This is a genomic window from Herbaspirillum sp. SJZ106, assembly GCF_006715495.1.
GTDB lineage: Bacteria > Pseudomonadota > Gammaproteobacteria > Burkholderiales > Burkholderiaceae_D > Herbaspirillum.
The window spans coordinates 346,030-402,849 of record NZ_VFNI01000005.1 but is presented as its reverse complement, the minus strand read 5'-3'; the positions used below and the strand labels follow the sequence as shown (position 1 = coordinate 402,849).

Genomic DNA, 56,820 nt, shown 5'->3' with positions numbered 1-56,820 from the left:
GGCGGCGCCATGTTCCCGACCGGGAACGTGGTCGACACGCTGGAGGTGCCCGGCGTCGGCAGCTTCCAGGCCACCATGATCAATGCCGGCATTCCCACCATCTTCCTCAACGCCGAAGACATCGGCTACACCGGCGCCGAGCTGCAGGACGCCATCAACGGCGACCCGGCCGCGCTGGCGCGCTTCGAGACCATCCGCGCGCACGGCGCCATCCGCATGGGTCTAATTACCAGGGTGGAAGAAGCCGCCACCCGCCAGCACACGCCCAAGGTGGCATTCGTGGCCAAGCCGCGGGATTACATCTCGTCCAGCGGCAAGCCGGTGACCGTCAAGGATGCCGACGTATTGGTGCGCGCGATGTCGATGGGCAAGCTGCACCACGCGATGATGGGCACCGCCGCCGTCGCCATCGGCACCGCTGCGGCGATCCCCGGCACGCTGGTGAACCTGGCCGCCGGCGGCGGCGAGCGCAACAACGTGCGCTTCGGCCACCCCTCCGGCACGCTGCGGGTAGGCGCCGAGGCCAAGCTGGAAAACGGACAGTGGGTCGTGACCAAGGCCATCATGAGCCGCAGCGCGCGGGTGCTGATGGAAGGCTGGGTGCGGGTGCCGGGCGACGCGTTCTGACCGGAAACGGTCAGCGGGTACGCTGACCGGGATTCAGAACACCACGCCCGAAGACAGGATGATGTTGGCGTAAGGCGTGCATTCGCCGGTGCGGATGAAGGCGCGCGCCTGGCGCGTGCGCTGCTTGAATTCTTCATGCGGCACCAGCTGCGCCCCCGGCAATCCCAATGCCCCGATCTGCGCGGCCAATGCCGGGCTGCGCTGCGCCAGCTCCTGCGCCAGCACATGCTGCTCCACCTGCAGTTCGGCCAGGATGGTCTTGAGCGTGTCCATGAAACCGGGAATGCCCGGCGTCAGCGCCAGGTCGATCACCGGCACGCCTGCCGGCGCCGGCAGGCCGGCATCGCCGATGACGAGCGTGTCGCCATGCCCCATGGATGCGATCACTTGCGAGATGGCGGCGTTGAGCAGCGGTGTTTTCTTCATGCTTTTTCCTTGGCGGTACGGCAACTTACAGGCGCACTTCGTCGCGCATCGGGATCGAGGTCTGGGCGCCGGTGCGGGTGACGCTGATGGCGGCTGCGGCCTGGCCGTAGGCGATGGCGGTGAACTCGTCGCGGCCGGCATCGAGCGCGGCGATGAAGCCGCCGATGAAGGTGTCGCCGGCGGCGGTGGTATCGACCGCCTTGACCTTCTGCGCCTCCAGATGGCGCGCGCCGGCCCGCTCGAAGTGGCCGTATACGCCCTTCTCCCCCAAAGTCACCACCACGTTGCGGGCGCCGCGCGCGCGCAGCTTCGCCGCCAGCATGGGGATGTCGTCGGATTCTTCTTCGGCCAGCATCGCCGCCTCGATCTCGTTGAGGATGAGATAGTCGATCTTCTCCAGCATCCCCGCCGGCAAGGCTTGCGCCGGCGCGGGATTGAGCACCACGGTCTTGCCCAGCGCGTGCGCCATGTCGACGGCGTGCGCGACGACCGGCATCGGCACTTCCAGTTGCAGCAGCACGATGGAGGCCGAGGCGATCAGTTCGCGCGCCCGTTCCAGCTGGGCCACATCCAGCCGGCCGTTGGCGCCGGCAGCCAGGACGATGCTGTTCTGCGCCCGGTCGTCGACCAGGATGGAGGCGATGCCGGTGGCTTCGTCGGCGATGTCGGCGATGTAGCGGTCGTCGATGCCGTTGGCGACAATCGAGGCGCGCATCTGGCGGCCGAAGGCGTCGCCGCCCAGGCAGGCGACCATGGCGACCGGCGTGCCGTGCTGGCACAGGCGCGCGCAGGCCACGGCCTGGTTGGCGCCCTTGCCGCCGGGAATGGTCATGAACTTGCCGCCGGCCAGGGTTTCGCCGGGCATGGGCATGCGCGGCACGCGCAAGACCAGGTCCATATTGATGCTGCCGATGATGACGATCATGCTCTAAGCTTTCTTCAAAAACGGGGCCGTCGAGCCCCGGATCTGCAATTGCGGCGCGACCGTTTCGCGCCGGATGGGGCGTTTCGGATCGGCAATGCGCTCCAGCAGGCATTGCGCGGTCAGGTTGCCGAGCTGGCGCGTGTTCTGCGCCACCGTGGTCAGCGGCGGATGCACGAACTGGGCCAGTTCGATATCGTCGAAGCCGACCACCGACAGCGCTTCCGGCACGGCGATGCCGAGTTCCCCGGCCGCGCGCAGCACGCCGATGGCCATCAGGTCGTTGCAGCAAAAGATGGCGTCCGGCGCCGGCTGCGCCTGCAATAGCCGCATCGCCGCGCGATAGCCGCCGATGCTGGTGAAGTCGGCATGCAGCACCGCCGCCGGCGCCAGCTGGGCGCCCTGCTGCTCGATGCTGTCGCGAAAACCGCCGACGCGTTCGTCCGACAGCGCCAGCCCGCGCGGCCCGGCAATGCAGGCCAGGCGCGGGCGCCGCAGGGCCAGCAGGTGCTGCGCCGCCAAGCGGCCGCCCTGCACGTTGTCGGTGCTGACCAGGTCGATCTGCAGTTCCTTGGGCGCACGGTCCAGCAGCACGGTGGGAATCTTCAGCCGGCCCAGCAGCGCGTGATCGGTCTGTGTCAGGGTGGCGATGATCAGGCCGTCGCAGCGCTTGGTCAGCAGCACCTGCAAGTAGTCGTTCTGCTTGTCGGGGTCGTCATCGGAATTGCACAGGATGACGCTGTAGCCGGCGCCGTAGCAGAAATCCTCGATGCCGCGCGCCAGCTCGGAGAAATACGGATTGGTGTTGTTGGGGATGATCAGCCCGATACTGCCGGTTACCTTGCTCTTGAGCGAACGCGCCAGCGCGCTGGGCACGTAGGCCAGCTCTTCGACCGCGCTGAGCACGCGCTGGCGCGCCTCGGGGCTGACCGGCCGCGTCTCGTTGAGCACATGCGAGACCGTGGTGAAGGAAACCCCGGCCAGCCGTGCGACGTCCTTGATGGTTGCCATAAAAAGTTCAGATGCCCGGCGCTTAGCGGCCGTTGCGCTCGCCGCGGCGGCGATAGGTGTCGAGGATCACCGCTGCGACGATGACTGCGCCCGTGATGATACGCTTCATCGGCTCGGAAACGCCGATCTGCGCCAACCCCGCCTCCAGCACCGAGATGATCAGCACGCCGATGAAAGTGCTGATGATGGAACCGCGCCCCCCCATCAGGCTGGTGCCGCCGATCACCACCGCCGCGATGACCTGCAGCTCCATGCCGACGCCGCCATTGGGGTCGGCCGCTTCCAGGCGCGAGACCTGGAACAGCGCGGCGATGCCGGCGAACGCGCCCATCAGGGCGAAGGCCAGCACCTTGCTGGGATTGGGATTCACGCCCGACAGCCGCACCGCCTCCTGGTTGGTGCCGATGCCGATCCAGTAACGGCCCAGCACGGTGCGGGTCAGCACCAGGTGCGCCGCTACCACGATGGCGATGGCCGACAGGAAGGCCGGCGACATGCCCAGCAGGATCGGCGAGCTGACCACGTCGACCGCGCTGCCGATGTATTCGGTGCGCGAATTGGTGACCTGGTAGGCCAGTCCGCGGGCGATTTCCAGCACGCCCAGCGAGACGATGAAGGATGGGATACGCCAGTGCACCGAGATCATCCCGGTCACCGTGCCGCAGGCCGCGGCCACCACCACGCCCAGGGACGCGGCGGCGTACAGCGGCCAACCCCAGCGCACCATGGCCATGGACAGCATCGAGGCCGCCAGCGCCATCACCGAGCCGACCGACAGGTCGATGCCGCCGATGATCAGGATGAAGGTCATGCCCACCGCCATCACCACCAGCGGCGGGATATCGTTGGACAGCGTGATGAAGGTGGCGGCGGACAGGAAGTTCTCGCTCTGGAAGGCGAACATCGCGCACATCGCCAGCAGCGCGATGACCAGCCCGGTGTAGTTCTTGAAGCCGGCCAGGGCAGTCTGGCGGCGCTTGGACGAAGTCGACATGTTTCGGTTCTCTGTGTGTTCTTTGCTGGATAAAAGCTGGCTTGCAGCCTCAGACAATGTTGTCGGCCGGCTCGGCGGCGCCGGCTTCCTGCCGGCCCACGTAGCCGCTGAAGGCCGCAGCCAGGATGCGCTCCTGCGACCAGTCGGCGCGGGCGAAGGTCTCGACGATGCGCCCGGCGCTCATGACGGCGATGCGGTCGCAAATCTGCATCAGTTCGCGCAGGTCGCTGGATACCACCAGCAAGCCCTTGCCCTGCCCTGACAGTTCCGCGAACAGCTTGTAGATATCGGCCTTGGCGCCGATGTCGATGCCGCGCGTGGGCTCGTCGAACAGCATCACCGGGCAATCGCGGTACAGCCAGCGTGCAATCACGACTTTCTGCTGGTTGCCGCCGGACAGCTCGCCGGCCGCCTGGCCGACATGGCTGGAGCGGATGCGCAGCTTGCCCACGAAATCGCGCGCGGCGCTGTCTTCGGCGTCATGGTCGAGCACGCCGGCGCGGCTGACGCGCCCCAGGTCGGCCAGCGAAGTATTGACGCTGATCGATTGCGGCAGCAGCAGGCCCTGGCCCTTGCGGTCTTCCGTGACCATGGCGATGCCGGCCCTGACCGCATGCCTGGGACTGCGCAGGTCGGCTGCGCGAGCGGCGTCGCCGATGAAGACTTCGCCGCTGTCGGCGCGGTCGGCGCCGAAGATCAGCCGCAGCAATTCGGTGCGGCCGGAGCCGATCAGGCCGGCCACGCCGAGAATTTCGCCGCTATGCAGGTCGAAGCTGGCCGGCTGCACGGCGCCGCTGCGGCCCAGCCCGCGCACCTTGAGCAGCGGCGCGCCGATGCGGCGATGTTCGGCATCGAGGTCGACCTTGGTCAATTCGCCGGCCATCATCTGCACCAGTTGTTCGGTGCTGTGGCGGGTGATGTCCTCGTCGCATACCAGGCGGCCGTCGCGCAGCACCACGATGCGGTCGGCGATGCGCTTGAGTTCTTCCAGCCGGTGCGAAATATAGATGATGGCCACGCCTTCGGCGCGCAGCTTTTCGATGCGCGAGAACAGCAGCGCCACCTCGCGGCTGGTCAGCATGGCGGTAGGTTCGTCCAGCACCAGGCAGCGGCAGCTGCCGATCAGGTTGCGCGCGATCTCCACCATCTGCTGGTGGCCCAGGCCCAGTTCGCCCACCGGCGTCCACGGGTCGAGCTCGCCCAGGCCGACCACTGCCATCTGCACTTGCGCGGCGGCGGCCAGCTTCTTGCGGTCGATCCAGCCGAAACGCTGCGGCAGCTTTTCCAGGAACAGGTTTTCGGCGATGCTGAGCGTGGGGATGAGGTTGAGCTCCTGCATCACCATGCGGATGCCCAGCGCCTCGGCCTCGGTGCGCGAGCCTGGCGCGTAGGGCTGGCCGTCCAGCGACATCCGGCCGGCGCTGGCCTCGACCAGGCCGCACACGATCTTGGACAAGGTGCTCTTGCCGGCGCCGTTTTCGCCGGTCAGCGCCAACACCTGGCCGGCGCGCAGTTGCAGCTCGATGCCTTCCAGCACCGGCGCGGCGTAGCTCTTGCCGATACCCGACAGGGTCAGCAAGGGAGAAGATTGGGATGGAGAATCGGTTGGCGACATGGGCGGCGACACTGGTTGGAACATGGCTAAGAGCCGGCGCCACAGCCCTGGGCTTGGGCGCCGGCTCTTCGCAGGTCAAGTCAAGGCAAGCTTGCTTACTTGGTGATCAGCGCAACCTTGGTCTCGACGATGCCGCCCAGGCTGCTTTGCGACTTTTTCTCGGTCACGGCCTTCAGGGCGATTTCGATGCCGTTCACAGCCTGCTGCGAGGCGAACTGGTCGACGGTCGCCAGCACGCGGCCGTCCTTGAGCATTGGCTTGATGGCGTTGATATTGTCGTAGCCCACCAGCAGCACTTTGCCGGCCTTGCCGGAAGCGCGGATCGCGGCTACCGCGCCCAGCGCCATGTTGTCGTTGCCGGCCAGGATTGCCTTGATGTCAGGATGGGCGTTGAGGATGGAAGCGGCCACCTTGTTGCCCTGGTCGATTTCCCACTGGCCCGATTGCACGGTCACGACGTTGGCGCCGGCTTCCTTCATCGCATCCTGGAAGCCCAGCGTGCGCTGCTGCGCGTTGACGGTGGTCGAGACGCCCTCGATGATGGCGACCTTGTCGCCCTTCTTCAGTTGCTTGCCGAGGTAGTCGCCGGCCAGCTTGGCGCCCTTGCGGTTGTCCGGCCCGACGAAGGGCACGCTGATGCCCTTCTCCTTGAGCGCCGCGTCATCGAGCTTGTTGTCGATGTTGACCACGATGATGCCGGCGTCGATCGCCTTCTTCACCACCGGCACCAGGGCCTTGGAGTCGGCCGGCGCAATCACCAGCGCGTTGACCTTGGAGACGATCATCTGTTCGACGATCTTGATCTGGTTGGCGGTGTCCTGCTCGTCCTTGATGCCGTTGGCGATCAGGTCGTACTGGCTGGCGTGCGCCTTCTGGTGTTCGCGCGCGCCGTTTTCCATGTTCAGGAAGAATTCATTGGCCAGCGATTTCATCACCAGCGCAACCTTGGGCTTGGCCGGCGTCTGCGCCATGACGGAGGCGGGCAGCACCGAGCAGGCGAGCAATGCGGCGAGCGCGAATTGGCGGCGGGTCAGGTTTTTCATGTATGTCTCCATATTCTGGTGTTATCGGCTTTTCAACGAAGTTGAGTACCGTTAATGGTTGCGCAAACGTTTGCGCGCAACAGAGGATAGCACCGAAAAATATCGTCGGACAAGCTGCACCTGCACATTTCCTGCCTGCCACATCCCGGGGGTATAGCCGTTCCTGCGGTTTCTCCGCATCGCCCGGCACGAATCGCCCACAAAAAAAGGCTTCCCTCAGGAAGCCTTTTGGTTGATGCGCCCGCGGGCAGATCGCTCACGCAATCAACTGCCCTTGCGATCCTTGAATGCCGGCACGAACATCTCGTTCCATACCGCCGGCTTGGTCTTGATGGTGCCGGCTTTGCTCATGAACAGCACGTATTGCATGATGTCCACCGGCGTGGTCAAGAACTCGGTGCCGGGGTCGGCCAGCATCTGTTCCACTTCCTCCTGCGGCAGCTTCATCTTGGATACGCGCAGGAAGGTCTCGGCGGCGCCCTTGCGGTTCTTGGCGATATAGGCGTTGGCTTCTTCCTGCGCGGCCATGAAGGCTTGCGTCAGCTTGGGGTTCTTCTCGGTGAAAGACTTCAGCGCAAACACCACGTCCATGGTGATGTGGCCCAGCACGTCGGAGGTGTTGAGCACGCGGCTGATGCGCGGGTCCTTGGCTTCCTGGTAGGAGAATGGCGGCGAGGTGAAGTGCGCGGTGATCTCGGTCTTGCCCGACAGCAGCGAACCCATCGCCTCCGGGTGCGACAGGCCGACCGTCAGCGGGTCGAGCTTGGCGTAGTTCTCGCTGCCAAAGGTCTTGGCCACGGCCATCTGCAGCAGCACTGCCGACAGCGAGGTCTTGATGCCGGGGATGGCGATCTTGTCCTTGGGCGTGAAATCCTTCAGCGACTTGACGTTGGGGTTATTGGTGTTGAGCCACAGCGGCGAAGTCGACAACGCGCCCAGGCCCACCACTTCCGAACGCGGGATGCCGCGCGCCTTGGACCACAGCGTCACGAAACCGGGCGCGCCGGTGCCGGCGATGTCGAGATTGCCGGCCAGCATAGCGTCGTTGATCACGTTGCCGCCGTCAAGCAGCACCCACTTGGTCTTGACGTCGCCCAGGCCGAGCGCCTTGGCGTGCTTCTCGACCAGGCCCTGGTCGCGGATCACCATCAGCGGCAGGTACAGCAGGCCGTAGCCGTGGGAAATGCGCACCTCGGGCGCTTCGGCGCGGGCGGTGCCGGTCACGGCGGCGGCCGACAGCGCCAGCGTGGCGGCGATCATCATGCTTGAAAAAGTGCGACGTTTCATTCTTGTCTCCTTGGGTCGTCAGTTTATCGGTATTGCGGCTGCCTGCGCCGGCCGCTTAGTGGGCCATGCCCCAGCGGCGGATGGTGCGTTTTTCGATCTGGGCGAAGATCAGGTTCTCCACCACCAGGCCGATGATGATCACGAAGAACAGGCCCGAGAACACGTTGGCGGTTTCCAGCTGGTTACGGTTTTCAAAAATGTACCAGCCCAGGCCGCCGGTTCCGGAAGACACGCCAAATACCAGTTCGGCGGCGATCAGCGTGCGCCAGGCGAAGGCCCAGCCGACCTTCAAGCCGGTCAGGATGCTCGGGAAGGCGGCCGGGATCAGGATCGACTTCACCAGCGAGAAACGGCGCAGGCCATAGTTCTGCCCCACCATGCGCAGGGTGTTGGACACCGCGCGGAAACCGCCGTGGGTATTCAGCGCCACGGCCCACAGCACAGAATGCACCAGCACGAAGATGATGCTGCCGGTGCCCAGGCCGAACCAGATCAGCGCCAGCGGCAGCAAGGCGATCGCCGGCAGCGGATTGAACATGGAGGTCAGCGTTTCCAGCAAGTCGTTGCCGATGCGGGAGCTGATGGCCAGCGTGGTCAGCAAGCCCGCCAGCAGGATGCCCAGGCCGTATCCGACCAGCAGCGTCTGCAGCGACACCGCGGCGCGCTCCAGCAGCACGCCGCTGGCGATGCCGTGCAGGAAAGCCTCCAGCGTCTGGCTAAAGCTGGGAAACAGCAATGCGTTGTCCAGCCAGCGGCCGTAGATTTCCCAGATCGCCGCCAGCACCAGCAGGATCGCCGTCTTGCGCAGCCAGCCCAGGCGATAGAGCGATTCAAAGGCCGATAATGGGCGCTGCACTTCAGCGCTGGCGTTGCGGTTGGGTTCCACCACGATTTCCGGGCGGACGAAGGGCAAGGTATTGTTGTTCATGCGTGTCTCCTGGTTGTCGCCTGTTGATTGACCGCTGGTCAGTGATGGGCGAACAACATGTCGTTGATGCGGGTTTCGAGCTCGGCCTGGGCCGCGGTGCCCATCTGTTGCGGATCGATGCTGTTCAATTCGGCGCGCACCTGGCCGGGATGCGGCGTGAGCAGCAGGATGCGGGTGCCGATGCGGATCGCCTCTTCGATCGAGTGCGTCACGAACAGCACGGTGAAGCGGGTGTCGTCCCACAGGCGCAACAGCTCGTCCTGCATCTTGCGGCGGGTGAGCGCGTCCAGCGCGGCGAACGGTTCGTCCATTAGCAGCACGTCCGGCTCCATGGCCATGCCGCGCGCGATCGAGACGCGCTGCTTCATGCCGCCCGAGAGCATGTGCGGGTAACTGTCGATGAACTTGGCCAGGCCGACCTTCCCGATGTAGTACGCCGCGCGCTCGGCGGCTTCCTTGCCGTGCAGGCGACCGCTGGCGTTGAGTGCGAATTCGACGTTCTGGCGCACGGTCTTCCAGGGCAGCAACTGGTCGAACTCCTGGAATACCATCATGCGGTCCGGGCCGGGTTCGTGCACCTCGCGCCCTTTCAGGCGGATCGCGCCCGAGGTCGGCTGCAGGTAGCCGCCGATGGCCTTCAACAACGTCGACTTGCCGCAGCCCGAGGGGCCGAGCAGGATGTAGCGGTCGGATGGATGGACGTTGAAGCTGACCTGCTGGGTCGCGGTCACCAGCGAATCGCTGGTCTTGTATTGCAGGGTGACGTTGTCGATTTCCAGCAGCGGACGGGACGGATCGATAGCCGGCGCGCCATGGGCAGGATTGCTCATGCAGGTCTCCAGTTTGTTTTAATGATTGGGACGGATGCTAGGGCGCGAAGCTGTAACGAATCTGACTAAATCCTGACGCCCGGATTTTTTTGCGCTGACGAGCATACAATTCAGCCTGCCCAAGCCGCGCCCACGAATGCGGCATCGCAACAAGACCGGAGATCCCATGCGCATCCTGCTAGTTGAAGACACCTCCGACGTGGCCGAAGCCATCGTCTCCCACCTCGCGCGCATCGGCCATACCGTGGAGTGGGAAAGCAACGGCGCCGCCGCCGGCCGCCGCATGGCCGACTCCTACGACCTGGTGATCCTGGATGTGATGCTGCCGCAGCAGGACGGCTTCTCCCTGCTGGAGCAATTGCGCGGGCGCGGCCAGAAAACGCCGGTGCTGATGCTGACCGCCTGCGCCGAAATCGAGGAGCGCGTGCGCGCGCTCGACCTGGGCGCCGACGACTACCTGATCAAGCCCTTCGACTTCCGCGAACTGGACGCGCGCATCCGCGTGCTGCTGCGCCGCAGCGGCGGCGAATCGACCAATCTGATCCATTGCGCCAACGTCAGCATCGACCGCAAGAGCCGCAGCGCCACGCTGGACGGCGCACCGATCGAGCTGACCCGGCGCGAGGTGACGCTGCTGGAGATCATCGCCGCCCGCCCGGGACGCATCTTCAACAAGGACGAACTGATGGACCGCCTGTTCACGCTGGACGATACCCCCAACGCCAATACCGTCGAACAATACGTCGCCCGCCTGCGCAAGAAGCTGGCCGGCGCCGCCTTCGAGATCCGCACCCTGCGCGGCCTGGGCTACCAGTTGGTGCTGCATGCGCCGCAGGCCCCGGCCGACGACGGCGCGCTCCACTGATGCTGCCGCGCACCCAGCACGTCGTCGCCGGACGCTCGCTCTATACCCGGCTGGTCACCCGCATGGGCGCGGTGCTCACCGTCAGCGCCGCCGCCCTGCTGATCGCCATCTGGATCTCCACCCAACTGGCCGCCAACCAGGCCTACGACCGCATCCTTACCGGCAGCGCGCTGCAGATCGCGGAAAATACCTGGTACGAGAACGGCGCCGTCAACATCGACGTGCCGCTGGCCGCGCTGTCGATGCTGGGCACCGGCGATCATGCGATCTACGTCGTGCTCGATCCGCAAGGCCGGGTGATCGCCGGCGACGGCGAATTCCGCCCCGATATCCCGTGGGACAAACTGGAGCAAGGCCCGCTGCTGCGCGACGGCGAATACCTCGGCACGCCGGTGCGCATGGCCATCATCGGCCGTCGCATGCCGGTCGACGGCCCGCATCCGTGGGCGGTGATCGTGCTGGCGCAGACCAACAATGCCCGCATGTCGTTCGCGCACAGCCTGGGCAGCAAGGCGCTGATGGTGATCATCGCCATGAGCGTGCTGACGCTGGTGGCGGCCATGTTCACCCTGTACCAGGCGCTGGCGCCCTTGAAACGCATCGAGGCCGCCATCCGCGAACGCGACCTCAACGACCTCTCGCCGCTGAACCTGACCGTGCCGGCCGAGACCCACGCGCTGGTTTCGGCCATCAACGCCTTCATGCAGCGCCTGGCGATACACCGCGCCACCATGCGGCGCGTGATCGGCGACGCCGCCCACCAGCTGCGCACGCCGGTCACGGCCCTGGTCTCGCAAATGGAATTGCTGGACACCGAGGCCAGCGAGGAAAAGCGCCAGCGCCATCTGGACCAGTTGCGCGAGCGCACCCGCAACCTGGGTGCGCTGGTGAACCAGCTGATCAACCACGCGATGGTGCAGCACCGCAGCGACATCAGCCTGCAGCAGCGCATCGACCTCGGCGAGCTGGTGCGCTCGCAGATGACCGATGTGCTGTCCAACCGCGAACGCACGCCCGACCTGGCGCTGGACATGCCGGAGGCGCCCTGCTTCATCCGCGGCGACGCCATCAGCCTGGGCGAGGCCATCAAGAACATCCTCAACAATGCGCTGCAATACGGCTCCCCCGGCCTGCTGCATGTGCGGCTCGATACGGAGGAGGTGCGCAATGAAGCGCGTTATGTACTGCGTTTCATCGATGACGGCCCCGGCATCCCCGCCGCCGACTGGGAGCGGCTGCGCAAGCCCTTTTCGCCGCGCGGCGAAGGCCGCATGGGCGCCAGCCTGGGCTTGTCGATCGTGGAAGAAGTGATGCGCGCGCATGCCGGCGGCATGCGTTTCGAACATACGGCGCAAGGCCATTTTTCGGTGGCGCTGGACTTTCCGGCATGGCAGGCACCGGCCGAAGAGCCGGCCTGAACAGACTCTTTACTTGCCGCCCAGCTCGCGCCGCATCGCCGTATAGTCGAACTCGCGCTCCCATGCCGCGATTACCACGCAGGCCAGGCAATTGCCGACCACATTGGTCAGCGAACGGCACTTCATGAGCCGCTCCACGCCCAGCAACAGCACAATCCCGCCCACCGGCACCATCTGCAGCGCGGCCAGCGTCGCCGCCAGCGCAATGAAGCCGGAACCGGCCACGCTGGTGGCGCCCTTGGAGGTCAGCATGGCGATCGCCAGCAGCGTCAGCAACTGCCATGCGCCCAGGTGCACGCCCGAGGCCTGCGCCAGGAACAGGGTCGCCATCGCCAGGTAGAGATTGGTGCCGGAAAGGTTGAAGCTGTAGCCGGCCGGCAGCACCAGGCGCACCACATTGCGCGAGCAGCCGATCTTTTCCATCTTCTCGATCAGCCCCGGCAACGCCGCCACCGAGGAAGCGGTGAAGATCACCAGCAGCAGCTCGTCGCGCACATAGGCGATCACCCGGAACAGGTTCACGCCGACCGCGCGCGCCACCAGCGCCATCACCGCCGCGACGAAGACAATGCTGGCCAGGTAGATGGCGCCGACGAAGCGCAGCAACGGCAGCATCGAGCCCAGGCCATAACGGCCGATGGTAAAGGCCATGGCGCCGAAAGCCGCCAGCGGCGCCAGCCTCAGGATCAGGCTGACCATCCCGAACAGCACCCCGAGGATGGCGTCGATGAAGTCGCGCAGTTGCGCCATGCGGGGATTGGCCGCCGACAGGCGCCCCAGCGCGACGCCGAAGAACACCGCCAGCAGCAGGATCTGCAGGCTGTTGTTGTGCACGAAGGCGCCGGCGAAACTATCGGGAATCAGCCCCAGGGCGAACCGGTCGAAGCGGAAGTCTTCGGCCCGGCGTATGTAGCCCGACACCATCTGGGCGCCGCCGCCCGCCGCCTCCGCCGCCGTGGCCGACAAATCGAGGTGAAAGCCGCTGCCCGGCTGCAGCAGCACCGCGGCGGCAATGCCGAGCGCAAGCGAAAGCAAGGTCATTGCCTCGAAATACAGCACCGCCTTGCCGCCGACCCTGGCGGTCCGGGCCTGCCCCTGCATGCCGGCAATGCCCGACACTACCAGCGCGAACATGATCACGCCGATCAGCATGCCGATCAGCTTGACGAACCCATCGCTCAACGGCTTCATCTGCACCGCCAGGTCGGGCTGCCATTGGCCCAGGGCGATGCCGGCGACAATCGCCGCCGCCATCTGGACCAAGCCGTTCCTCAATATCTTCCCCGCCATCGATGCTGGACGCCGTCGAAACGGCGCTGTCTCCCTCTTGTTGTGTTGCGTGGGTGTTGCGTGTTGTGTGTCTTGTGTCTTGTTTTTTCCGGCCATCCTGGCGATGGCCCGCAGCACGGAGTTTACCGGCCAAGCTTGCCGCGCACGCTAAGGGATATCCGTCATTGCCGGCGGCGCACAGTGCGGATGGGATCTGTAAAATATATCGAAAATAATATTTTCAGATAAACAAAATATGGAGACAGAATGGAATTGCGCCATCTCCGCTATTTCCTCGTGGTCGCCGAAGAACAGCACTTTACCCGCGCCGCCGAACGGCTGGGCATGCAACAGCCGCCGCTGAGCCACCAGATCCGCCTGCTGGAACAGGAGCTGGGCTTCGAGCTGTTGCGCCGCCATCCCAAGGGCGCCGACCTGACCGCCGGCGGGCGGGTCTTCCTGGAAGAAGCCAAGGCCATCCTGCATAGCGTGGAATTGGCCTCGCAAAAGGCCGCGCGCGCCGCGCAAGGCTTTGCCGGCACCCTCGCCATCGGCTTCACCAGCTCGGCGGCGGCGCATCCCCTGATCCCCGGCATCATCCGCGCCTACCGCGAAGCCTATCCCGGCGTGCATATGGCGCTGACCGAAGCCAATGCAGCGGAACTGACCGAAGACATCATGCACGGCAAGGTCGATATCGGCTTCCTGCGCCAGCCCGTGGCCCGGCCGCAAGGCATCGCCTTCCACGAATTGCTGGAAGAGGAAATGCTGCTGATCCTGCCCGCCGGCCACCCGCTGCTGGCGGGCCGGCGCGACGCGCCGGCGGCCGATGACAACCTGCCCTCGATCCCGTTGAACGCGCTGGCTGCGGAGGAATTCATCCTGGTGCGCCGCCACGGTGCGCCGGGCATGTATTCCAATCTGATCGCAGCCTGCGAAAACGCCGGCTTCACCCCGAAGATCGCGCTGGAAATCGATCGCATGCTGACCAACATCAGCCTGGTGGCCGCGGGCGTGGGCGTGTCGGTGGTGCCTGCATCGATGAAGAGCTTTCACCGCGAGAGCGTGGTGTATTGCCGGGTAAAAGACGCCAGGCCGGCGCTGCTGGCGCCGATCAACCTTGTGTGCCGCGGCGAGGCGGGCGAGCCGACGCAGCAGAACTTCCTCAAACTGGCGCGGGAATTCGCCGGACGTTGAAGGCGGCGTGCTTGGCCTCCCTCCCGCGTCGCCGACAACTTACTTCCACTCCAGGATCGCATTGCCGCGATCGAGCCAATGCACCTTGATGCCGCCCGGCGCCACCTTGCGCCCGGCGCAGGCGCTGGCCGCAAGGCTGAACGGCGCATCGTAGAAACGGCCGCCGGCCGATGAGCGCATGGCGGTCTGCGGCGCGTTCCTGGCGATCCAGTCCGCCGCATTGGTGCGCAGGAAAATCATGCAGGCGCTGCCGCTGGCCTGTGCCACCTGGCACGCGCAGCTGTTGCCGGAAGTGGTGATCGGCTCGCTCGGCTGCTGGCTGCGGTTCAGCGGATCGGGCACCGGGATCGGTACCGGGACAGGAACGGCCTGATGATGCGTGCCATAGCTGCCGCCCAGGTCGCGGGTGGTCACCTGGGCCGATGCCGGTCCCGCGCAAGCCAGCGCCAGCGCAATGGCAGCACCGCGCAGGAATACGGCATGGATGGCATTGGCGTTCATCGTGGTCCCCCTCGGTTTGACAAGATAATCAGGCGCGCGCCTTCAAGCGCCACAAGGTAGTGGTTTCCTTGCTGCGCGCCGCGTACAGCGGATCGTCGCGGTCGGCGGCCTTGCCGTGGCGCGGCTTGGTGTCGATGCGGCCGGCCACTTCCAGGCCGGCGGCGGCGATCGCTTCGGCCAGCATGCCGGGGGCGCGCAAGCCCAGGTGTTCGGCAAAATCGGACATGATCAGCCAGCCTTCGCCGCCCGGCTCCAGGTGCCGGGCCAGGCCGTTGAGGAAGCCCAGCAGCATGCTGCTGTCCGGATCGTAGACGGCGTGCTCGATGGGCGAACTGGGGCGCGCCGGCAGCCAGGGCGGATTGCAGACGATCAGCGGCGCGCGGCCTTCCGGAAACAGGTCGGCCTTGTGCAATTGCACCTGCGCCAGCAAACCCAGGCGGTTCAGGTTTTCGCGCGCGCATGCCAAGGCGCGCTCATCCATGTCGGTCGCTACCACCTTGCGCACGCCGCGCCGGGCCAGCACTGCCGACAAGACCCCGCTGCCCACGCCGACATCGAACGCCAGCGCGGTCGATGGCAGCGGCGCCTGCGCCACCAGGTCGACGTATTCCCCGCGCACCGGCGAGAACACGCCGTAGTAAGGATGGATGCGGGCGCCCAATGACGCGATCTCAACCCCCTTCTTGCGCCACTCATGGGCGCCGATCAGGCCCTGCAGTTCGCGCAGCGAGGCGGCGAACGGCTGCGCGCCCAATTGCGGCCCATAGGCTTCTGCGCAGGCATCGCGCACATCTGGCGCGCGCCGCAGCGGGATGCTGAAACCGGGATCGAAGGGAATCAGCAGCATGCCCAGGATGCGCGCGCGCTGCGCCTGCATCTGCCGCTGGTGGTGGAATGCCTGTGCCGGCTGCGCTGCGGTGGCCTTGTCGGCTGCCTTGGCATCGGCCCGCTCGCGTGCGCGGTCGACGCGGCGGCCCAGGGCTTGCAGCAACAGGCGCGCGTTCTGGAAGTCGCCGCGCCACAACAGGCCGGTGCCTTCGCAAGCCAACTTGTAGGCGGTGTCGGCCGGGATCTGGTCATCCGCCTCCACCACGCGTTTGGGCGGGCCGTTGCCGGCTTCCGAGTGCCAGGGCAGCGTGTGCTGCGCGCCGTCGGCCTGCCATGCGATGTGGGGAGCTAAATTTTGGGATAAGGTCATTAATTGGCAATAAGAATGGCGGCGCCATGGGGGCTCCGCCGGAAACAGCCGCCAGTGTAGCAAGCGTACTGCCGCAGCGCTTGGGGAACTTGCCTTTTCAGGCGGCAACCAACCAATCGACGGCATTTGATGCCGGGCAAACTCCCGACAGCTTTTTTCGCCGGCACTGCCACATTCTGGCTATGATGGGGAACGGCCAACAACCGAAGGAGAAAAGATGAGCGACACGCAAACGGATACGCCGGACTTCGATCACCAGCGCTTGCTGCAGATGGTGAACGAATTTGAACTGGAATTGCAGAAACAGCCCCCCGGCAGCCTTGACGCGCAACAACTGAGCGCAGACATCGCCCGCCTGAAGGAGCACTTGTCGGCGCCGCAACCGCACACCGGCTCGGTGCGCGACTCCTGGCAGTCGCTGCGCCGGGCCGCCGACAGCGTGGAAAACGCGGTATTGAAAGACAGCCCCTACATTGCCGAGATGGGCCGCATCATCGGTTTGATGTAGCGCCTCCTTCCAATGAAAAACCGCCTGCCGCATCGACTGCGGCAGGCGGTTTTCTTTTTCATGCAGCCGATCTGCTCAATGCGCCGGCAGCGGAATCCATTCGGTCTCGCCGGGGATGTCCGGGAACACGCTCTTGTCGCGCGCATTCCAGGCGGTTTTGGCGGCTTCGATCTTGTCTTTCGACGTGGAAACGAAATTCCACCACACGAAACGCGGGCCATCCAGCGGCTCGCCGCCCAGCAGCATGAAGACGGCATCACCGCCGGCCTTGAGCGCGACCGCGGCGCCCGGCTCCAGGATGGCCAGCGTGCCGGCCTCCAGGGACTCGCCATCCAGCGACACATCGCCCTTGACGACATAGACGGCGCGCTCGGCAACCTCGGCCGCAATCTCCAACTGCGCGCCCTTCTCCACGCTGCCGGCCACGTACAGCGTCGGGCTGGCGGTCGCCACCGGCGAAGTAACGCCGAAGGCCGAGCCGGCCAGCACATGCAGCCTGGCGCCGCCGACTTCGGCCACCGGCATATCTTCGGAAGCATAGTGGCGGAACAACGGCGCGCTGTCTTCCTGGTCGGCCGGCAGGGCCACCCACATCTGCAAGCCATGCACCGGCACCTTCTGCTCGCGGATATCGTCGGGCACACGCTCGGAATGGACGATGCCGCGCCCGGAAGCCATCCAGTTCACCGCGCCCGGCGTGATGCGCTGGACCACGCCCAGGCTGTCGCGGTGCATCATGGCGCCGGAGAACAGGTAGGTCACGGTGGCCAGGCCGATGTGCGGGTGCGGGCGGACATCGCCTTCGGTGGTGCCGGCGTCGAATTCGACCGGCCCCATGTGATCGAAGAACACGAATGGGCCGACGGTACGGGCGGCGGCCGACGGCAGCAGGCGGCGTACAGGAAAGCCGATGTCGCGGGTCAGGCCGTGGATCTTGTGGCGGATGTTGCTCATGCAGTACTCCCTGATGGCAGATGACGGATGGCGGACGCCCACTCGGGCGCCCGCGGATATTGTCGGAGGCGGAATGTCCGTTCGGAAATCCGCTTAAAAACGGCCGGCGCGGAAATCCTCGATGGCTTGCTCGACCTGCTCGCGGGTATTCATCACGAACGGCCCCCATTGCGCAATCGGCTCATTCAGGGGCTTGCCTGCGATCAGCAGGAAACGGCTGCCCTGCTCTGCCTGCACCGACACCCCGGCCGCGCCGGCGGCATTGTTGAGCACCGCCATGCGGCCGGCATCGGCCATCCGGCGCTCACCGCGCTCTCCGCCTTCGGCGCCGACGGCCAGCTTGCCTTCATACACATACAGGAAGGCATTGTGCGTGGCCGGGATCGGCAGGTCGATGGCCACGCCCGCCTCCAGCGCGATGTCCAGGTACAGCGGCTCGGTGGTGTCGCGGTGGATCGCGCCGGCCGTGCCGAAAGCGTCGCCCGCCAGCACGCGCACCTTCGCGCCGGGCTGCGGCGATACCTCGGGGATGCCGGCCGACGGGATGTCGCTGTAGCCGGGATCGATCATCTTGTCGCGGCCGGCCAGGTTGACCCACAGCTGGAAACCGCTCATCAGGCCGTTTTCCTGCTCCGGCAACTCGGAGTGCACCAGGCCGCGGCCGGCGGTCATCCACTGCATGCCGCCCGGTTCCAGCAAACCTTCATTGCCGGCGTTGTCGCGATGGCGCATGCGGCCGGCCAGCATGTAGGTCACGGTCTCGAAGCCGCGGTGCGGATGGTCGGGGAAACCGGCCAGGTAGTCGCCAGGCTCGTCCGAGTGGAAAGCGTCCAGCATCAGGAACGGATCCAGGCGACGTTGCAGGTCATGGGTCAGCACGCGGGTGAGGCTGACGCCGGCGCCATCCTGGGTCGGGATGCCGTTGACGAGTCGTTCGATCTGGCGGGTATAGGGGGTGCTCATGGTGCTTTCTCCTTGGGTGCCTCCGCTTCATGCGCCAATGTCATGCGCATGGAGGGCTGCCTGGGTCATTCAATTTCATGCAATGCTGTTTGCTGCGCCCGGCCGGCGATGCGCCAGGCGCAGACAACGATTTAGTGAGGCCGCTCGGGCTGGGCTTCCGGATCGATCGACGACACCAGCAGCAAGGCGCCGATCAGCGACAGGTTCTTCAGGAACTGGGTCAGTTGCGCCTGTGCGGCAGCGCCTTCCATCGTCCAGAAATGGTGGGCCGACAAGGTCGCGCCGACCGTGAACAGCGCGATCACCAGCGACACCGGCTTGACGCCGCGGCCGAACATCAGCAACAGGCCGCCGCCGACTTCGACCAGGATGGTCACGATTACCGCCAGCGTAGGCACCGGCAGGCCCAGGCTGGTGAAATAGCCGACCGTGCCGGAAAAACCGAGGATCTTGAAGATGCCGGAAATGACGAACAGCGATGCCAGCAGGATGCGGCCGATGCGATAGGTGTTGATATTGGTGATCATGATGTTCCTCTCCGTATTGGATTTGGTTTGCAATGCTTCGGGGCGTTGCTCCGCCGGTTGTCGTTTTTCCCGGTGGCCTGTCTTGCTGCAACCGGTAGCGACAGAATAAGCAAAATTCCCGACAAACAAAACAGATTATCTTTATATAATCAATATCTGATTATTAGATATAGTTGGGAGCCGCTACCATGAACATCGAACGCCTCTCCCTGGACCAGTTGCGGGTCTTCGCCCAGGTCGCCGACAGCGGCAGCTTCCTGGCGGCGGCCCGCAAGCTGGCGCGGGCGCAGTCGGCGGTCAGCTATGCCATCGCCACGCTGGAAGAACAACTGGGCGTCGCCTTGTTCGACCGCAGCGGCTACCGGCCGCAACTGACCGGCCCCGGCATAGCGCTGCTGGCTGACGCGCGCCAGGTACTGGACCATGTGGATTCGCTGCAGGTGCGCGCCAGTTCGTATGCCAAGGGACAAGAGCTGGAAGTGGCGCTGGCGGTCGACGTGTTCTTTCCCACGGCTTGCCTGGTGGATTTGCTCCAGCGTTTCCGCGATGCCTTTCCGGCGGTCACGGTGCGGCTGGATATCGAAGCGCTGGGCGCGGTGGCCGAACGCGTGCTGGACGGGCGCGCCATGCTGGGCATCCTCGGCACCTTGCCGACCACCCCGCCCAACCTGCTGCGCATCACCCTGCCCAGCGTGAAGCTGGTGGCGGTCGTGGCGCCGCACCACCCGCTGGCGCAGGTCAAGGGGCGGATATCCGAAAAGCTGCTGTTGCAGCAGACCCAACTGGTGCTGTCGGACCGCAGCGAACTGACCGCGCGCCAGGATTTCTCGGTGCATTCGCGGCTGACCTGGCGCATGAGCGACCTCGGCACCAAGCATGCGCTGCTGCGCGCCGGCATGGGCTGGGGCAACATGCCGCTGCATGTGGTGCAGGACGACATCGCTAGCGGCCGGCTGGTGAGCATCGCCACCATCCACCATCCGCCGCAGGGTTCCGAACTGCCGGTGCAATGCGTCTACAAGCCCGACTATCGCGCCGGACCGGCGCTGTCGTGGTGGCTCGACTCATTGGCCGCGCTCAACACGCTGGAACCGCTCAAGCCATGATCGGCCCGCTCGCGCTCAATGCGCGGCAAAGCGCTCGCGGTACTGCGCCGGGCTCACGCCCAGCTGGCGCTGGAACACGCGGCGCAGGTTCTGTTCTTCGCCATACCCGGCATCGGTGGCGATGCGCTTGAGGGGCAGCGAAGTTTCTTCCAGCGCGCGCCGGGCGGCTTCCAGCCGCATCAGTTCCACCGTGCGCGCCGGGGTGCGCCCAAGCTCGGCGACGTAGGCGCGGGCAAAGGTGCGCGGGCTCATGTTGACGTAGCGCGCCAGGTTTTCCACCCGCAGGTCATCCCCGAGATGGGCGGCAATCCAGGCATGCAGCTCGGCAAAGCGCCCCGCGCCCGCCGATTGCGAGGCCAGCGGCATGCTGAACTGGGATTGCCCGCCCGGGCGCTTGATGAACATCACCAACTGGCGCGCCGTGGCGATGGCTTGCCGGTGCCCGCCATCCTGTTCCACCAGGGCCAGCGCCAGGTCGATGCCGGCAGTCACGCCGGCCGAGGTCCAGATATGCCCTTGGCGGATGAAAATCGGTTCCGCATCCACTTCCAGGCGCGGATATTGCCGCTGCAATTGTGCGGCCCAATTCCAGTGCGTGGTCACGCGCAAACCATCCAGGATGCCCGCCTCGGCCAAATGGAAGGCGCCGGTGCAGACCGAACACACCCGCTGCGCCTGCGGCGCGCGGCGGCGTATCCATTGCACCAGCGCGGCATCGGTAGCGAAGGTTTCGCCGGTGCTGCCGCCGGGAGAAATCAACGTATGGATGCCGGGCCCGGATTCCAGCTCGGCATCCAGCGCCGCCAGCGATTGCGTGGCTACCGGCAAGCCGGCGCCGGTGACAATGCTGCCGCCGCTGGCCGACACCACATGCAGACGATACGGGCCGGCCTCGCCGGCAAGCCGGTTGGTGGTGGCGAACACCTGCAGCGGGCCGGACAGGTCGAGCAGGTTCATGCCTTCGTAGGCCAGCAGCACCACGCGCCTGGGCTGGGTGGATGCGGTTTTCTTCGGTGCGCTGGAGCTCACTATCTGCCTCGCGAAAATCTGGTCGGTATCTGCCGATGTTATCCCATGCGCCACTCAAGCCTGACGTTCAAGCCGGTCGAGGCTGGCTGGCGCGCTGCGCAAGCATCCAGTATGCGGTCGCCAGCGCACTGAGCAGCAGGATCGGCAGGATCGCCGCGTTGAGCGTCTGCCAGCCGAACCGCGCCAGCAAGGGGCCGGCGCCCAGCGTGGCCAGTGCCGTAGCGGCGTAGCGCAGCAGTTCGGAAAAGCCCTGGGTCTTGGCCTGTTCGGATGACGCATAGGAACGCGCGAGCAAGGTGGTGCCGCCGACGAACATGAAATTCCAGCCGATCCCCAGAAACAGCAGCGCCGCATAGAAGGCCGGCAGGCTGGTGGAAGCCATGGCGGTCGCGGCGCAGGCCAGGTTCAGCGCCAGCCCGGCCATCAGCACCGCCCCCAGGCCGAAGCGCTTGATCAGGCGGCCGGCGAAAAAGGATGGCGCGTACATACCCACCAGGTGCCACTGGATGATGGCCGCGCCGTCATCGATGCGATAGTGGCAGGCCACTGCCGCCAATGGGGCCGCGGTCATGATGAACATCATCACCATCGAACCGGCCACGTTGTTGGCCACCGATGCGATGAAGACCGGCGTGCGCGCTATCCGGCCCAGCGTGCGGGCCGGGGCCTGCGCCTGCGCACCGGCATCGGCCGATCCCTGTGAAGGCGCCGCATCGCGGTACAACAGCAGCAGGACCAGCACCGACAGCGCCCCCATGACAGCCACCACCAGATAGGCCCCGGCGAACAGGGCCGAGGGGAACAGGTCCTTGCTCCATGCCGCCAGCGCCGGCCCGGCGATGGCCGCGATCACGCCGCCGGCCAGCACCGTGGAGATGGCGCGGCTCTTGAATTCGTCGGAGACGGCATCGGCCGCGGCCAGCCGGTAATACTGGGCGAAGGCCTGGAATACGCCCACCAGCGCGGTGCCTGCGCAAAAGGTCCAGAAGTCGCCATGCCATACCGACCAGACCGACACCAGTCCGCCCACGCAGCAACTGGCGGCGCCCAATGCGAACGACAAGCGCCGCCCCAGGCGCTGGATCAGGAAGGCGGCGAACCAGGTCACGAGCGCGCCGGCAACGGTGATCAGGGCGAACGGCAAGGTCGCCAGCGCCTTGTCCGGCGCCAGTTGCCAGCCGGTCAGCGCGGTCAGCGTCAGGTCGATGGAAATGGCGCAGGTAAACAGGCCCTGGCATACCGCCAGCACTGCCGGGTTGTATCTTCCCGCGGCATAAGCGGGCGGTAAGGAAAGTGCCTTAACATGCTCGGATTGCTGCCCCGGATGGCTTGTCGGCGGTGTTGTCATGGTTTGTCGCTCCTGGGGCTGTTCCCATTAAATCGGTATGTTGTCGGAGGAAAAATTGTCGATTTGGCCCGGCATGGCGTCAATGACACAAACCATTCAATTCCTGCCAACCCACCCGGCGCAGCCCTTGCAACCATTTGACGAGAACCCTGCCCATGCTGATCGATGCGAGCCAATCCGTACTGCTGGTGGTCGACCTGCAGCAAAAACTGCTGCCGGCGATCCATGACAACCAGGCCATCCTGGCGCAGGCCGTGCGCATGGCCACCATTGCCGGCCTGCTCGGCGTGCCCGTGATCGGCACCGAGCAGATTCCCGACAAGCTCGGCCCCAACCATCCCGATATCCGCCCCCTGTGCGGCCGGACATTGGCCAAGAGCCACTTCGACGCCTGTGCCGAAGGCCTGCTGCCGGCCTTGCCGGCGTCCGCGCGCCAGATTGTCATCGCCGGTTGCGAGGCGCACATCTGCATGCTGCAGACAGCGCTCTCGCTGCTGGAGCACGGCTATCAGGTGCTGCCGCTGCTGGACGCCTGCGGATCGCGCAAGCCCGGCGACCGCCAAGCCGCCTTCGCGCGGCTGCAGCATGCCGGCGCGGTGCCGGTGACGGTGGAAATGGTGGCGTATGAATGGCTGCGCGACGCCCGGCATCCGCTGTTTCGGGATGTGCTCAAACTCATCAAGTAAAAACAGCCAGGTCGGCCAACGCATTCCTGCGGCAGGCAACAGATGAAAATTTCCCGACGGCTTGCCCGGCCCCGGAACTGTGGTACAAGAGCGGGGATCCCCCCGCTGTCCGTCGATTTGAATGCGCTTGCCGCATCGTATGATGGCGCAGCCGGATTGCAAAACGGCAATCCCTGCGGCGCAAACATGAAGAAGGTATCCGAAACACTTATGTCCAGCTTATCGCCCTCTGCCTTGCCCCCTCCTTCGCCCCGCCCCTCGTCCGGCGCTACCGTGCAGGCGCTGCGCGCCAGTTGCTCGGCCTGCGGCATGCACCAGCTGTGCCTGCCGATGGGGCTGGACCAGGGCGACATGCAGCGGCTGGAGCAAGTGATCAATCGCCGCCGCAAGGTCCGGCGCGACGAGACGCTGTACCGCGTCAACGACAAGTTCGACATGCTGTACGCGATCCGGCTGGGCCACTTCAAGACGTTCCAGCACAACCCCAATGGCGGCCAGCAGATCACCGGTTTCCAGATGGCCGGCGAATTGCTCGGCATGGATGCCATCGGCGCCGGCCATCACCTGTGCGAGGCGGTGGCGCTGGAAGACAGCGAAGTCTGCGAGATTCCCTTCGCCAGCCTGGAAGACCTGTTCCGCGACATGCCGGTCCTGCTGCGCCAGTTCCACCGCATGATGAGCCTGGAAATCTCGCGCGAACAACGCGTGATGCTGACCTTGGGCAGCATGAGCGCGCAGCAGAAGATGGCGGCCTTCCTGGTCAACCTGTCGTCGCGCTACGTGAGCCGCGGCTATTCCTCGACCCGCTTCCAGCTGCGCATGACGCGCGAGGAAATCGGCAACTACCTCGGGCTGGCGGTGGAAAGCGTGAGCCGCCTGCTGTCCGCGTTCAAGAAAACCGGCGTCATCGACGTCAACCACCGCGACGTGGAATTGCGCGACCTGCCATCGCTACGCGCCATCGCACTGGGCAGCGATCCCTGCGCCTGAGCGGACTGCTTCAAATGCATCGCGCGGGTTTCGCGCCGCGCTAGAATGTCCGGATGACATATCGGACACACAACCCATCCCCCTCTCCCCGCGGATTCCTCCAGGCGCGCCTCATGCGCGGCCATCACCTCGGCCTGCCGCTGACCACCGGCATACTGGCCGTGGCCGCCACCGCCCTGCTGTTCGCCCTGATCGCCTGTGAAATCACGACCCATGGCGCCTTGGCGCGGCTCGACCAGCAACTGGCCGACTGGTTCAACCGCCATGCCTTTTCGCCCCTGACGACGCTGGTGCTCGGCTATACCCACTTGCACGGCACCATCGGCGTGCTGGCCATGGGAGCGCTGCTGCTGTGGCATATGCTGCGCCGGCGGCAGTGGCATTGGGCGGCCGACCTGTTGCTGGTGCTGCCGGGCGGCATGCTGCTCAATTTCGGTTTGAAGCATGTCTTCATGCGGCTGCGCCCGCATTTCGACGATCCGATCCTGGTGCTGCACAGCTACAGCTTTCCCAGCGGCCACACGATCGGCGCCACCTTGCTGTATGCGATGCTGGCGGCTTACCTGCTCCGGCTGCCGGCGCTGGCCGGGCGCGGCGCGCAGGCCGCCATCGTCTGCACGGCCTTGCTGCTGGTGCTGCTGACGGCCTTCAGCCGGGTCTATCTCGGCGCCCATTTCCTGAGCGATGTGCTGAGCGCGATGCTGCTGGGCACGGCCTGGTTCGCCTTGTGCACCACGGCCATTTTCACGCTGCACCGGCACTATCGGGCGCGGGCGCGCTCCAACTGATTGCCGGCGCATGGCCGGCCCTTTTGCGATGCCGCCTATGACGACATATCAGCCGCCAGGAAAAACCACCCCCGCCGGATTTCCGGCAGGCAAGCAGCAACAGGATGCCAACCTGGGCCGCCCCGACGTGGTCGCCACCATCAATGCCACGGCCGGCGGCGGCCATGCGCAGGAACTGGCCGAACACATCGCCGCCGAGTTCGCCAGGCATGGCTTGCGCGCCAGCGTGTGCCTTGCGGCCAGCGGCGAAGAAATGCTGGCCGCCGCGCGCCAAGCCGTGCGCGACAGGATCGGGATCGTCGCCGTGGGCGGCGGCGACGGCAGCGTCAACGCGGTGGCCTCGGCGCTGATGGCCGATGCGGCTTGCGGCAGCGCCCTGGGCGTGCTGCCGCTGGGCACGCTCAATCATTTCGCCAAGGACCTCGGCATCCCGCTGGCGCTGGACGAGGCCATCGCCGCGATCGCCAACGGCCGGCGCATCCGCGTCGACAGCGGCGAAGTCAACGGCATTCCCTTCATCAACAATTCCAGCCTGGGCCTGTACCCCGACATCGTGCGCGAGCGGGAAAAACAGCAATCCCGCCTGGGACGCGGAAAATGGCTGGCCTTCAGCTGGGCCGCCATGGGCGCGCTGCGGCGCTACCCCTTCCTGCGGGTGCGCCTGCATATCGGCGGCCGCGACCACTGGCGGCATACGCCCCTGGTCTTCATCGGCAACAACGAATACCTGATGCGCGGGCTCGATATCGGCAAGCGCTCCTCGCTCATGGACGGCAAGCTCAGCCTCTACGTCTGTCACCGCACCGGCCGCCTCGGCCTCCTGCGCCTGGCCGTCAACGCCTTGTTCGGACGCCTGCACGAGGCGCACGACTTCGACGTCCTCACGGCCAGCGAAATCCTGATCGAAACCCACAAGAAACGCATGCTGGTGGCCACCGACGGCGAAGTCACGATCATGCAGACGCCGCTGCAATACCGCATCCGCCCGGCCTCGCTGGAAGTGATCGTGCCGGATCGCGCAACCCGCCCCATTCCCGGGCCAGCCCAGGCGGCCATCGCGCCGACATGGAGAAAGGACGACTGATGCGCACCATCATCCACCTCTCGGACCTGCATTTCGGCCGCATCGACGCCGCCATCATCGCGCCGCTGATCGCGCAGGTACATGAACTCAAGCCCGACCTGGTGGTGGTGTCCGGCGACCTGACCCAGCGTGCGCGCAGCGCCCAGTTCAAGCAGGCGCGCCGCTTCCTCGATGCCCTGCCGCAGCCGCAACTGGTGGTGCCGGGCAACCACGATGTGCCGCTGTTCAACATCGCCGCGCGCCTGCTGCAGCCGCTGCGCAAATACCGCCGCCATATCGAGGCGGATCTGCACCCGGTTTTCATGGATGAGGAGATGGTGGTGGTCGGCATCAACACCGCGCGCTCGCTGACCATCAAGGATGGCCGCGTCAACGACCGCCAGATCGAAATCACGCGCCGCCAGCTGGCCGCCGTCGGCGACCACATGGTCAAGATCATCGTCACCCACCATCCCTTCGACCTGCCGCCCGGGCCGCAACACCACAGCCTGGTCGGCAAGGCGGCGCCCGCCATGCGCGCCTTCGCGCTCTGCGGCGCCGACCTGCTGCTGGCGGGCCATGCGCATACCAGCTCGGCCGTCAGCAGCGCCGGGCGCTACAACATCCCGGGCTATTCGGCGCTGGTGGTGCAGGCCGGCACGGCCACTTCCACCCGCGGGCGCGGCGAAGCCAATTCATTCAATGTATTGCGGATTGAGGCGCACCGGATCGCGGTGCACAGGCTGGGCTGGGAGCCCGGGGAGAACAGCTTCTCGCTGGCGGCGTCGCAGTCTTTCGTGCAACGCGGCAGCGAATGGTTCGAGACGGATGACCTCAGCGACGGGCCAAGCGACGGGATAAGTGCCAGCGCAACACATCGGCCAGCAAGAACAGCAACAGGCTGAGCCCCATCAGCGGCAGGCTCCACCCCAGGGCGATGGCCAGCGCGCCCACCGCCGTGCGCTGCGCCGGCGGCAGCCGCATGAAGGCCTCGGACAGCGGCGCCAGGGCGGATCCGGCAGCCGGACGGCGGCGCCACCACATCACATAGCCCAGCACGATCATGGCCGTGAGCGCAATGCCGAAGGCGGCCATCAGGATCTGGTTCCACACGCCGAACAGGATGCCCATGTGCGCATCGACGCCCCAGCGGATCAGCTTGGCCACCAGCGGAAACGTCTCGAAATCGGCACGGCTGGTAATGGCCATGCGCTCCGGATCGACTGCCACCGTATCGACCTGGGTCGGCCAGGAGCGGTCGACTTCGCGTACCATCCACGCCTGGTTCCGCGCACGCGGAGGACGGATCTCGATCTCGCCGGCATCGATGCCGCCCTGGCGCGCGATCGACCGCACCAGGTCGAACCGCGCCGGGTCGCCACCCGCGGGCATCGGCATGGCCATGCCGGCCTGTCCATGGTGCCCCATGTGCCCGGCATGCTCGCCCATGCCGGCATCGGCATCGACGCCAGCGCCAGCGCCGGAGGACTGCAACTGCATCGAGGCCGAAGGCGTCACCCATCCCATTGCAGCGCGCAGCATGTTGACGTGTCCGCCGGCCCACTTCGACCAGGTCAACCCGGTCGCCGAGAAAAACACCAGCCCGACCACGATCCACAGCCCCAGCAACGCATGCAGGCGGCGCGCATTCATCGGCCGGCGCGCGGCAGGACGCGCCTTGCGCCGCGCACTCCACCACAGCCAGAGACCGCCCAGCGAGCCCAGCCACAGCCACGATGCCGCCAGCTCGCTGTAATTGCGGCCCAGGCTGCCCAGCATCAGGTTGCGGTGCAGGTAATCCAGCGCGGTGCGAAAAGGCAGCGTGCCGCTGGTGCCATAGACGATCAGGTCGCCCTTGACCGCCAGGCTCACGGGATCGATGAAGACCGCGCGGCTTTCAGAGTCGCCCAGTCCCTCCTGGCTGAACATCACGCGCGTATTCCAGCCCGGCTCCTTGCCCGGGCGCACCGCAAACAGGCGCGGCCCTTCGCCGATATAGCTCTGTGCCGCGGTCACCTGCGCCGCCAGCGGCTGCGCGACGCCTTGCGAGCGGTTCAACAGCTGGTCGGCATACCAGCGCGCCTCGATCTGCGGCGTCACCACGAACAGCGTGCCGGTGACGGCGGCCACCAGGATGAACGGGCCGACGAACAGGCCGATGTAGAAATGCAGGCGCAGCAGCAAGGCCGCCAGTGCCGATGCGCTCTTGCGCTGGTCGGCCACGCCGGCGACCGGCTGGTAGGTATGGGTGGTCATGGCAGGAAATCGTGTCCCCGATGAGACATCACGGGATGCATGGAAGTGGCAAGAATAAGCGACTCATTGTAGGCCGCGCGCCATGCGCTGCGAATGCGGCAATTTGTCGCACGAACCGGGCGGTACCGGGTGAAAACCGGCCCAACGGCTCACCGGATGGGATCGCAATGAAAAAGAGCCGCAATATGCGCAATGCCGTTCAGTGAAGGCTGATTCTGAAGCACTCATCCCCCCTATCCCGTTCGGGCTGAGTAGGCCCGCCAGGGCCGTATCGAAGCCAGCGCGCCAGCGTGCCAGCATTCCCGGTCTTGCCTGCCCTTCGATACGCTGCTGCGCAGCTACTCAGGGCGAACGGAGTCTGGACTTCGCAATCACAAACAAAAATGCCGTTCAGCGCTTAACTGAACGGCATTACCGCAATATGCGGCTCTTCCGTATGGCCCGTTGCCTGGCGCGTTGCCGGCGGCATTGGCTTAGAGGGGGTTCTGGTCGATCCAGTCGCCCGAGAAATCCAGGATGTAGGCAATGGCCTCATCTTCGGAATCGAACTCGTTGGTCGGCGACTTGCGTTGGTAGCGCAGCTTGCCGCTGCTGTCCTTGCCTTCGTGGATCACGAAGCAGGCCATGAATTTTCCATTGTCCATTTTTTGGACCTGTGGAATGACGGAATTTCCCTTGTAAGGAAAGAGATTGGACATCAAAAAGCCTCCTGATTGCGAGGCGCAATGCTAGCACGAAGCGGCTTTTTTCTCAGGGGAGCCCATCGCAGGCGAAATTTGCAACTTTGTTGCATTTATGGGATATTACGCAACTCAGTTGCATTTAACCCAGTCGATTCCCATCGTTCCCTTTTGACCGTTCCCTTTTGACGCCCACACCCCTATTCCCATGCCAACCACCACCTTGCGACCTGCCGACGGCAGGCTTCCCGTGACCGTGCTCTCGGGCTTTCTCGGCGCCGGCAAAACCACCCTGCTCAACCACATCCTCAATAACCGCGAAGGCCGTCGCGTGGCCGTCATCGTCAACGACATGTCGGAAATCAATATCGATGCCGCCCTAGTCAGGAACGGCGGCGCCGAGTTGTCGCGCACCGATGAAAAGCTGGTGGAAATGAGCAATGGCTGCATCTGCTGCACGCTGCGCGAGGATTTGCTGCTGGAAGTGCGCAAGCTGGCGCGCGAACGGCGTTTCGACCAGCTGGTGATCGAATCCACCGGCATTTCCGAACCGCTGCCGGTGGCCGAGACGTTCGCCTTCACCGGCGAGGATGGCGCCAGCCTGTCCGATGTGGCGCGGCTGGACACCATGGTCACCGTCGTCGATGCCTACAATTTCCTCAAGGACTACAGTTCGCAAGACAGCCTGGAAGAACGCGGCCAATCGCTGGGAGAGGAAGACACCCGCACCGTGGTCGACCTGCTCATCGAACAGATCGAGTTCTGCGACGTGCTGGTGCTCAACAAGCTGGACCTGGTGTCGCCGCAGGAGCGGGAACGGCTCACCGCCATCCTGCGCGGCCTCAATCCGCGCGCCCGCATCGAGACCGCGATCTTCGGCAGCGTGGCGCTAGAGCAGGTCCTGGATACCGGCCTGTTCGACTTCGAACAGGCACAGCAGGCGCCGGGCTGGCTGCAGGAGCTGCGCGGCGAACATGTTCCCGAATCCGAACAGTACGGCATCTCCAGCTTCGCCTACCGCGCGCGTCGCCCCTTCCACCCGCAGCGCTTCTTCGACCTGATCAATACCGAATGGCCGGGCGTGGTGCGTTCCAAGGGCTTCTTCTGGCTGGCCAGCCGGCCGGCGCAGGCCGGTTCCTGGTCGCAGGCGGGCGGCGTATGCCGGCACGGGCTGGCGGGCAAATGGTGGGCCGCCGTGGCGCGCGAGCAATGGCCGCAAGACCAGGAGTCGGTCGACTTCATCATGGCGCAATGGGACGAAAACGTCGGCGATGCGCGCCAGGAACTGGTGCTCATCGGCATGGCGCTGGACCAGGCCATGCTGCGCGCCAGGCTCGATGCCTGCCTGCTGGACGATGCCGAAATGGCGCAAGGCCCGCTGGGCTGGGCGCGCATGGCCGATCCGTTCCCGCTATGGGGTTGAGCGTGGCCTCCGCGCTGCCCGATGTGGCCCGCCACGAAAGTTCAGCCATCGCTCTGGCGCTGGATTGGGTCGGCATGCGCGGCATCGCCATCCCGTTGCCGCCGGGCGGCCGGGAAAGCGGATCAGGCGCACCGCTGGCGGCCACGGCCGAGCTTGCCGTGGACTTGCCCGATCCGCTCGCCAAAGGCATCCACATGTCGCGCCTGTACCGTTTATTGGGCGAGTTCGCCCGGCATGGGGAATTGTCGCCGCGCGCGCTGCGGCGGCTGCTGCTCGGCATGATCGAAAGCCACGCCGACTGCGGATCGCGCGCGGCCCGCCTCGGGCTGGCGTTCGACTTGCTGCAACAACGGCCGGCGCTGCGCACGCCCGAGCTGGCAGGCTGGCAAAGTTATCCGGCCAGCGTGCAGGCGGTGCAGCGCGGCCACGCCACGCAGGTGGAACTTGCGGTGCGCATCCAGTATTCCTCCACCTGCCCCTGTTCGGCCGCCCTGTCGCGCCAGGCGGTGCGCGATGCCTTTGCGGCAGACTTCGACGATACCGCACTGGTCGCGCGCGGCGACGCGCTCGACTGGATTTCCGCCAGGGCCAGCCTGGCCACGCCGCACAGCCAGCGCAGCGAAGCCGAGGTGCGCATCCGGCTTTCCCCCGATGCCGCAGCCCTGCCGGTCTCGGCACTGATCGACTGCGCCGAAACGGCCTTGGCCACGCCGGTGCAGACCGCCGTCAAGCGCGCCGACGAGCAGGCGTTCGCCCTGCTCAACGGCGCCAACCTGATGTACGTGGAAGATGCCGCGCGTCGCCTGCGGCGGGCATTGGAGCAAAATTTCGGCGCCTGCTCGGTCACCGTCAGCCATCACGAAAGCCTGCATCCGCATGATGCGGTTGCCTCTTGTGCGACGCCCGGCTGGGAGCGCATCGATTAAAGCAGGCCGATGGATGAAAGATGCGCGCCGGCGCGAACCGGAGTATCTTTCATCTATTACCAGAACGACAGATTCCCTCATGATTTCCAGCAGCATCCCCAGCACCTTGCAACGCCACCAATTCGCCGCGCTTGAACCCGGCCCGCACCTGCTGGTGCTGGGCGCGGTACACGGCAATGAAACTTGCGGCACGCGCGCCATCGAACGGCTGCTGCGAGAACTGGACAGCGGCGACCTCGCCATCGCGCGCGGCCTGCTGACCTTGGTGCCGGTCACCAATCCCCTCGCCTACCGCAACCAGCAGCGCCAGGGCGAACGCAATCTCAACCGCAACATGCGGATCAATCCCGCTCCCGCCAATTTCGAAGACCGGATATCCAACCTGCTGTGCCCGTGGATCGCCGAACATGATGTGCTGCTCGACCTGCACTCGTTCCATACCGCCGGCGTGCCTTTCGCCATGCTGGGGCCGGAAGACAACGATGGCGACATCGAGCCCTTCGCCCATGCCCAGGCGGAACAGCGCATGGCCGCCCACCTGGGAACGACACGCATCGTGGAAGGATGGATGGCTACCTATGCGCGCGGCGTGGAACGCCGCCGCCAGGAAGGCAAAGTGAGCGCGCCGGACCTGCTGGACCGCAACTATGGCGTAGGCACCACCGAATTCGCCCGCACCCAGGGCGCCTATGGCATCACGCTGGAATGCGGGCAGCATGACGATCCGCGCGCACCGGAAGTGGCCTACCAGGCGATCCGGCAAACGCTGGCGCTGTTGGATATGATCGATGTGCCGCTGGAGCCGCCTCGGGAAAACATCGAGATCATCCGCCTGGTCGACGTGATCGACATGGAGCATCCGGACGATGCCTTCACCCGCGAATGGGCCAGCTTCGACCGCGTGACCAAGGGACAGACCATCGGCCATCGCCACGGCGGCGCGGCAGTGACGGCGCCGGATGACGGCTACATCGTCTTCCCCAACCCCAAGGCGCTGTCCGGCAATGAATGGTTCTATTTCGGCGTGAAAAGCGGGCGCCAGCTGTAAGCCTCTCGGTCAGCCGCAATCCAGCACATAGAAGCGCGTGTCCACCGCCATCACCGGAAACGCGGGCGGCAGCGCGGTTTTCTCGACCAGCGCGAAACCGTTCTTCTCATAGAAACGGTGCGCCGCCAGGAACTTGGCGGTGGTGCCCAGGTAGATCTGTGTCACCCCCTTCTCCCTGGCCCAGCCGATCGCGCCGTCCAGCAAGCGCTTGGCGGCGCCATGCTCCTTGCCGCGATGGCTGGCGGCGACGAACATCTTGCGCAGCGCTACCTGGCCGTTGCCGATATCCAGCAGCGAGACCGTGCCCACGACTTTTTCGCCATCCAGCGCCACCCAGAAATTGCCGTTGCCCTTCTGGTAGAAACCGGAGATGTCGTTCAGGTCGGGCTGGCCTTCCAGCGTGATGGGAATGCCGAACTCCTGTTGCTGGATCGGCAGGATGACGTCGACGACGCCGGCGGAATGTTCGGAAGAAAACGGCTGGATTTCAATCATGGTCTTGTCGGTGTCCAAAAATTCACTTGAGTTCATTGCCCGGCGTCAGCTCCCAGCAGCGCGGACTGTGGGCGAAGCCGATATGCCCGTAGTAGTCGGCCGCATCGGGCGCGGCCAGCAAGCGCAGGCGGCAGCGCGGGCCGAGCCGGCTGCGGGCATGGCGGATCAGTTCCTTGCCGATGCCGCGGCGCTGGTAGTTTTCATCGACCGCCAGTTCCGACATGTAGCAGGCATAGGTGAAATCGGTCACGCAGCGCGCCACGCCGACCAGCAGTTCGCCGTCCCAGGCGGTGGCGAGCAGGTTGGCGTTCTCGACCATGCCCTGCATGCATGCGAGGTCGTCCAGCGGACGGCGCGGGCCCAGCGAGGTGCGCGAAAGAACGTCGATGAACTGCTCGACGGTGAGGGCGACGTCGGTCTTGTAGGCGATGGTCATGGCAGCAGGCGAGCGAAGGCTAAAGCTAAAGCCAGCATGATACCGAAACAGAGGGCGACTGGGAGAGCGGCTGTCAGGACGTGCCGCCCTAAAGAAAATCGCCGGCGCAAGGCCGGCGATGGATGACTCGCGACATCGGAATCAAATCGGCATCGTCAGCCGTTCTTCCACACCGGGCTGCATTTTTCCAGGAAGGCATTGACGCCCTCCTTCTGGTCCTGCGTATCGAACAGGTCGATGAACAGTTCGCGCTCGGTCTGCAAGATGGTGCCCAGCGGATTGTGGCGCGCGCCCTGGATCAGCTTCTTGCTGGCCGCCACCGATGACGGGCTTTGCTTCTCGGCCTGCAGCGCCAGTTCCAGCGCCCGCGCACGGGCCTGGCCCCTGGCCACCACCTCCTCCACCAGGCCGATGCGCAAGGCGGTCTCGGCATTGACGCGCTCGCCGCACAGGATCATGCGCTTGGCCCAGCCCTCGCCCACCAGCCACGGCAAATTCTGCGTGCCGCCGGCGCAGGGCAACAGGCCCACGGCCGCCTCCGGCAAGGCCATCTGCGCCTGTTCCTCGGCGATGCGGATGTCGCAGGCCAGGGCGCACTCCAGCCCGCCGCCCATGGCGTAGCCGTTGATGGCAGCGATCGAGACGCCGCGGAAATTGGACAGCGTCTCAAACGCCTCGCCGAAACGGCGCGCCATCTCGCGCGCCATGGCGCGGTCGCCGTCGGCGAACAGCTTCAGGTCGGCGCCGGCGGAAAAGAACTTCTCGCCCTCGCCGGTCACCACCAGCGTGTAGATGTTGCGGTCGGCGTTGAGGTCGTTGACCAGTTGCGTCAGGCTGGCCAGCGCATCGCGGGTCCAGGTGTTGGCCGGCGGGTTGGACAATGTCAGGACCGCGGTGTGGCCGGTCTTTTCCAGCTTGAGATTGGTATAGGTACGCATGAATGCCTTTCGGGGAATCGCTTATCGGATGTCGTCCAGGTTGTCGCTATTGAGCAGATGGCGCGAGACGATCACGCGCATGATCTCGTTGGTGCCTTCCAGGATCTGGTGCACGCGCACGTCGCGGAAATAGCGTTCCAGCGGGTATTCGCGGATGTAGCCGTAGCCGCCGTGGATTTGCAGCGCCTCGTTGCAGATGCGAAAGCCCAGGTCGGTGGCCAGGCGCTTGGCCATCGCGCAATAAGTGGTGGCGCCGGGCGCCTTGTTGTCCAGCTTGACCGCCGCCAGACGCACCATCTGGCGCGCCGCGACCAGTTCGGTCTGCATGTCGGCCAGCTTGAACTGCAGCGCCTGGAAGTCGGCGATGGGGCGGCCGAATTGCTTGCGCTCCTTCATGTAGGCGTGCGCGGCATCAAGCGCGGCCTGCGCCGCGCCGACCGAACAGGTGGCGATATTGATGCGCCCGCCGTCCAGGCCCTTCATGGCGAACACGAAACCCTCGCCCTCGTTGCCCAGCAGGTGGTCGGCCGGCACCTTGACGTTGTCGAAGCTGATGGTGCGGGTCGGCTGGCTGTTCCAGCCCATCTTGGTTTCCTTCTTGCCGTAGCCGATGCCGGGAGCATTGCCCGGCACCACGATGGCTGAAACACCCTTGGCGCCCTCGCCGCCGGTACGCGCCATCACCACCAGCACGTCGGTCGAGCCGGCGCCGGAGATGAAGGCCTTGGAACCGTTGAGCACATAGTGGCCGTCCACCAGCCTGGCGGTGGTCTTGAGCGAGGCCGCGTCGGAACCCGAACCGGGTTCGGTCAGGCAGTAGGAGCCGATCTTGCGGCCGGCCGCCAGCTTTTCGCACCATTCAGCCTTGATGGCGGCGGTGCCCCAGGAGGCGATCATCCAGCTCACCATGTTGTGGATGGTCAGATAAGCGGCGGTGGACGGACAGGCGCGCGCCAGTTCCTCGAACACCACGGTGGCATCCAGCCGCGTCAGGCCCAGGCCGCCGACCTCTTCCGGCGTGTACAGGCCGCAGAAACCCAGCTCGCCGGCCTTGGCGATCACGTCCAGCGGGAAATGCGCTTCCTCGTCCCACTTGGCGGCAAACGGCGCCATCTCGCCGGCGGCGAAGTCACGCGCGCTTTGCTGGAAAGCCAGTTGATCCTCGTTGAGTTCGAAGTCCATGCTTGTCTCCTGTTTTGGTCTTGATATCGGTCTAGATTAATGGAATTTGGGAAATGGGGTTGTCGCTGGCGCGACATTGAGGGCATTGTCTTACCGGAAACGGCAACGCCACCGGATCCCGGCCTGGCCGGGATGACGGCGTACAAACTACGCTCCGTCATCCTGACGAATGTCAGGATCCAGCGGCTTTATCCAGTTGCTTCAAGCGGCCGCATCCAATGCAGGACTGCCGGTGCCAACCTTGCCGAACGCGGCAAGCAAACTCGCCCGACGCTCCCGCATCGCCGCTACCGCCTTGTCCTTGACATGTCCATAGCCGCGCACCTGGTCCGGCAACTGCGCCAGTTCGATGGCAAGGGCATGGTTGGAGGCGTCCAGCCGCGACAGCAGGCCCAGCACCATCTCGCGGTAATCGACGATCAGTTGCCGCTCCATGCGCCGCTCTTCGGTGCGGCCGAAGATGTCCAGCGCCGTGCCGCGCAGCCCCTTCATCCTGGCCAGCAGCTTGAAGGCCTTGAACATCCAGCTGCCGTAGCTGGCCTTGAGCAGGCGGCCCTGCGCATCCTTCTTCGCGAAGATCGGCGGCGCCAGATTGAAGCTCAAGGCAAAGTCGCCCTCGAACTGTTGCTCCAGTTGCTGCATGAACTTGCCGTCGGTGTACAGGCGCGCCACTTCGTACTCGTCCTTGTAGGCCATCAGCCTGGACAGGTTGCGCGCCACCGCCAGCGCCAGCTTGTCGCCGCCCAGCGGCGCTTCGGCGGCGCGCACCGCTTCCACCACTTCGGCGAACTGCGCGGCATAGGCGGCGTTCTGGTAATCGGTCAGGAAAGCGATGCGGCGCTTGACCAGCTTGTCCAGCGTCTCGGGCATGCGCAGCACCACCGGCTGGGCCGGCACGGCGATCTTTTCCACCTTGGCCAGATCCACCGCGGCGCGGCGGCCCCACAGGAAGGCGGTCTTGTTGGCGTCCACCGCCACGCCGTTCATCTCGATGGCGCGCAGCAGCGATGCCTCGGTCAGCGGCAATTCGCCGCGCTGCCAGGCGTAGCCCAGCATGAACAGGTTGGTGGCGATCGAATCGCCCATCAGCGCGGTGGCCAGGCGGGTGGCGTCGATGAAGTCGGCCTGGCCGTCCACCGATTCCACGATCAGCGCCTTGACTTCCTCGAACGGGAATTGCCAGTCCGGATTCTTGGCGAACTGCCCCGGCGGCTGCTGGTGCACGTTGACCACGGCGCGCGTGCGGCCCGGGCGCATCTTGGAGATGGCGTCGAAGGAGCCGGCGGTCAGCATGTCGCAGCCGAGGATCAGGTCGGCCTCGCCGGTGGCGATGCGTTGGGCGCGGATGGCCTCGCGCGTGGCGGCGATGCGCACGTGCGACGTTACCGAACCGTTCTTCTGCGACATGCCGGTCATGTCCAGCACTGAAGCGCCACGGCCTTCCAGGTGCGCGGCCATGCCCATCAAGGCGCCGATGGTGATCACGCCGGTGCCGCCGATGCCGTTGATGAGGATATTGAACGGCGTGTCGCAGGACGGCAGCGCCGGCTGCGGCAGCGCGCCGAAATCGTCGGCCTCGCCCTTCCTGATGATGCCCGCCTTCGACTTCTTCAGCTTGCCGCCGGTGACGGTGACGAAGCTGGGGCAGAAACCCTTCACGCACGAGTAATCCTTGTTGCAGGACGACTGGTCGATGGCGCGCTTGCGGCCGAATTCGGTTTCCAGCGGCAGGATCGAGGTGCAGTTGGACTGCACGCCGCAATCGCCGCAGCCTTCGCACACCGCCTCGTTGATGAACAGGCGCTGGTTGGGGTCGGGGAATTCGCCCTTCTTGCGGCGGCGACGCTTCTCGGCGGCGCAGGTCTGGTCGTAGATGATCACCGTCACGCCCGGCAGCTCGCGCAGTTCGCGCTGCACGGCATCCATGTCCTTGCGGTCGTGCACGGTGACCGCCGGCGGCAGGTTGGAGCGGTCGGTGTAGCGCGCGATGTCTTCCGACACCAGCGCAATGCGCTGCACGCCTTCGGCCGCCATCTGCTGCGCGATCATCGGCACCGACACCGTGCCGTCCACCGGCTGGCCGCCGGTCATCGCCACGGCGTCGTTGTAGAGGATCTTGTAGGTCATGTTGACCTTGGCCGCCACGGCGGCGCGGATGGCCAGGTAGCCGGAGTGGAAATAGGTGCCGTCGCCCAGGTTGGCGAACACGTGCGGCACCTGCGAGAACGGCGCCTGGCCGATCCAGGGCGCGCCCTCGCCGCCCATGTGGGTGGTCAGCTTGTTGAATTCAGGATAGATGGCGGTGGCCATCACGTGGCAGCCGATGCCGGCCAGCGCGAAGCTGCCTTCCGGCACCTTGGTCGAGGTGTTATGCGGGCACCCCGAGCAGTAATAAGCCGGGCGCGGCGGCGTGTTGACCGCCTTGGACAGCACCGCGTCCTTGGCGTCGAGGAACGCCAGGCGCGCCTTGATGAGGTCACTGGTGTGGAAACGCGCGATGCGCGCGGCGATCACGCGGGCGATCTGCGCCACCGAGAAGTCGGCCTTGGAAGTCAGCAGCCACTCGCCGCGCGGCGCCACCCATTCGCCCTTCTCGTCGAACTTGCCGATCACGCGCGGGCGCACGTCGTCGCGCCAGTTGTAGAGCTGCTCCTTCAACTGGTATTCGACCATCTGGCGCTTTTCTTCTACCACCAGGATCTCGTCCAGGCCCTGCGCGAATTCGCGCACGCCTTCCGGCTCCAGCGGCCAGGGCATGGAAACCTTGAACAGGCGCAGGCCGATCTCGGCCGCGAAGGCTTCGTCGATGCCCAGTTCGGACAACGCCTCCAGCACATCGAGGTAGGACTTGCCGGAGGCGATGATGCCCAGCCGCGCCCTGGGACTGTCGATCATCACGCGGTTGAGCTTGTTGGCGCGGGCGTAGGCCAGCGCCGCGTAGATCTTGTAGTCCTGCATCAGCGCTTCCTGCTTGCGCGCCTGCACGCCCAGCGTGTCGGTCGACAGGCGAGCGTTCAAGCCGCCTTCGGGCATGACGAAGTCGGCCGGATATTGGATATCGATGCGGAACGGATTGGCGTCCACCGAAGCGCTCGACTCGACCGTGTCGGCCAGCGCCTTGAAGCCCACCACGCAGCCGGAATAGCGCGACATGGCCCAGCCGTGCAGGCCGAGGTCGAGGTATTCCTGCACGTTGCAGGGATAGAGCATCGGGATCATCGATGCCGAGAAGATGTGGTCGGACTGGTGCGGCAATGTCGAGGAATAGGCGCCGTGGTCGTCGCCGGCCACCAGCAGCACGCCGCCGTGGGCGGAGGTGCCGGCATGGTTCATGTGCTTGAGCACATCGCCGCAGCGGTCCACGCCGGGGCCCTTGCCGTACCACATGGCGAACACGCCGTCGTATTCGGACGGGCCGATCAGCTTGACCTGCTGGGTGCCCCAGACGGCGGTGGCGGCCATGTCTTCGTTGACGCCGGGCTGGAACTTGACGCGGTGCGCCGCCAGATAAGGCTGCGCCTTCCACAGCGCCTCGTCCAGGCCGCCCAGCGGCGAGCCGCGGTAGCCCGAGATGAAGCCGGCCGTATGCAGGCCGAGCTGTTGGTCGCGGATTTGCTGCAGCATCGGCAGGCGCACCAGGGCCTGGATGCCAGACAGGTAAATCGAGCCTGCGGTGGCGGTGTATTTGTCGTCCAGGCTGACGGGCGCCAGCGGGACAATGTCGGGAGAACCGCCCATGCGGTTTGCAGATGCATGTGCAACGGCGGTATGCAAGCCGCCTGTCGCGGGGTTGCCGGCGGTTTCCTCGGTATTACCGGGGACCGGCGAGTGAGCGCTCACTTGGGTCGCAGCCAGATCGGAATCGCGAACGCCTTCTACGGTTGGCGCCGTCGTTCCGACAGGCTCAGCTGCCGAACGGATTTCCATTGCTTGTCTCCAAAATTTTGATTCAGATAGCGCCTGTCATTACCGCGCCGGGTACGGCGCATCACTGCCAGACACTTCGACCGTGGTAGCGGTCATCACAACAATCCCCGTCTCGAAAACTGCTGTGACTGAAGTCTATCCCCGTGTTGCCCGGACATGGAAATACCGATTGGGGATAGGGCCATAAGGAAAAATGATACCCCACCGTTTCCGCCGGATCATTGGGCGCGGCGGCTTGCCTCCCCTGGATTTCATCCGATGCTCATCCATACGCGGTATGCTTGTGCATGCTTGTCCGCCGCCAATGCGCGCATGCGGCTTCACATGGAATGGTTGATGCATGCTGATACTGCTCCATGCAGCAAGCAATACGCGTGAATTTCCATGTGCCAACAATTCTTGAGCCACTTACCTCACATAACAACATGAGCGAACGGACCGAAGACCAGATGGAACCCGACAGCACCGTCTACAAGACGCTGCTCGAATCGACCAAGGCGATTCCGTGGAAAATCGACTGGAGCACGATGAAATTCGCCTACATCGGCCCGCAGATCGAGGAACTGCTGGGCTGGACGCCGGAGAGCTGGGTCAGCGCCGAGGACTGGGCCATGCGCATCCATGCGGAAGACCGCGAAGCGGTAGTCAATTTCTGCATCTCGCAATCGAAGTCCGGCATCGACCACGAGGCCGACTACCGCGCCCTCACGCGCGACGGCGAGCACATCTGGATCCGCGACGTGGTGCATGTGGTGCGCAACCCGGACGGCAGCCCGAATTCCCTGATCGGCTTCATGTTCGACATCACCGAACGCAAGAAGACCGAGGCCCATCTGGTCGAGCTGCAAAAGGAACTGGAGGCGCTGTCTTATCGCGATGGCCTCACCAACGTGGCCAACCGCCGCATGTTCGACTCGGCGCTGGAAGTGGAATGGACCAATGCGCTCAACAATCGCTCGCCGCTGTCGCTGATCATGCTCGACATCGACTACTTCAAGCAGTACAACGACCATTACGGCCACATCCGCGGTGACGAATGCCTGAAGAAAGTGGCCGCTGTACTGTCCAAGGCAGCCACCCGGGCACGCGACTTCTTCGCCCGATATGGCGGCGAGGAGTTCGTGCTGATCCTGCCGGAGGCCGATGCCAAGGCGGCGCTGCAGGTGGCGCAACGCTGCCGCAAACTGGTGCTGGACGAGGCGATCCCGCATGAGACTTCGCAAGTGGCGGAAGTGGTCACGATCAGCCTTGGCGTATCCACCATCATCCCTTCCGGCCAGGACCAGCGCATCGAGTTCATGGAAACCGTCGACCAGCGCCTGTACAAAGCCAAGCAGCTCGGCCGCAACTGTATCGCCGTGGATGAGTGAACTGTATCTGTCGCGCGACATGGGCGGCCGATAGAATCGGCCGCTCCTCCATCACTGCGAGAGCACCATGCCTGCCACCTACGCCTACCGCCTGCTCAACGTGTTCGCCGAATCCACCTTCGGCGGCAATCCCCTGTGCGTGTTCGAAGACGCGCGCGGCATCGACGACGCCACCATGCAGGCGCTGGCCTTGCAGTTCAACCTGTCGGAAACCACCTTCATCCTGCCCTCGGCGGTAGCCGATGCGCGCGTGCGCATCTTCACCACCGGCTACGAGATGCCGTTCGCCGGCCATCCCACGCTGGGAACGGCGCATGTGGTGCGCGAACTGTTCAAGACCGGCGATCAGCTGACCCTGGAATTCAAGGCCGGCGTGGTGCCGGTGAACGCCGCGGGCGATGTCTGGACCTTCACCGCGCCCAGCGCCGGCGCCCCCAAGACCGCGCCCTCGCAGTTGCCGCCGGCCGAAGTCGCGGCCCTGGTCGGCTTGTCGGCCGAAGACCTCGCGGGCGACCCCATCTGGGTCGATACCGGCGCCGACCAGTTCCTGATCCCGCTCAAGTCCCCGGCGGCCGTGCGCCGCGCCCAGCCCGACAGCGGCGCGCTGGAACGCTGGCCGCAAAGCAGCCTGGGCCGCAAGACGGCGTATGTCTTCGCCTTCGATGACAAGGAACCGGGCAATGTGCTGGCGCGCTATTTCTTCACCAAGCAAGGCGGCGGCGTGGCCGAAGACCCCGGCACCGGCTCGGCCTGCGCCAACCTCGGCGGCTGGCTGCTGGCGACCGGCCATGCGCTGCCGGCGCGCTACGCGATCGACCAGGGCGTGGCGGTCGATCGCCCTTCTCGCCTGCATCTTTCCGTATCGGAAAACGGCACGATCCAGGTTGGCGGCCGCGTGATCGAAATCGGGCGCGGCACCGTCACCATCGATCCGATCGGGCGCACCGCGCAGGCCTGAACCCGGGGACTATGCCCGCCCTTCTTGCGTCAGCGGCAGGATCAAGGCGTGCAACCAGTCCATGAAGCCGGCCACGCGCGCCGGCACATGGCGGCGGCTGGCGTAGAGCAGCGATACCGGCATCGGCGCCGGGCGATACTGCGGCAGCACTTCCACCAACGCGCCCTGCGCCAGCAAACGGCGCTTGGTCGGCCCCACGAGCGGCAGCTGGATCATGCCCAGGCCTGCCTGGCAGGCGGCGTCATAAGTTTCGGTGCTGTTGACGGTGAGGCTGCAGGCCATCGGCACATAGTGGGTCTGGCGGCCATCGAACCACTCCCAGCCTGGGGAGCGGCCGCCCAGCACCTGGCGGTAATGCACCAGCTTATGGTGCGCCAGATCCTCCAGTGTGCGCGGCACGCCATACCGTTCCAGATACGCCGGACTGGCGCAGTTGATCTGCACCAGATGCCCGATGGGGCGCGCCACCAGCGACGAGTCGTCCAGCGTCCCGGTGCGCAGCACGCAATCGAATCCCTCGCCGACCAGGTCGACGCGGCGGTCGCTGGCGGAAAGCTCGATCTCCAGCTGCGGATGTTGCTCCAGAAAGGCCGGCAGTTCCGGCAACACCACTTCGCGCGCCATGGCGCTGGACATGTCCACCCGCAGCTTGCCGGTCAGCGACTTGCCGCCGCCCCGGAACATCGCCCGCAGCGACTCGAAATCGTCCAGCAATTCCTTGCTGCGCCGGTAAAAGGCTTCGCCGTCGCCGGTCATCTGTACGCGCCGGGTGGTGCGCTGAAGCAATCGCGTGCCCAGCATCTGCTCCAGCTGCTGCACCGCCAGCGAAACCGTGGCATTGGGCAGGCCAAGCTGGCGCGCAGCGCCGCTGAAGCTGGCCAGTTCGGCCACGCGCTGGAAGATCTGGAGGGTGTCGAGCTGGTTCAAGGAGCGCTCCGATTATTATTCAATATTGAAAAGTCTAATATTAAATAAGAAATTTATTAACAAAAATCTTCTCAATATACTGAGCTCCGTAGTCAGACCCATCCCTATCCCATCTCATCGACAGGAGCCCAGCATGACCCAAGCAGACAACACATCCCCCCGCATCGCCCTGGTCACCGGCGGCAGCCGCGGCCTGGGCAAGAATACCGCCCTGCACCTGGCGCGCGACGGCGTCGGCGTGATCATCACCTATGTCGGCAACCGCGCCGCCGCCGAACAGACCGTGGAAGACATCCAGGCCGCCGGCGCCAAGGCCGTGGCCCTGCAACTGGATCTGGCCGACAGCCGCAGCTTCCCCGGCTTCGCCGATGCCGTGCGCGCCGCGCTCAAGCAGACCTGGAACGCCGAACGCCTCACCTACCTGGTCAACAACGGCGGCATGGGCATGCACGCCAGCATCGCCGAGACCAGCGAAACGGTCTTCGACGATCTGTACAACGTGCACCTGAAGGGAACCTTCTTCCTGACCCAGGCACTGCTGCCGCTGATTGCCGATGGCGGCCGCATCATCAACACCTCCAGCGGCCTGGCGCGCTTCTCCCTGCCCGGCTATGCGGCCTATGCCGCGATGAAGGGCGGCGTGGAAGTGATGACGCGCTACATGGCCAAGGAGTTCGGCGCGCGCGGCATTGTGGTCAACACGGTGGCGCCGGGCGCCGTCGAAACCGATTTCGGCGGCGGCCGCGTGCGCGACAATGCCGAGCTCAACGCCTTCGTCGCCAGCCAGACCGCGCTGGGCCGCGCCGGCCGGCCGGATGACATCGGCGCCGCCGTGGTCTCGCTGCTGCGCCCGGAAAACGGCTGGATCAACGCCCAGCGCATCGAAGTATCGGGCGGCATGTTCATCTGATCGTGCCATCGGCGGCCGGCCGTCGGCCGCCGCCGCGCCCTGCCGTTGGCGCCGCGGAGCAGCGCTCCCTGCGGCGCTACTCCCATCACTCCCATCACTCGCATTTTTCGCAGCCCGCTTCGGGCCCCGCCATTTTCCCTCCGCTTGCCTGCACACGCAGGCTCTCCGCACTTGCCGCACTTGCCGCACATGCCCTGTGCAAGCTCATCCATGACGATTGCAAAGGTCGATGCATTGTGTTGCGGATTGCATTGTGCTCGGGTAACATCGCTCGGCGTCGAGCTAGAATTTTTTCAATAAATCGACTCACTTTACAGGGCCTGTTTGTGCACGCACAAACAGGTTCTTGCACCTGGGTCGGAGTCGGCGCATCAGCATACGGTTGCGCCTGCGCGGCCGATCGGGAGAGGCACTGGCGAATGGACGAAGGCAGGCGGCACATGCCGCCCCTTCGCTCCGGCATCCGGATGCCCAATGGCGGAGTACAAATAGGGGGCGGGTATTTTCAGTCATATCTTTCGCAATCGCGCGGTACGTTCTTCCGGCTGCGCAGCCGCCCTGCTGATTGCCCTGCTCCCGTTCGCCAGACCCGCTTCTGCCGCCCCTGCCGGCCCCGATTGCGCCCGCCCGTTGACGCTGGCGCTGCACGACCACGGCTTGCTGTACTCGTCGGCTACCGATACCGGCATCGACAAGGATTTCGCCGATGAACTGATCCGCCGCAGCGGCTGCCAGATCAACGTCAGCCTGATGTCGCGCGCGCGCATCTGGCAATTGATCGAGTCGGGCGCGCTGGACTTCAGCCTGTCGGGCATCGCCAGCCGCGAGCGCGAGCAGTTCGCCGCCTTCGCCTGGTACTTCAGCAACAAGTATTACCTGCTGGTGCGCAAGGATTCCGGCATCGCGCGGCTGGAAGACTTCGCGCGCAACGAGCGTTTCCAGCTCGGCGTCATCCGCAGCTTCCGCTACAGCGACAATGCCAACCGCCTGGTCGACAAGCTTGCCGCCGCCAACCGCGTGAGCCAGGCCGGCGGCCTCGAACCCTTATATGAAGCCCTGCTGCTCGACCGCATCCAGGGCATGATCATGGAGCCCTTCGACTATCCGGCGGTGCAGGAAAAACGCATCCGCGATGTCACCTCCATCATCGGCTTGAGCGACCCGTCGGTACCGCATGGGCTGATCATGTCCAGGAAGGCGCTGCCGCCGGCCGAGCAGGAAAAGTGGCGCGCCCTGGTCAACGGCATGCTGGCCGACGGCACCGTGCTGCGCATCTTCGAAAAATATTTCAACCCGGAACTGGCTGCTTCGATGGTCGGCCAGGCCAAGCCGTGAACTGGCTCCGCAAGACCGCGCTCCCGCTGCTGATCCTGCTCACCGGGCTGGCCGTGACCTGGGTCGCCTGGGACCATGAGCGCCAGGCGTCCAACAAGGAGCTCCATACGCAGTTTGCTTCGGCGCTGCGCGAGACGGTCAGCCGCATCGAACAGCGCATGGCGTCCTACGAGCAGATGCTGCATGGTGTGCAAGGGCTGATCTCCGCCACCGGCGCCATCGACCGCAACAGCTTGCGCGATTACGTCAGCTCGCTGAACCTGGACGCCAATTTCTCCGGCATCCAGGCCATCTCGATCGAGGAATGGATACCTGCCGGGCGCCTGGAAGCCCACCTGGAACGCATGCGCAAGCAAGGCTTGGACGGCTACGCGATCCGCCCGTCCGGCGACCGCGACGCTTACGCGCCCCTGACCCTGCGCGAACCTTACATCGGCCGCAACCGCATTCCCTTCGGCTTCGACCACTGGTCGGATCCGATCCGTCGCGCGGCCATGGAAAAAGCGCGCGACTCCGGCATGGCGGCCATCTCCGGCAAGATCGAGCTGGACCTGGAAAACGGCAACAAGACCGAACCCTCCTTCCTGATGTATTTGCCGCTGTACGAACGCGGCAAGCCGCAAGGCACCATCGCCGAGCGCCGCGCCAACCTGCTGGGCTGGGTGCATGCGGTATTTCGCATGAACGACGTGATCGCCAGCCTGTATGGCGAAAGCTCCCGCGGCATCGCCTTTTCGCTGTACGACGGGGTCGAGGCCGAGCCGCAGGCCTTGCTTTACCGTTCGCGCAATGAGGATCCGCAGCAGCAGGCGCGGCCGCCGCGCATCACCGCCACCGAATATCTGGTGGTGGCGAACCACAACTGGACGCTGAGCATGAGCGCGCTCGACAGCTTCACCGTCCAGTTCGGCCGCAACGCCGAACACCTGATCGCCGCCACCGGCATCGGCATGAGCATCACGCTGTCGCTGCTGGCCTGGCTGATGATGTCTTCCCGCGTGCGCGCGGTGCGCCTGGCGCAGCAGATGACCGCCGAGCTGCGCGCCAGCGAGGAGCAGTTCCGCGCCATCGCCGACTGCACCGTCAACTGGGAGGTCTGGTGGGGCCTGGACGGCCGCCCGCGCTGGGTCAACCATGCGGTGCGCGACTATACCGGCTACACGGTCGAGGAGTGCCTGGCGATGCGGGACTTCGTCGGCACCATCGTGCATCCGGAAGACGAACAGCGCATCCGCGCCGAGTTGTCCAGGTGCATGGACGGCCAAAAGCGCGAAGACGTCGAATTTCGCTGCGTGCGCAAGGATGGCTCGGTATTCTGGCTGTCGCTGTCGTCGGCGCCGATTACCGACCCGCACGGCACTTTCACCGGTTTTCGCACCAGCAGCCGCGACATCACCGACCGCAAGCAGATCGAGGCCGAGCTGCGCATCTCGGCGGTGGCCTTCGATTCGCGCGAAGGCATGCTGATCACCGACGCCAACAGCAAGATCCTGCGCGTGAACAAGGCCTTCACCGAGATCACCGGCTACAGCGCCGAAGAGATCGTCGGCAAGCACCCCAACCTGCTGCGCTCGGACCGCCACGGCCCCGCCTTCTTCCAGGAGATGCGCGAAAGCATCCGCCGTTTCGGCAAATGGCAGGGCGAGATCTGGGACCGCCGCAAGAATGGCGAGGTTTATCCCGAATGGCTGACCATCTCCGCCGTCAAGAACAAGGACGGCCACGTCACCCATTACGTCAGCACCCACCACGACATCAGCGACCGCAAGCTGGCCGAGGAACGCATCCGCGAACTGGCCTCCTTCGATGCCCTGACGCGCCTGCCCAACCGCGCCTTGCTGCTGGAACGCCTGAAACAGGCCATCGCGCTGTCCGCGCGCGGCAAGACCTGCTCGGCGTTGCTATTCATCGACCTCGATCATTTCAAGACGCTCAATGACACCATCGGCCATGAGAAAGGCGACCTGCTGCTCAAGCAGGTATCGCAACGCCTGCTGGCCAGCGTGCGTGAAAACGATACCGTGGCGCGCGTGGGCGGCGACGAATTCGTGGTGGTGCTGGAAGGCCTGAACGAACACCCGCAGGAAGCGGCCAACCAGACCAAGGCGATCGGCGAGAAGATCCTGGCCACCCTGGGCAACACCTACCAGCTCGACGAAGTCGAATACCGGACCACCGCCAGCGTCGGCGCCACCATCTTCCGCGGCCGCCAGGCCTCGGTGGACGAGCTGATGAAGCAGGCCGACCTGGCCATGTACAAAGCCAAGGGAACCGGGCGCAATGCCCTGCGCTTCTTCGACCCGGCGATGCAGACCGTGGTGCTGGAGCGCGCCGCCCTGGAGACCGGCCTGCGCAAGGCCATCGAAGGCGACCAGTTGCTGCTGCACTACCAGGCGCAGGTGGTCGCAGGCGGCGGCGTGACAGGCGCCGAAGTGCTGGTGCGCTGGCAGCATCCGCAGCGCGGCATGGTGTCGCCGGGCGACTTCATCCCCCTGGCCGAGGAAACCGGCCTGATCCTGTCGCTGGGCAACTGGGTGCTGGAAACCGCCTGCAAGCAGTTGTCCGCCTGGGCGCGGAACCGGCATACCGAACACCTGACCATTGCCGTCAACGTCAGCGCGCAGCAATTCCGCGAACCGGATTTCGTGCAGGCGGTGCTCGATGCGATCGAGCGCACCGGCGCCAACCCGCGGCGCCTGAAGCTGGAGCTGACCGAAAGCCTGCTGGTGGACAACGTCGAAGACATCATCCAGAAGATGTTCGCGTTGAAAGCCTACGGCGTGGAATTCTCGCTGGACGATTTCGGCATCGGCTACTCCTCGTTGTCCTACCTCAAGCGGCTGCCGCTGAATCAGCTTAAAATCGACCAGTCTTTCGTGCGCGACGTCTTGATCGACCCCAACGATGCATCGATCGCCAAGACCATCGTCAACCTGGCACAGAGCCTGGGCCTGGGGGTCATCGCCGAAGGGGTGGAAACCGATGCCCAGCGCAGCTTCCTGGCCGCTGCCGGATGCCATGCCTACCAAGGGTATTTCTTCTGCCGCCCGGTTGCGGTCGACGCTTTCGAGAAGTTCGCGCAGGAATTCGATCCCCGATTCACTGCCGCATAGGACGCATACATGAACGCATTGTCGAACTTCGCCATCAACGACAAATGGCCGGCCCGGCACCCCGACCGTATCCAGCTGTATTCGCTGCCCACGCCCAACGGCGTGAAGGTATCGATCATGCTGGAAGAAACCGGCCTGCCCTACGAGCCGCACCTGGTCAGCTTCGACACCAACGACCAGATGTCGCCGGAATTCCTGTCGCTGAACCCGAACAACAAGATCCCCGCCATCATCGACCCCAACGGCCCCGGCGGCCAGCCGCTGCCGCTGTTCGAGTCGGGCGCCATCCTGCTGTACCTGGCCGAGAAGACCGGCAAGTTCATCCCGGTCGATCCGGCCGCGCGCTACCAGGTGATCCAGTGGGTGATGTTCCAGATGGGCGGCGTCGGCCCGATGTTCGGCCAGCTCGGCTTCTTCCACCGTTTCGCCGGCAAGGAATACGAAGACAAGCGCCCGCGCGAGCGCTACGTCAACGAATCCAAACGCCTGCTGGGCGTGATGGACAAGCGCCTGGCCGAGAACAAGTGGCTGGCCGGCGACGAATACAGCATCGCCGATATCGCCACCTTCCCGTGGATTCGCAACCTGGTCGGCTTCTATGAAGCGGGCGAACTGGTCGGTTTCAAGGACTTCCCCCATGTGGCGCGCGCGCTGGAAGCCTTCGTGGCGCGTCCGGCCGTGGCCAGGGGCCTGAACATCCCAGCCCGCGGCTGACGGCCTCCGCGCCAGCGCCGTTTCCTCTATAGCATGCGCCGCTGCCCGTCTGCGGCAGCAGCGGCAGCTGTGGCAGGGAACGGCGGCGGCGCCCCCCATTCAACGCGGGTGTAAATCCCCTTTGTGCATTCGGATCGACGGATTAACATAGCGTCAACGCCTTGTGATAGCCATGCCCTGAACGCTTGCCCATGACGATCCGAATCCCCCTTCTCGCCTTCTGCCGGGCGTTGCTACTGTCCGGACTGTGCCTTTTCCTCATCAGCCCGGCGGCGCAAGCGGTCGACCTGTCGCTCAAGTCGATGCGCGTGGGCAACCTGGCGCGCGCCTATTTTTCCGAACGCGGCGGCCGGGGCATGCCGCAACCGCTGATCATCGCCCTGCACGGCAGCGGCTCCAGCGGCTCCCTGCTGGCGCGCAACACCGGCCTGACCGAAATCGCCGAAGCGGCCGGCTACATGGTGGCCTATCCCAACGGCACCGGCCTGACCATCGATGCGCGCACCTGGAATTCCGGCGGTTGCTGCGGCTACGCGCAAATGCACAAGGTCGATGACGTCGCGTTCATCCGCGCACTGATCGACAAGCTGGTGTCCGAAGGCCTGGCCGACCGCAGCCGGGTGTATGTCGCGGGCCTGTCCAACGGCGGCATGCTGGCCTACCGCCTGGCGGCCGAAGCGCCGGAGCTGTTCAAGGGCGTGGCGGTGGTCAGCGCGGTCCTGGATGTGCCGCCCGAGACGGTCAAAGCCGGCGTGCCGGTGCTGCACATCCATGGCAGCGACGATCCCTTCATCCCGTTCCTGGGCGGGGTCGGCCCCAAGGAAGCGACCCAGGTGCCGCGCCTGTCGGTCGCCAAGACCATCGACGCCTGGGTCAAGGCCAACGGCGCCGATCCCAGGCCTGACATAAACGACATCCCCGACACCGCCGGCGACGGCACCTCGGTACGCCAATACACCTACCACAGCAAGAGCGATCCGCAGGCGGTGGTGCTCTATGAGATCAAGGGCGGCGGCCACAACTGGCCGGGCGGCACCGCGCCCATGTCCAATGGCGGCAAGGCGTCGCAGAACCTGGATGCGTCGCGCGTGATTGTCGAGTTCTTCAATCGCCACGGCGGCCAACGCCCGGCCGACGACGCGGCCGACCGCAACCTGCCGCCAGGGACGGCAACGCCCATGGCGCCGGCCGCGCCCACACAGCCAACCCGCTAGGCGCGGCAAGGCCGACCGACGTACACCAGCGCCACCGACGGGCGAAATCGCACTATCATAGCGGCCAGCGTCCAACCAACATCGCCATGCCAATGAAAAGACTCATCACCAGCATCCTGATTGCCGTCGCGTTGTATTTCCTGCTGCCCTTCGTGACCAAATTCATTCCCCAATACCGCCTCGCGGTATGGTGCATCACCGCCGGCGTCGTCTCGTTTGCGGTATCGGCGCTGATGGACAGGGTCTGAGCCGGCTGCGCCCGGAAACCGCAGGACAATGAAAAACGGCCGCGACGTACTGCACGTCGCGGCCGTTCTTTCTGGCTACCGGCCTACTCGACCGGAGCGTAATCAGCACTCTCCCTTTTTGGCATGTCCCGGCGGGCAATGGTCGCGGTCATTGCCGCGCCCGGGCCGGCGCTCGCCATCGTCGTGGCGATGCGGGTTGCCGCGCCAGCCGCCCCGATCCAGCACCCACCCGTTCGGGCCCTGGCGCCAGACCGGCTGGGCGTAGGAATAACCGGAGCGCTCGCGCATCCAGCGGCCTTCGCGCCAGACGTGGTCATGACCGTTCCAGTCCCAATAGCCGGGCGCCCAGATGTAGCCGTGGCGCGGCGGCGGCAATGGTTCGACCCGCAGCGGCGGCGGGCCGATATTGATGCTGACGGAAACCTGGGCCTGCGCAACGGCGGGCAAGACGGACGCCGCGCTTGCGATGGCGATCAGAGAGGCGAAGATTATTTTTCTCATGATGAGCGATGTTGTGATGACGACAAGTAAAAACGATACATAGGCAATGCGCCGCATGCCCTGCGCATTATGGCCAGACAATAGCATCGATCACCGGGAACTGCAGCCTGGATTACAATCCGTATCTCTTTTTACAACGTGCCCAACGATGACCGCCATCCGTCACGCTCCCCCGCGATTGGGTGCTGCGCGCACCGCAATCGGCGCGCATGGAACGGCCTGGATCTGACCGGAAAATGAAAACGGCGCGCAAATTGCATTGCGCGCCGTTCCAGGCCATAAAGACCTGCGTCAGTTGCCCTTGGCTGCCTTGAACATGGCCTTGATCCCGCGCACCGCCTGGCGGATGCGCGACTCGTTCTCGATCAGGGCGAAGCGCACATACTCGTCGCCGTATTCGCCGAAACCGATGCCCGGCGACACGCAGACCTTGGCCTGTTCCAGCAATATCTTGGCAAATTCGAGCGAACCCAAAGCGCGGTAAGGCTCGGGAATGCGCGCCCAGATGTACATCGAGGCCTTGGGCACGTCGACCATCCAGCCGGCTTCGTGCAGGCCCTTGACCAGCACGTTGCGGCGCTTTTCGTAATTGGCGCGGATCTCCTCCACGCAGGACTGGTCGCCTTCCAGCGCGGCGATCGCCGCCACCTGCACCGGCGTGAAGCTGCCGTAGTCGTGATAGCTCTTGATGCGCGCCAGCGCCGCCACCAGTTTCTGGTTGCCGACCATGAAGCCGATCCGCCAGCCGGCCATGTTGTAGCTCTTGGACAGCGTGAAGAATTCCACCGCGACGTCGCGCGCGCCGGGAACCTGCATGATGGACGGCGCCTGCCAGCCGTCGAAGGTGATGTCGGCGTAGGCCAGGTCGTGCACCACCAGGATGTTGTGCTCGCGCGCCAGCTTCACCACGCGCTCGAAGAATTCCAGCTCGACGCATTGCGCGGTCGGGTTCGAAGGGAAACCCAAGATCATCATCTTGGGCTTGGGATAGCTTTCGCGCACCGCGCGTTCCAGCTCGTCGAAGAAATCCACGCCCGGGCTCATGCGCACCGAGCGAATGCTGGCGCCGGCGATGACCGCGCCGTAGATGTGGATCGGGTAACTGGGGTTGGGCACCAGCACGGTATCGCCCTTGTCCAGCGTGGCCAGCATCAGGTGCGCCAGGCCTTCCTTGGAACCGATGGTGACGATGGCCTCGCTGTCCGGATCGAAGTCCACCGCATAGCGCGACTTGTACCAGTGCGCGATCGCGCGGCGCAGCCGCGGAATGCCCTTGGACGAGGAATAGCCGTGCGTGTCGGGCCGCTGCGCCACCTCCACCAGCTTTTGCACGATATGCGGCGGCGTGGGGCCGTCCGGATTGCCCATCGACATGTCGATGATGTCCTCGCCGCGGCGGCGCGCCGCCATTTTCAGTTCGGCGGTGATGTTGAAGACGTAGGGCGGCAGGCGGTCGATGCGCGGAAAGCTGACCGGGATGGCGTTGGCGTCGGGAACAGGTGAAGAAAGAGAAGCGGAAGAAGAAACGTCAGGCGTGCGCGAAGGCTCGCGCGAATCTGCGGATTGCGTCATGTTGGACTTTCACGTTAGCGCCCGGAACCGTCCGAGCGACGTTGGGGTGAATACCCCGAGAAAGATTCTATGCGGGAACCGGCCGCCGTACAAGACATAACGGCGGCCGATCTCGTTGCGCTTCGCTCATTCGTATTTGCGCGCGTCCTCGATCACCTTGCCATCGTTAGGCAGGCTACCCGGCGCCACGAACATCACCTCGCCGCGCAGCTTGGTCAGCTCGCGCAGGCTGCCGGCCACGGCCGCCGCGTCGACGGCGGGGTCTTGCGGATCGCCGACTTCGCAATGCAGGGTCATGATGTCGTTGGCCATCTCGCCGCTCACTACCAGCCGCGCCTTGAGCACATCGCCATGGCGGCGCAGCACGTCGGCCACCTGGGAAGGATGCACGAACATGCCGCGCACCTTGGTGGTCTGGTCGGCGCGTCCCATCCAGCCCTTGATGCGGGTATTGGTGCGCCCGCACGGCGATGCGCCGGCGATCACCGCCGACAAGTCGCCGGTGCCGAAACGCAGCAGCGGGTAATCCGGGTTGAACGAGGTCACCACCACCTCGCCCACCTCGCCGGCGGCGACCGGGTCGCCGGTGCCGGGGCGCACGATCTCCAGGATCAGTTCCTCATCGAGCACCATGCCGGGGTTGACCGCGCCGTCGCTCATGGTTTCGTAGGCGATGTTGCCGATATCGGCCGAGGCGTACAGTTGCAGCACATGCGGCACGCCATGTTCATGGAACCAGCTCCGCAGCGACGGCGGCAAGGCCTCGGCGCTGACCAGCGCGCGTTGCACGCTGCTGATGTCGGCCTGCATCTCGCGCGCCTTCTCGATGATGATCTTGAGGAACGACGGCGTGCCGACATAGGCATCCGGTTTCAGGGCCGCCATCGCGTTGACCTGCAGCTCGGTCTGGCCGATGCCCGCCGGGATCACCGCGCAGCCCAGCTTGGCGGCGGCGCCTTCGACCATGAAGGCGGCCGGCGTGAAATGGTAGGCAAAGCAGTTCTGCACGATATGGCCGGCTTCCAGCCCCAGCGCCTTCATCGGGCTGGAAAAACGCCACCAGTCGGCGCAATGCCCTTCCGGATCGTAGATCGGCCCGGGCGAGACGAACAGCCGCCGCAATTGCCGCACCGGGGTGCTGTTGAGGCCGCCGAACGGCGCCTCGCGCGCCTGCAGCTCCTTCAGGTCGGACTTGCGCGTGACCGGCAATTGCGCCAGGTCGGCTCGCGTGCGCACCGCCTGCGCGTCGATATCGTGCAGGATGCGCGCCCAACCCGGCGCCGCCTGCGCGCGCGCCAGCAACTGCGGCAGGCGCCGCAGCAATTGTTCTTCACGCTGCTGCGGATCGCGCCGTTCCAGCGCATCCAGTTCCGCGAGGACTTGCCTGCTGTCTGCCATGTCGCCTCCCGATCTCAAGCGAGCCAGCGCTTGCGGCGGCGATAGAACTTCATGTCGCGGAAATTCTTGCGCCCGCCCGAGGACACGCCGAGATAGAACTCCTTGACGTCTTCGTTATCCGACAGCTCCCCGGCCGCGCCTTCCATCACCACCCGGCCGTTTTCCAGGATGTAGCCGAAATCGGCGTAGCGCAGCGCCACCATGGTGTTCTGCTCGGCCAGCAGGAACGAGACTTTCTCCCGGGTGTTGAGGTCCTTGACGATCTCGAAGATCTCTTCGACGATCTGCGGCGCCAGGCCCATCGACGGTTCGTCCAGCAGGATCATCGACGGCTTGGCCATCATGGCGCGGCCGATCGCCGTCATCTGCTGCTCGCCGCCCGAGGTGTAGCCCGACTGCGACTTGCGCCTGACCTTCAGGCGCGGGAAATAGTCGTAGATCTTTTCCAGCTCCTGCTTCACTTCGCCGTTGCTGATGCCGCGCGTGTAGGCGCCGGTCAGCAGGTTCTCTTCCACCGTCAGGTGGCCGAAGCAGTGCCGCCCTTCCATCACCTGGATCACGCCGCGCTTGACCAGGTCGTTGGGCGTCATGCGGTCGACCCGCTCGCCGCGGAATTCGATGCTGCCCTTGGTGACGTCGCCGCGCTCGGCGCGCAGCAGGTTGGAGATGGCCTTGAGCGTGGTGCTCTTGCCGGCGCCGTTGGCGCCCAAGAGCGCCACGATCTTGCCGTCCGGGACGTCCAGCGAGACGCCTTTCAAGACCAGGATCACGTGGTCGTAGATGACTTCAATATTGTTGATCGAGAGCGCAGTACTCATATGTTCGTCCGCAATTCAAAAAAGCGCCGGCGACGGATGGGAGACGTGCAAGGCCGCCGGCGCAAGCGCCTACTTCATGCAGGCAGGAGTAATGCCTTTTTCTTTTGCGTATTTGGCGGCGGAAGCCTTGAACAGCGGGTGGATCAGGTTCTTGTTGCCTTCGATCCAGTCCGACACCAGCACCCACTTGCTGCCGTCCCACTGCTGGATCTTGACCTTGCCGGAACCTTCATGGTTGTCGCACGAGGTCTTGATCTCCGGCAGCAGGCCGGTGGCGCCCAGTTGCTGCAGGCGGGCATTGGTGATGTTCATGTTTTCCAGGCCCCAGCGCACCTGCTCGCCGCTCATGACCTTGCCTTTGCCAAACTTGTCCTGCGCGGTGCGCACCGCCTCCACCGTGGCGATGGCGGCCGAGACGCCGCGGTTGTAGAGGATCGAGCCGACCTTGTTCTTGTCCTGCATGTTGCCGCGGCCGGCGCCGTAGAGCACCTTGTCGATGTCGGCGATCACCGGCACGTTCTTGCCGGCCACGTTCCAGGTCGCGCTCATGTAGCCCTTGGCGGCATCACCCGCGGGGATCGTGTCTTCCTCGGAACCGGCCCACCATGAACCGATGATCTTGTCGCGCGCGTAGCCGACCTTCTGCGCCGCCTTCAGCGCGGTCTGGTTCATCACGCCCCAGCCCCAGAAGATCACGTAGTCCGGATTCTCCTGGCGGATGCGCAGCCATTGCGCGCCCTGCTCGTTGCCGGGATGCGCCACCGGAATCTCGATCAGCTTGAACTTGCCGATGCTGGACTCGGCCTGCAGCGCCACGATCGGCTCCTTGCCGTAGGCCGAGTCGTGGTACAGGAACACGATCTTCTTGCCGGCCAGCGAACCGCCGTTCTTGCCGGCCAGGAACTTGACGATGGCCGAGACCTGCATCTGGTAAGTGGTCACCAGCGGGAAGGCATACGGGAACACCGAACCGTCCACCGCATCGGTGCGGCCGTAGCCGATCATCAAGAGCGGCACCTTGTCTTCAGCGGTCTTGTCGATCAAGGCATAGGAAATGCCGGTAGCCATCGGATTGATCGCGGTGCCCTTGGTCACCGGGTTCTTGTTCTTCATGCGCTCATAGCACTCCACGCCCTTGGCGTTGTTGTACTCGGTCTCGCATTCTTCCCAGGACAGCTTGACGCCGTTGATGCCGCCGTCCTTCATGTTCACGTAATTGAGGTAATCGACATAGCCGCCGTAGTAGGACTGGCCGTTGGTGCCGTAGGGCCCCACGCGGTAGCTGGGAATGGCGATGAACTGCTCGCCTGTCTGCGCCGCGGCCGGCAGCGCCGTCGACAGCAGGCTGGCGGCGGTTGCCGCGGCCAACATCAGGTGTTTCACGCTCTTCATGGTCTCGTCTCCTCTTGTATTGTCGTTTCCGACTTATGCGTTGCCGGTGAGCCGGCCCTTCCAACTCATGAACCTGTTGCGCCGCCCGTCAATGCGGGAACGGCCACAGTCGCAATTTCTCCTTGGCGATCTGCCACAACCGCGCCAGCCCGTGCGGCTCGACGATCAGGAAGAAGATGATCAGCGCGCCGAACACCATCAGCTGGATATGCGACACGGTGGCGTTGGTGAACGGCAGGTGCAGCAAGGCGGCCAGCGGCGGCAAGGCGTTGTCGAGGAAGATCGGCAGCAGCAGGATGAAGGCCGACCCCAGGAAAGAACCGAGAATGCTGCCGACGCCGCCGATGATGATCATGAACAGGATGCGGAACGACAGGTCCAGCGAAAAGCCGTCCGGCTCCACCGAGCCCAGGTAGCAGAACGCATAGAGCGCGCCGGCCACGCCGCAGTAAAAGGAACTGACGGCGAAGGCGGTCAGCTTGGTGCGCATGAGCGGGATGCCGATCACCTCGGCCGCCACGTCCATGTCGCGCACCGCCATCCAGGCGCGGCCGGTGGAAGAGCGCACCAGGTTCTTGGCCACCAGCGCCATGACGCACACGATGGCCAGCACGAACAGGTATTTCTTGACCGGCGTATTGATGTCGATGCCGAACAGGTCGATCTTGGGCGCGCTGATCACGCCCGAGGAGCTGTTGTTGGAGAACCAGGCGAACTTGGTCAGCGCCCACACCACGAAGAACTGCGCCGCCAGCGTCGCCACCGCCAGGTAAAAGCCCTTGATGCGCAGCGAAGGCAGGCCGAACAGCACGCCCACCAAGGCCGCGCAGCCGCCGGCCAGGATGAAGGTCAGCAGGATGGGAATGCCTTCCACCCGCAACTGGAAGTTGTAGGCGGCATAGGCGCCCACCGCCATGAAGGCGGCCGAGCCGAGCGACAACTGGCC

At 65.1% G+C, this 56,820-nt stretch carries 53 protein-coding genes (2 of these 53 cut by a window edge); 22 read left to right on the top strand and 31 right to left on the bottom strand.

The window, feature by feature from the left end:
• Positions 1-627: the 3' portion of a 2-methylaconitate cis-trans isomerase PrpF gene (prpF, locus tag FB598_RS17250; protein ID WP_141916870.1), read on the top strand. Its footprint begins 564 nt before the window's first position; 627 of the gene's 1,191 nt are visible here — the last part of the coding sequence; its start codon lies beyond the left edge, outside the window; its stop codon occupies positions 625-627.
• 33 nt (positions 628-660) lie between these two features.
• Here prpF and rbsD read toward each other — a convergent pair whose 3' ends face one another.
• From rbsD to FB598_RS17205, 9 genes are all read right to left on the bottom strand, one after another.
• Entirely contained in the window at positions 661-1,053 is a 393-nt protein-coding gene (gene rbsD / locus FB598_RS17245; protein ID WP_141916867.1) for a D-ribose pyranase, read from the bottom strand.
• Between the two features lie 25 nt (positions 1,054-1,078).
• Positions 1,079-1,978: a ribokinase gene (gene rbsK / locus FB598_RS17240; RefSeq protein WP_141916863.1), complete on the bottom strand. Its 900-nt coding sequence runs from the start codon at positions 1,976-1,978 to the stop codon at positions 1,079-1,081.
• Positions 1,979-1,981: 3 nt separating this feature from the next.
• Complete coding sequence (locus FB598_RS17235; protein WP_141916859.1) at positions 1,982-2,986, bottom strand: LacI family DNA-binding transcriptional regulator; 1,005 nt, start codon at positions 2,984-2,986, stop codon at positions 1,982-1,984.
• Positions 2,987-3,008: 22 nt separating this feature from the next.
• Positions 3,009-3,980 (bottom strand): ABC transporter permease, encoded by a 972-nt coding sequence (locus FB598_RS17230; RefSeq protein WP_141916857.1) that lies wholly within the window; start codon positions 3,978-3,980, stop codon positions 3,009-3,011.
• Positions 3,981-4,029: 49 nt separating this feature from the next.
• Positions 4,030-5,595, bottom strand: a complete 1,566-nt coding sequence (locus FB598_RS17225; protein ID WP_141916854.1) for a sugar ABC transporter ATP-binding protein — start codon at positions 5,593-5,595, stop codon at positions 4,030-4,032.
• A gap of 95 nt (positions 5,596-5,690) precedes the next feature.
• A complete protein-coding gene (locus FB598_RS17220; RefSeq protein WP_141916851.1) occupies positions 5,691-6,638 on the bottom strand; it encodes a sugar ABC transporter substrate-binding protein in 948 nt (315 codons plus the stop codon).
• A gap of 264 nt (positions 6,639-6,902) precedes the next feature.
• A complete protein-coding gene (locus FB598_RS17215; RefSeq protein ID WP_141916848.1) occupies positions 6,903-7,925 on the bottom strand; it encodes an ABC transporter substrate-binding protein in 1,023 nt (340 codons plus the stop codon).
• A 55-nt stretch (positions 7,926-7,980) separates the two neighbouring features.
• Positions 7,981-8,853: an ABC transporter permease gene (locus FB598_RS17210; protein WP_141916844.1), complete on the bottom strand. Its 873-nt coding sequence runs from the start codon at positions 8,851-8,853 to the stop codon at positions 7,981-7,983.
• A 38-nt stretch (positions 8,854-8,891) separates the two neighbouring features.
• Positions 8,892-9,683, bottom strand: a complete 792-nt coding sequence (locus FB598_RS17205) for an ABC transporter ATP-binding protein (RefSeq protein ID WP_141916841.1) — start codon at positions 9,681-9,683, stop codon at positions 8,892-8,894.
• Positions 9,684-9,849: 166 nt separating this feature from the next.
• Here FB598_RS17205 and FB598_RS17200 point away from each other — a divergent pair, with 166 nt between their 5' ends.
• On the top strand, positions 9,850-10,548 hold the full coding sequence (locus FB598_RS17200) for a response regulator transcription factor (protein WP_141916838.1): 699 nt from the start codon (positions 9,850-9,852) through the stop codon (positions 10,546-10,548).
• The gene (locus FB598_RS17195) at positions 10,548-11,966 is read left to right on the top strand and encodes a sensor histidine kinase (protein WP_141916836.1); all 1,419 of its coding nucleotides are present in this window, start codon (positions 10,548-10,550) and stop codon (positions 11,964-11,966) included. Before FB598_RS17200 ends, FB598_RS17195 begins: the two co-directional genes overlap by 1 nt.
• A 9-nt stretch (positions 11,967-11,975) precedes the next feature.
• Here the strand turns inward: FB598_RS17195 and FB598_RS17190 are convergent, their stop codons facing one another.
• Positions 11,976-13,220 (bottom strand): cation:dicarboxylate symporter family transporter, encoded by a 1,245-nt coding sequence (locus FB598_RS17190; RefSeq protein WP_141917077.1) that lies wholly within the window; start codon positions 13,218-13,220, stop codon positions 11,976-11,978.
• 282 nt (positions 13,221-13,502) lie between these two features.
• Between FB598_RS17190 and FB598_RS17185 the strand changes: the two genes are divergently transcribed.
• A complete protein-coding gene (locus FB598_RS17185; protein WP_141916831.1) occupies positions 13,503-14,432 on the top strand; it encodes a LysR substrate-binding domain-containing protein in 930 nt (309 codons plus the stop codon).
• 39 nt (positions 14,433-14,471) lie between these two features.
• On the opposite strand, the gene FB598_RS17180 is transcribed toward FB598_RS17185, so the two are convergent.
• Both FB598_RS17180 and FB598_RS17175 read right to left on the bottom strand, forming a co-directional pair.
• Positions 14,472-14,933 carry a hypothetical protein gene (locus FB598_RS17180; RefSeq protein WP_255464057.1) on the bottom strand — a complete coding sequence of 154 codons (462 nt, stop codon included), beginning with the start codon at positions 14,931-14,933 and terminating at the stop codon, positions 14,472-14,474.
• A gap of 28 nt (positions 14,934-14,961) precedes the next feature.
• On the bottom strand, positions 14,962-16,131 hold the full coding sequence (locus FB598_RS17175) for a class I SAM-dependent methyltransferase (RefSeq protein WP_141916827.1): 1,170 nt from the start codon (positions 16,129-16,131) through the stop codon (positions 14,962-14,964).
• 217 nt (positions 16,132-16,348) lie between these two features.
• Between FB598_RS17175 and FB598_RS17170 the strand changes: the two genes are divergently transcribed.
• The gene (locus FB598_RS17170) at positions 16,349-16,639 is read left to right on the top strand and encodes a hypothetical protein (protein WP_141916824.1); all 291 of its coding nucleotides are present in this window, start codon (positions 16,349-16,351) and stop codon (positions 16,637-16,639) included.
• A gap of 75 nt (positions 16,640-16,714) precedes the next feature.
• Here FB598_RS17170 and FB598_RS17165 read toward each other — a convergent pair whose 3' ends face one another.
• The 3 genes from FB598_RS17165 to FB598_RS17155 all read right to left on the bottom strand — a co-directional run bounded on the left by FB598_RS17165 (position 16,715) and on the right by FB598_RS17155 (position 19,083).
• A complete protein-coding gene (locus FB598_RS17165; protein WP_141916821.1) occupies positions 16,715-17,593 on the bottom strand; it encodes a pirin family protein in 879 nt (292 codons plus the stop codon).
• A gap of 93 nt (positions 17,594-17,686) precedes the next feature.
• On the bottom strand, positions 17,687-18,556 hold the full coding sequence (locus tag FB598_RS17160; protein WP_141916818.1) for a pirin family protein: 870 nt from the start codon (positions 18,554-18,556) through the stop codon (positions 17,687-17,689).
• Between the two features lie 131 nt (positions 18,557-18,687).
• A complete protein-coding gene (locus tag FB598_RS17155) occupies positions 18,688-19,083 on the bottom strand; it encodes a DoxX family protein (protein WP_141916813.1) in 396 nt (131 codons plus the stop codon).
• A gap of 188 nt (positions 19,084-19,271) precedes the next feature.
• Here FB598_RS17155 and FB598_RS17150 point away from each other — a divergent pair, with 188 nt between their 5' ends.
• Positions 19,272-20,189, top strand: coding sequence for a LysR family transcriptional regulator (locus FB598_RS17150; RefSeq protein ID WP_141916809.1), 918 nt, complete (start codon positions 19,272-19,274; stop codon positions 20,187-20,189).
• Positions 20,190-20,204: 15 nt separating this feature from the next.
• On the opposite strand, the gene FB598_RS17145 is transcribed toward FB598_RS17150, so the two are convergent.
• Positions 20,205-21,146: a helix-turn-helix domain-containing protein gene (locus tag FB598_RS17145; RefSeq protein ID WP_141917072.1), complete on the bottom strand. Its 942-nt coding sequence runs from the start codon at positions 21,144-21,146 to the stop codon at positions 20,205-20,207.
• Positions 21,147-21,285: 139 nt separating this feature from the next.
• Positions 21,286-22,566: an MFS transporter gene (locus tag FB598_RS17140; RefSeq protein WP_141916806.1), complete on the bottom strand. Its 1,281-nt coding sequence runs from the start codon at positions 22,564-22,566 to the stop codon at positions 21,286-21,288.
• Between the two features lie 155 nt (positions 22,567-22,721).
• On the opposite strand from FB598_RS17140, the gene FB598_RS17135 reads away from it, so the two are divergent.
• The 5 genes from FB598_RS17135 (at position 22,722) to FB598_RS17115 (ending at position 26,998) form a co-directional block, all read left to right on the top strand.
• Positions 22,722-23,252 carry an isochorismatase family protein gene (locus FB598_RS17135; RefSeq protein ID WP_141916802.1) on the top strand — a complete coding sequence of 177 codons (531 nt, stop codon included), beginning with the start codon at positions 22,722-22,724 and terminating at the stop codon, positions 23,250-23,252.
• A gap of 210 nt (positions 23,253-23,462) precedes the next feature.
• Positions 23,463-24,242, top strand: a complete 780-nt coding sequence (gene fnr, locus FB598_RS17130; protein WP_183405876.1) for a fumarate/nitrate reduction transcriptional regulator Fnr — start codon at positions 23,463-23,465, stop codon at positions 24,240-24,242.
• 113 nt (positions 24,243-24,355) lie between these two features.
• On the top strand, positions 24,356-25,030 hold the full coding sequence (locus FB598_RS17125) for a phosphatase PAP2 family protein (RefSeq protein WP_255464058.1): 675 nt from the start codon (positions 24,356-24,358) through the stop codon (positions 25,028-25,030).
• Positions 25,031-25,067: 37 nt separating this feature from the next.
• Positions 25,068-26,114 (top strand): diacylglycerol kinase family protein, encoded by a 1,047-nt coding sequence (locus FB598_RS17120; protein ID WP_141916796.1) that lies wholly within the window; start codon positions 25,068-25,070, stop codon positions 26,112-26,114.
• Positions 26,114-26,998: a metallophosphoesterase gene (locus FB598_RS17115; RefSeq protein WP_141916792.1), complete on the top strand. Its 885-nt coding sequence runs from the start codon at positions 26,114-26,116 to the stop codon at positions 26,996-26,998. Before FB598_RS17120 ends, FB598_RS17115 begins: the two co-directional genes overlap by 1 nt.
• Here the strand turns inward: FB598_RS17115 and FB598_RS17110 are convergent.
• The gene (locus FB598_RS17110; RefSeq protein WP_141916789.1) at positions 26,928-28,349 is read right to left on the bottom strand and encodes a PepSY domain-containing protein; all 1,422 of its coding nucleotides are present in this window, start codon (positions 28,347-28,349) and stop codon (positions 26,928-26,930) included. The two genes, FB598_RS17115 and FB598_RS17110, sit on opposite strands and share 71 nt — an antisense overlap.
• Before the next feature lie 473 nt (positions 28,350-28,822).
• Complete coding sequence (locus FB598_RS17105; RefSeq protein ID WP_255464059.1) at positions 28,823-28,993, bottom strand: hypothetical protein; 171 nt, start codon at positions 28,991-28,993, stop codon at positions 28,823-28,825.
• Positions 28,994-29,237: 244 nt separating this feature from the next.
• Between FB598_RS17105 and zigA the strand changes: the two genes are divergently transcribed.
• The 3 genes from zigA (at position 29,238) to FB598_RS17090 (ending at position 32,426) form a co-directional block, all read left to right on the top strand.
• The gene (gene zigA / locus FB598_RS17100; RefSeq protein WP_141916783.1) at positions 29,238-30,452 is read left to right on the top strand and encodes a zinc metallochaperone GTPase ZigA; all 1,215 of its coding nucleotides are present in this window, start codon (positions 29,238-29,240) and stop codon (positions 30,450-30,452) included.
• Between the two features lie 2 nt (positions 30,453-30,454).
• Positions 30,455-31,378 (top strand): GTP cyclohydrolase FolE2, encoded by a 924-nt coding sequence (folE2, locus tag FB598_RS17095; RefSeq protein WP_183405887.1) that lies wholly within the window; start codon positions 30,455-30,457, stop codon positions 31,376-31,378.
• 79 nt (positions 31,379-31,457) lie between these two features.
• Entirely contained in the window at positions 31,458-32,426 is a 969-nt protein-coding gene (locus FB598_RS17090) for a succinylglutamate desuccinylase/aspartoacylase family protein (RefSeq protein ID WP_141916778.1), read from the top strand.
• A 9-nt stretch (positions 32,427-32,435) separates the two neighbouring features.
• On the opposite strand, the gene FB598_RS17085 is transcribed toward FB598_RS17090, so the two are convergent.
• The 5 genes from FB598_RS17085 to FB598_RS17065 all read right to left on the bottom strand — a co-directional run bounded on the left by FB598_RS17085 (position 32,436) and on the right by FB598_RS17065 (position 39,215).
• The gene (locus FB598_RS17085; RefSeq protein ID WP_141917068.1) at positions 32,436-32,921 is read right to left on the bottom strand and encodes a GNAT family N-acetyltransferase; all 486 of its coding nucleotides are present in this window, start codon (positions 32,919-32,921) and stop codon (positions 32,436-32,438) included.
• Between the two features lie 22 nt (positions 32,922-32,943).
• Positions 32,944-33,357, bottom strand: a complete 414-nt coding sequence (locus FB598_RS17080; protein WP_141916776.1) for a GNAT family N-acetyltransferase — start codon at positions 33,355-33,357, stop codon at positions 32,944-32,946.
• Between the two features lie 155 nt (positions 33,358-33,512).
• Complete coding sequence (locus FB598_RS17075) at positions 33,513-34,295, bottom strand: enoyl-CoA hydratase (protein WP_141916773.1); 783 nt, start codon at positions 34,293-34,295, stop codon at positions 33,513-33,515.
• 21 nt (positions 34,296-34,316) lie between these two features.
• Positions 34,317-35,477: an acyl-CoA dehydrogenase family protein gene (locus FB598_RS17070; protein ID WP_141916771.1), complete on the bottom strand. Its 1,161-nt coding sequence runs from the start codon at positions 35,475-35,477 to the stop codon at positions 34,317-34,319.
• Between the two features lie 201 nt (positions 35,478-35,678).
• On the bottom strand, positions 35,679-39,215 hold the full coding sequence (locus FB598_RS17065) for an indolepyruvate ferredoxin oxidoreductase family protein (RefSeq protein WP_141916768.1): 3,537 nt from the start codon (positions 39,213-39,215) through the stop codon (positions 35,679-35,681).
• A gap of 614 nt (positions 39,216-39,829) precedes the next feature.
• On the opposite strand from FB598_RS17065, the gene FB598_RS17060 reads away from it, so the two are divergent.
• Positions 39,830-40,774, top strand: a complete 945-nt coding sequence (locus tag FB598_RS17060) for a sensor domain-containing diguanylate cyclase (protein ID WP_183405877.1) — start codon at positions 39,830-39,832, stop codon at positions 40,772-40,774.
• 67 nt (positions 40,775-40,841) lie between these two features.
• On the top strand, positions 40,842-41,732 hold the full coding sequence (locus FB598_RS17055) for a PhzF family phenazine biosynthesis protein (protein ID WP_141916766.1): 891 nt from the start codon (positions 40,842-40,844) through the stop codon (positions 41,730-41,732).
• Between the two features lie 9 nt (positions 41,733-41,741).
• On the opposite strand, the gene FB598_RS17050 is transcribed toward FB598_RS17055, so the two are convergent.
• Entirely contained in the window at positions 41,742-42,659 is a 918-nt protein-coding gene (locus FB598_RS17050) for a LysR family transcriptional regulator (RefSeq protein ID WP_141916763.1), read from the bottom strand.
• Positions 42,660-42,792: 133 nt separating this feature from the next.
• Between FB598_RS17050 and FB598_RS17045 the strand changes: the two genes are divergently transcribed.
• From FB598_RS17045 to FB598_RS20790, 6 genes are all read left to right on the top strand, one after another.
• Positions 42,793-43,569 carry an SDR family NAD(P)-dependent oxidoreductase gene (locus tag FB598_RS17045; RefSeq protein WP_141916760.1) on the top strand — a complete coding sequence of 259 codons (777 nt, stop codon included), beginning with the start codon at positions 42,793-42,795 and terminating at the stop codon, positions 43,567-43,569.
• A gap of 558 nt (positions 43,570-44,127) precedes the next feature.
• Complete coding sequence (locus FB598_RS17040) at positions 44,128-44,904, top strand: ABC transporter substrate-binding protein (protein WP_221292507.1); 777 nt, start codon at positions 44,128-44,130, stop codon at positions 44,902-44,904.
• The gene (locus FB598_RS17035) at positions 44,901-48,017 is read left to right on the top strand and encodes an EAL domain-containing protein (protein WP_141916756.1); all 3,117 of its coding nucleotides are present in this window, start codon (positions 44,901-44,903) and stop codon (positions 48,015-48,017) included. The genes FB598_RS17040 and FB598_RS17035 overlap by 4 nt, the downstream gene beginning before the upstream one ends.
• Positions 48,018-48,026: 9 nt before the next feature.
• Positions 48,027-48,731 carry a glutathione binding-like protein gene (locus FB598_RS17030; RefSeq protein WP_141916753.1) on the top strand — a complete coding sequence of 235 codons (705 nt, stop codon included), beginning with the start codon at positions 48,027-48,029 and terminating at the stop codon, positions 48,729-48,731.
• Between the two features lie 191 nt (positions 48,732-48,922).
• On the top strand, positions 48,923-49,945 hold the full coding sequence (locus FB598_RS17025; protein ID WP_141916750.1) for a PHB depolymerase family esterase: 1,023 nt from the start codon (positions 48,923-48,925) through the stop codon (positions 49,943-49,945).
• Between the two features lie 92 nt (positions 49,946-50,037).
• Positions 50,038-50,193 carry a hypothetical protein gene (locus FB598_RS20790; protein ID WP_183405878.1) on the top strand — a complete coding sequence of 52 codons (156 nt, stop codon included), beginning with the start codon at positions 50,038-50,040 and terminating at the stop codon, positions 50,191-50,193.
• A 102-nt stretch (positions 50,194-50,295) separates the two neighbouring features.
• Here FB598_RS20790 and FB598_RS17020 read toward each other — a convergent pair whose 3' ends face one another.
• From FB598_RS17020 to FB598_RS16995, 6 genes are all read right to left on the bottom strand, one after another.
• Complete coding sequence (locus FB598_RS17020; RefSeq protein ID WP_255464061.1) at positions 50,296-50,751, bottom strand: YXWGXW repeat-containing protein; 456 nt, start codon at positions 50,749-50,751, stop codon at positions 50,296-50,298.
• 234 nt (positions 50,752-50,985) lie between these two features.
• Positions 50,986-52,266: an alanine transaminase gene (gene alaC, locus FB598_RS17015; RefSeq protein ID WP_141916747.1), complete on the bottom strand. Its 1,281-nt coding sequence runs from the start codon at positions 52,264-52,266 to the stop codon at positions 50,986-50,988.
• Between the two features lie 126 nt (positions 52,267-52,392).
• On the bottom strand, positions 52,393-53,664 hold the full coding sequence (locus tag FB598_RS17010) for a phenylacetate--CoA ligase family protein (protein ID WP_141916744.1): 1,272 nt from the start codon (positions 53,662-53,664) through the stop codon (positions 52,393-52,395).
• A 14-nt stretch (positions 53,665-53,678) separates the two neighbouring features.
• Entirely contained in the window at positions 53,679-54,482 is an 804-nt protein-coding gene (locus FB598_RS17005; protein ID WP_141916742.1) for an ABC transporter ATP-binding protein, read from the bottom strand.
• A 69-nt stretch (positions 54,483-54,551) separates the two neighbouring features.
• A complete protein-coding gene (locus FB598_RS17000; protein WP_141916740.1) occupies positions 54,552-55,874 on the bottom strand; it encodes an ABC transporter substrate-binding protein in 1,323 nt (440 codons plus the stop codon).
• Positions 55,875-55,962: 88 nt separating this feature from the next.
• A protein-coding gene (locus FB598_RS16995) for a branched-chain amino acid ABC transporter permease (RefSeq protein WP_141916737.1) crosses the window boundary here: on the bottom strand, positions 55,963-56,820 show its 3' portion. 219 nt of this gene lie beyond the right edge of the window; only the last 858 of its 1,077 coding nucleotides appear in the window; the start codon falls outside the window, past its right edge — the gene reads right to left on this strand; it ends in the stop codon at positions 55,963-55,965.

Bases quoted from the DNA above. Each gene is read 5' to 3' on its own strand.
- FB598_RS17180 (WP_255464057.1), bottom strand. From the start codon at position 14,933: ATGAACGCCAATGCCATCCATGCCGTATTCCTGCGCGGTGCTGCCATT.
- FB598_RS17010 (WP_141916744.1), bottom strand. From the start codon at position 53,664: ATGGCAGACAGCAGGCAAGTCCTCGCGGAACTGGATGCGCTGGAACGG.
- FB598_RS17230 (WP_141916857.1), bottom strand. From the start codon at position 3,980: ATGTCGACTTCGTCCAAGCGCCGCCAGACTGCCCTGGCCGGCTTCAAG.
- FB598_RS17055 (WP_141916766.1), top strand. From the start codon at position 40,842: ATGCCTGCCACCTACGCCTACCGCCTGCTCAACGTGTTCGCCGAATCC.
- FB598_RS17025 (WP_141916750.1), top strand. From the start codon at position 48,923: ATGACGATCCGAATCCCCCTTCTCGCCTTCTGCCGGGCGTTGCTACTG.
- FB598_RS17155 (WP_141916813.1), bottom strand. From the start codon at position 19,083: ATGATCACCAATATCAACACCTATCGCATCGGCCGCATCCTGCTGGCA.
- FB598_RS17060 (WP_183405877.1), top strand. From the start codon at position 39,830: ATGAGCGAACGGACCGAAGACCAGATGGAACCCGACAGCACCGTCTAC.
- FB598_RS17105 (WP_255464059.1), bottom strand. From the start codon at position 28,993: ATGGACAATGGAAAATTCATGGCCTGCTTCGTGATCCACGAAGGCAAG.
- FB598_RS17075 (WP_141916773.1), bottom strand. From the start codon at position 34,295: ATGCGTACCTATACCAATCTCAAGCTGGAAAAGACCGGCCACACCGCG.
- FB598_RS17160 (WP_141916818.1), bottom strand. From the start codon at position 18,556: ATGAGCACCCCCTATACCCGCCAGATCGAACGACTCGTCAACGGCATC.
- FB598_RS17110 (WP_141916789.1), bottom strand. From the start codon at position 28,349: ATGACCACCCATACCTACCAGCCGGTCGCCGGCGTGGCCGACCAGCGC.
- FB598_RS17175 (WP_141916827.1), bottom strand. From the start codon at position 16,131: ATGACCTTATCCCAAAATTTAGCTCCCCACATCGCATGGCAGGCCGAC.
- FB598_RS17205 (WP_141916841.1), bottom strand. From the start codon at position 9,683: ATGAGCAATCCTGCCCATGGCGCGCCGGCTATCGATCCGTCCCGTCCG.
- rbsK (WP_141916863.1), bottom strand. From the start codon at position 1,978: ATGATCGTCATCATCGGCAGCATCAATATGGACCTGGTCTTGCGCGTG.
- FB598_RS17200 (WP_141916838.1), top strand. From the start codon at position 9,850: ATGCGCATCCTGCTAGTTGAAGACACCTCCGACGTGGCCGAAGCCATC.
- FB598_RS17030 (WP_141916753.1), top strand. From the start codon at position 48,027: ATGAACGCATTGTCGAACTTCGCCATCAACGACAAATGGCCGGCCCGG.
- FB598_RS17215 (WP_141916848.1), bottom strand. From the start codon at position 7,925: ATGAAACGTCGCACTTTTTCAAGCATGATGATCGCCGCCACGCTGGCG.
- FB598_RS17140 (WP_141916806.1), bottom strand. From the start codon at position 22,566: ATGACAACACCGCCGACAAGCCATCCGGGGCAGCAATCCGAGCATGTT.
- FB598_RS17210 (WP_141916844.1), bottom strand. From the start codon at position 8,853: ATGAACAACAATACCTTGCCCTTCGTCCGCCCGGAAATCGTGGTGGAA.
- FB598_RS17220 (WP_141916851.1), bottom strand. From the start codon at position 6,638: ATGAAAAACCTGACCCGCCGCCAATTCGCGCTCGCCGCATTGCTCGCC.
- FB598_RS17070 (WP_141916771.1), bottom strand. From the start codon at position 35,477: ATGGACTTCGAACTCAACGAGGATCAACTGGCTTTCCAGCAAAGCGCG.
- FB598_RS17115 (WP_141916792.1), top strand. From the start codon at position 26,114: ATGCGCACCATCATCCACCTCTCGGACCTGCATTTCGGCCGCATCGAC.
- FB598_RS17085 (WP_141917068.1), bottom strand. From the start codon at position 32,921: ATGATTGAAATCCAGCCGTTTTCTTCCGAACATTCCGCCGGCGTCGTC.
- fnr (WP_183405876.1), top strand. From the start codon at position 23,463: ATGTCCAGCTTATCGCCCTCTGCCTTGCCCCCTCCTTCGCCCCGCCCC.
- FB598_RS17225 (WP_141916854.1), bottom strand. From the start codon at position 5,595: ATGTCGCCAACCGATTCTCCATCCCAATCTTCTCCCTTGCTGACCCTG.
- FB598_RS17170 (WP_141916824.1), top strand. From the start codon at position 16,349: ATGAGCGACACGCAAACGGATACGCCGGACTTCGATCACCAGCGCTTG.
- FB598_RS17150 (WP_141916809.1), top strand. From the start codon at position 19,272: ATGAACATCGAACGCCTCTCCCTGGACCAGTTGCGGGTCTTCGCCCAG.
- FB598_RS17020 (WP_255464061.1), bottom strand. From the start codon at position 50,751: ATGCGGCGCATTGCCTATGTATCGTTTTTACTTGTCGTCATCACAACA.
- FB598_RS17165 (WP_141916821.1), bottom strand. From the start codon at position 17,593: ATGAGCAACATCCGCCACAAGATCCACGGCCTGACCCGCGACATCGGC.
- FB598_RS17125 (WP_255464058.1), top strand. From the start codon at position 24,356: ATGCGCGGCCATCACCTCGGCCTGCCGCTGACCACCGGCATACTGGCC.
- FB598_RS17145 (WP_141917072.1), bottom strand. From the start codon at position 21,146: ATGAACCTGCTCGACCTGTCCGGCCCGCTGCAGGTGTTCGCCACCACC.
- FB598_RS17000 (WP_141916740.1), bottom strand. From the start codon at position 55,874: ATGAAGAGCGTGAAACACCTGATGTTGGCCGCGGCAACCGCCGCCAGC.
- FB598_RS17235 (WP_141916859.1), bottom strand. From the start codon at position 2,986: ATGGCAACCATCAAGGACGTCGCACGGCTGGCCGGGGTTTCCTTCACC.
- FB598_RS17185 (WP_141916831.1), top strand. From the start codon at position 13,503: ATGGAATTGCGCCATCTCCGCTATTTCCTCGTGGTCGCCGAAGAACAG.
- zigA (WP_141916783.1), top strand. From the start codon at position 29,238: ATGCCAACCACCACCTTGCGACCTGCCGACGGCAGGCTTCCCGTGACC.
- FB598_RS17045 (WP_141916760.1), top strand. From the start codon at position 42,793: ATGACCCAAGCAGACAACACATCCCCCCGCATCGCCCTGGTCACCGGC.
- FB598_RS17065 (WP_141916768.1), bottom strand. From the start codon at position 39,215: ATGGGCGGTTCTCCCGACATTGTCCCGCTGGCGCCCGTCAGCCTGGAC.
- FB598_RS17195 (WP_141916836.1), top strand. From the start codon at position 10,548: ATGCTGCCGCGCACCCAGCACGTCGTCGCCGGACGCTCGCTCTATACC.
- rbsD (WP_141916867.1), bottom strand. From the start codon at position 1,053: ATGAAGAAAACACCGCTGCTCAACGCCGCCATCTCGCAAGTGATCGCA.
- FB598_RS17090 (WP_141916778.1), top strand. From the start codon at position 31,458: ATGATTTCCAGCAGCATCCCCAGCACCTTGCAACGCCACCAATTCGCC.
- FB598_RS17120 (WP_141916796.1), top strand. From the start codon at position 25,068: ATGACGACATATCAGCCGCCAGGAAAAACCACCCCCGCCGGATTTCCG.
- FB598_RS20790 (WP_183405878.1), top strand. From the start codon at position 50,038: ATGAAAAGACTCATCACCAGCATCCTGATTGCCGTCGCGTTGTATTTC.
- FB598_RS17190 (WP_141917077.1), bottom strand. From the start codon at position 13,220: ATGGCGGCGGCGATTGTCGCCGGCATCGCCCTGGGCCAATGGCAGCCC.
- alaC (WP_141916747.1), bottom strand. From the start codon at position 52,266: ATGACGCAATCCGCAGATTCGCGCGAGCCTTCGCGCACGCCTGACGTT.
- FB598_RS17135 (WP_141916802.1), top strand. From the start codon at position 22,722: ATGCTGATCGATGCGAGCCAATCCGTACTGCTGGTGGTCGACCTGCAG.
- FB598_RS17005 (WP_141916742.1), bottom strand. From the start codon at position 54,482: ATGAGTACTGCGCTCTCGATCAACAATATTGAAGTCATCTACGACCAC.
- FB598_RS17080 (WP_141916776.1), bottom strand. From the start codon at position 33,357: ATGACCATCGCCTACAAGACCGACGTCGCCCTCACCGTCGAGCAGTTC.